General features: G+C 66.8%; 49 protein-coding genes, 1 tRNA gene and 1 pseudogene (1 of these 51 running past the window's edge). 26 read left to right on the top strand and 25 right to left on the bottom strand.

Features of this window, described 5'->3' with window-relative positions:
- The 5 genes from ABZ293_RS21335 to ABZ293_RS21315 all read right to left on the bottom strand — a co-directional run.
- Positions 1-796 carry the 5' portion of a TIGR03619 family F420-dependent LLM class oxidoreductase gene (locus ABZ293_RS21335; RefSeq protein ID WP_355183084.1) on the bottom strand. It extends 92 nt beyond the left edge of the window, so only the first 796 of its 888 coding nucleotides appear in the window; its start codon is at positions 794-796; the stop codon falls past the left edge of the window.
- Positions 797-867: 71 nt separating this feature from the next.
- Positions 868-1,245, bottom strand: a complete 378-nt coding sequence (locus ABZ293_RS21330; protein WP_355183082.1) for a MerR family transcriptional regulator — start codon at positions 1,243-1,245, stop codon at positions 868-870.
- A 173-nt stretch (positions 1,246-1,418) separates the two neighbouring features.
- Positions 1,419-2,666, bottom strand: coding sequence for an erythromycin esterase family protein (locus ABZ293_RS21325; protein WP_355183081.1), 1,248 nt, complete (start codon positions 2,664-2,666; stop codon positions 1,419-1,421).
- Positions 2,667-2,800: 134 nt separating this feature from the next.
- Complete coding sequence (locus ABZ293_RS21320) at positions 2,801-3,910, bottom strand: DUF4185 domain-containing protein (RefSeq protein WP_355183079.1); 1,110 nt, start codon at positions 3,908-3,910, stop codon at positions 2,801-2,803.
- Positions 3,911-4,079: 169 nt separating this feature from the next.
- On the bottom strand, positions 4,080-4,829 hold the full coding sequence (locus tag ABZ293_RS21315; RefSeq protein WP_355183288.1) for a crotonase/enoyl-CoA hydratase family protein: 750 nt from the start codon (positions 4,827-4,829) through the stop codon (positions 4,080-4,082).
- Between the two features lie 124 nt (positions 4,830-4,953).
- Between ABZ293_RS21315 and ABZ293_RS21310 the strand changes: the two genes are divergently transcribed.
- From ABZ293_RS21310 to ABZ293_RS21300, 3 genes are all read left to right on the top strand, one after another.
- On the top strand, positions 4,954-6,492 hold the full coding sequence (locus ABZ293_RS21310) for an acetyl-CoA acetyltransferase (RefSeq protein ID WP_355183077.1): 1,539 nt from the start codon (positions 4,954-4,956) through the stop codon (positions 6,490-6,492).
- Complete coding sequence (locus tag ABZ293_RS21305) at positions 6,489-7,289, top strand: crotonase/enoyl-CoA hydratase family protein (protein ID WP_355183075.1); 801 nt, start codon at positions 6,489-6,491, stop codon at positions 7,287-7,289. The genes ABZ293_RS21310 and ABZ293_RS21305 overlap by 4 nt, the downstream gene beginning before the upstream one ends.
- Before the next feature lie 85 nt (positions 7,290-7,374).
- The gene (locus ABZ293_RS21300) at positions 7,375-8,109 is read left to right on the top strand and encodes a TetR/AcrR family transcriptional regulator (RefSeq protein ID WP_355183073.1); all 735 of its coding nucleotides are present in this window, start codon (positions 7,375-7,377) and stop codon (positions 8,107-8,109) included.
- Here the strand turns inward: ABZ293_RS21300 and ABZ293_RS21295 are convergent.
- Positions 8,093-8,881: an alpha/beta hydrolase gene (locus ABZ293_RS21295; RefSeq protein WP_355183071.1), complete on the bottom strand. Its 789-nt coding sequence runs from the start codon at positions 8,879-8,881 to the stop codon at positions 8,093-8,095. The two genes, ABZ293_RS21300 and ABZ293_RS21295, sit on opposite strands and share 17 nt — an antisense overlap.
- A gap of 106 nt (positions 8,882-8,987) precedes the next feature.
- Here ABZ293_RS21295 and ABZ293_RS21290 point away from each other — a divergent pair, with 106 nt between their 5' ends.
- The 3 genes from ABZ293_RS21290 to ABZ293_RS21280 all read left to right on the top strand — a co-directional run bounded on the left by ABZ293_RS21290 (position 8,988) and on the right by ABZ293_RS21280 (position 9,970).
- Entirely contained in the window at positions 8,988-9,212 is a 225-nt protein-coding gene (locus tag ABZ293_RS21290) for a hypothetical protein (RefSeq protein ID WP_354954856.1), read from the top strand.
- Positions 9,199-9,495 carry a hypothetical protein gene (locus tag ABZ293_RS21285; protein WP_354954854.1) on the top strand — a complete coding sequence of 99 codons (297 nt, stop codon included), beginning with the start codon at positions 9,199-9,201 and terminating at the stop codon, positions 9,493-9,495. The genes ABZ293_RS21290 and ABZ293_RS21285 overlap by 14 nt, the downstream gene beginning before the upstream one ends.
- 145 nt (positions 9,496-9,640) lie before the next feature.
- On the top strand, positions 9,641-9,970 hold the full coding sequence (locus ABZ293_RS21280) for a hypothetical protein (RefSeq protein WP_355183069.1): 330 nt from the start codon (positions 9,641-9,643) through the stop codon (positions 9,968-9,970).
- A 21-nt stretch (positions 9,971-9,991) separates the two neighbouring features.
- Here the strand turns inward: ABZ293_RS21280 and ABZ293_RS21275 are convergent, their stop codons facing one another.
- The 4 genes from ABZ293_RS21275 to ABZ293_RS21260 form a co-directional block, all read right to left on the bottom strand.
- Positions 9,992-10,489 carry an NUDIX domain-containing protein gene (locus ABZ293_RS21275; protein WP_355183067.1) on the bottom strand — a complete coding sequence of 166 codons (498 nt, stop codon included), beginning with the start codon at positions 10,487-10,489 and terminating at the stop codon, positions 9,992-9,994.
- Between the two features lie 18 nt (positions 10,490-10,507).
- On the bottom strand, positions 10,508-10,810 hold the full coding sequence (locus tag ABZ293_RS21270; RefSeq protein WP_355183065.1) for a DUF1905 domain-containing protein: 303 nt from the start codon (positions 10,808-10,810) through the stop codon (positions 10,508-10,510).
- 44 nt (positions 10,811-10,854) lie between these two features.
- The gene (locus tag ABZ293_RS21265) at positions 10,855-12,291 is read right to left on the bottom strand and encodes an alpha/beta hydrolase (RefSeq protein ID WP_355183063.1); all 1,437 of its coding nucleotides are present in this window, start codon (positions 12,289-12,291) and stop codon (positions 10,855-10,857) included.
- 653 nt (positions 12,292-12,944) lie between these two features.
- Positions 12,945-13,015 (bottom strand) — tRNA-Gly (locus ABZ293_RS21260).
- 444 nt (positions 13,016-13,459) lie between these two features.
- Here ABZ293_RS21260 and ABZ293_RS21255 point away from each other — a divergent pair.
- The 4 genes from ABZ293_RS21255 to dcd all read left to right on the top strand — a co-directional run bounded on the left by ABZ293_RS21255 (position 13,460) and on the right by dcd (position 16,677).
- The gene (locus tag ABZ293_RS21255; protein ID WP_355183062.1) at positions 13,460-13,909 is read left to right on the top strand and encodes a hypothetical protein; all 450 of its coding nucleotides are present in this window, start codon (positions 13,460-13,462) and stop codon (positions 13,907-13,909) included.
- Positions 13,910-13,938: 29 nt separating this feature from the next.
- A complete protein-coding gene (locus ABZ293_RS21250) occupies positions 13,939-15,597 on the top strand; it encodes a hypothetical protein (RefSeq protein ID WP_355183061.1) in 1,659 nt (552 codons plus the stop codon).
- Complete coding sequence (locus ABZ293_RS21245) at positions 15,594-16,028, top strand: hypothetical protein (protein WP_355183060.1); 435 nt, start codon at positions 15,594-15,596, stop codon at positions 16,026-16,028. Before ABZ293_RS21250 ends, ABZ293_RS21245 begins: the two co-directional genes overlap by 4 nt.
- A gap of 76 nt (positions 16,029-16,104) precedes the next feature.
- Positions 16,105-16,677 carry a dCTP deaminase gene (gene dcd / locus ABZ293_RS21240; RefSeq protein WP_355183058.1) on the top strand — a complete coding sequence of 191 codons (573 nt, stop codon included), beginning with the start codon at positions 16,105-16,107 and terminating at the stop codon, positions 16,675-16,677.
- Here dcd and ABZ293_RS21235 read toward each other — a convergent pair.
- The 3 genes from ABZ293_RS21235 to ABZ293_RS21225 form a co-directional block, all read right to left on the bottom strand.
- Positions 16,674-17,045, bottom strand: coding sequence for a hypothetical protein (locus tag ABZ293_RS21235; protein WP_355183056.1), 372 nt, complete (start codon positions 17,043-17,045; stop codon positions 16,674-16,676). The two genes, dcd and ABZ293_RS21235, sit on opposite strands and share 4 nt — an antisense overlap.
- A 207-nt stretch (positions 17,046-17,252) precedes the next feature.
- A complete protein-coding gene (locus ABZ293_RS21230) occupies positions 17,253-18,077 on the bottom strand; it encodes a helix-turn-helix domain-containing protein (RefSeq protein WP_355183054.1) in 825 nt (274 codons plus the stop codon).
- 121 nt (positions 18,078-18,198) lie between these two features.
- Entirely contained in the window at positions 18,199-18,648 is a 450-nt protein-coding gene (locus ABZ293_RS21225) for a hypothetical protein (protein ID WP_354954828.1), read from the bottom strand.
- Between the two features lie 231 nt (positions 18,649-18,879).
- Between ABZ293_RS21225 and ABZ293_RS21220 the strand changes: the two genes are divergently transcribed.
- The 3 genes and pseudogenes from ABZ293_RS21220 to ABZ293_RS21210 form a co-directional block, all read left to right on the top strand.
- The gene (locus ABZ293_RS21220) at positions 18,880-20,220 is read left to right on the top strand and encodes an XRE family transcriptional regulator (RefSeq protein ID WP_355183052.1); all 1,341 of its coding nucleotides are present in this window, start codon (positions 18,880-18,882) and stop codon (positions 20,218-20,220) included.
- A gap of 104 nt (positions 20,221-20,324) precedes the next feature.
- The gene (locus tag ABZ293_RS21215) at positions 20,325-21,581 is read left to right on the top strand and encodes a pyridoxal phosphate-dependent aminotransferase (RefSeq protein ID WP_355183286.1); all 1,257 of its coding nucleotides are present in this window, start codon (positions 20,325-20,327) and stop codon (positions 21,579-21,581) included.
- A gap of 525 nt (positions 21,582-22,106) precedes the next feature.
- A pseudogene (locus ABZ293_RS21210) lies at positions 22,107-23,345 on the top strand (YibE/F family protein); the annotation flags it as partial.
- A 930-nt stretch (positions 23,346-24,275) separates the two neighbouring features.
- Here ABZ293_RS21210 and ABZ293_RS21205 read toward each other — a convergent pair.
- Both ABZ293_RS21205 and ABZ293_RS21200 read right to left on the bottom strand, forming a co-directional pair.
- Positions 24,276-25,613, bottom strand: coding sequence for an Hsp70 family protein (locus ABZ293_RS21205; RefSeq protein ID WP_355183050.1), 1,338 nt, complete (start codon positions 25,611-25,613; stop codon positions 24,276-24,278).
- 151 nt (positions 25,614-25,764) lie between these two features.
- The gene (locus ABZ293_RS21200; protein WP_355183048.1) at positions 25,765-27,087 is read right to left on the bottom strand and encodes a UDP-glucose/GDP-mannose dehydrogenase family protein; all 1,323 of its coding nucleotides are present in this window, start codon (positions 27,085-27,087) and stop codon (positions 25,765-25,767) included.
- Positions 27,088-27,236: 149 nt separating this feature from the next.
- Here ABZ293_RS21200 and ABZ293_RS21195 point away from each other — a divergent pair, with 149 nt between their 5' ends.
- The 6 genes from ABZ293_RS21195 to ABZ293_RS21170 all read left to right on the top strand — a co-directional run bounded on the left by ABZ293_RS21195 (position 27,237) and on the right by ABZ293_RS21170 (position 33,000).
- Positions 27,237-27,782 carry a YdcF family protein gene (locus tag ABZ293_RS21195; protein WP_355183046.1) on the top strand — a complete coding sequence of 182 codons (546 nt, stop codon included), beginning with the start codon at positions 27,237-27,239 and terminating at the stop codon, positions 27,780-27,782.
- A 159-nt stretch (positions 27,783-27,941) separates the two neighbouring features.
- The gene (locus ABZ293_RS21190) at positions 27,942-29,171 is read left to right on the top strand and encodes an acyl-CoA dehydrogenase family protein (protein WP_355183044.1); all 1,230 of its coding nucleotides are present in this window, start codon (positions 27,942-27,944) and stop codon (positions 29,169-29,171) included.
- Positions 29,171-30,319 carry an acyl-CoA dehydrogenase family protein gene (locus ABZ293_RS21185; protein WP_355183042.1) on the top strand — a complete coding sequence of 383 codons (1,149 nt, stop codon included), beginning with the start codon at positions 29,171-29,173 and terminating at the stop codon, positions 30,317-30,319. Before ABZ293_RS21190 ends, ABZ293_RS21185 begins: the two co-directional genes overlap by 1 nt.
- A 2-nt stretch (positions 30,320-30,321) precedes the next feature.
- The gene (locus tag ABZ293_RS21180) at positions 30,322-30,912 is read left to right on the top strand and encodes a QsdR family transcriptional regulator (protein ID WP_355183040.1); all 591 of its coding nucleotides are present in this window, start codon (positions 30,322-30,324) and stop codon (positions 30,910-30,912) included.
- A 28-nt stretch (positions 30,913-30,940) separates the two neighbouring features.
- Entirely contained in the window at positions 30,941-31,765 is an 825-nt protein-coding gene (locus tag ABZ293_RS21175; protein WP_355183038.1) for an enoyl-CoA hydratase-related protein, read from the top strand.
- A gap of 197 nt (positions 31,766-31,962) precedes the next feature.
- The gene (locus ABZ293_RS21170) at positions 31,963-33,000 is read left to right on the top strand and encodes a fused (3R)-hydroxyacyl-ACP dehydratase subunits HadA/HadB (protein WP_355183036.1); all 1,038 of its coding nucleotides are present in this window, start codon (positions 31,963-31,965) and stop codon (positions 32,998-33,000) included.
- Between the two features lie 140 nt (positions 33,001-33,140).
- Here ABZ293_RS21170 and ABZ293_RS21165 read toward each other — a convergent pair whose 3' ends face one another.
- Positions 33,141-36,254 (bottom strand): (Fe-S)-binding protein, encoded by a 3,114-nt coding sequence (locus ABZ293_RS21165; RefSeq protein WP_355183034.1) that lies wholly within the window; start codon positions 36,252-36,254, stop codon positions 33,141-33,143.
- A gap of 465 nt (positions 36,255-36,719) precedes the next feature.
- Between ABZ293_RS21165 and ABZ293_RS21160 the strand changes: the two genes are divergently transcribed.
- Positions 36,720-37,454 (top strand): hypothetical protein, encoded by a 735-nt coding sequence (locus tag ABZ293_RS21160; RefSeq protein WP_355183032.1) that lies wholly within the window; start codon positions 36,720-36,722, stop codon positions 37,452-37,454.
- A 56-nt stretch (positions 37,455-37,510) separates the two neighbouring features.
- Here the strand turns inward: ABZ293_RS21160 and ABZ293_RS21155 are convergent, their stop codons facing one another.
- The 6 genes from ABZ293_RS21155 to ABZ293_RS21130 form a co-directional block, all read right to left on the bottom strand.
- A complete protein-coding gene (locus ABZ293_RS21155) occupies positions 37,511-38,395 on the bottom strand; it encodes an NRDE family protein (RefSeq protein ID WP_355183030.1) in 885 nt (294 codons plus the stop codon).
- 169 nt (positions 38,396-38,564) lie between these two features.
- A complete protein-coding gene (locus tag ABZ293_RS21150) occupies positions 38,565-39,878 on the bottom strand; it encodes a S1 family peptidase (protein WP_355183028.1) in 1,314 nt (437 codons plus the stop codon).
- Positions 39,879-39,990: 112 nt separating this feature from the next.
- Positions 39,991-41,355 (bottom strand): S1 family peptidase, encoded by a 1,365-nt coding sequence (locus tag ABZ293_RS21145; RefSeq protein ID WP_355183026.1) that lies wholly within the window; start codon positions 41,353-41,355, stop codon positions 39,991-39,993.
- Between the two features lie 168 nt (positions 41,356-41,523).
- Positions 41,524-42,678, bottom strand: coding sequence for a hypothetical protein (locus ABZ293_RS21140; protein WP_355183024.1), 1,155 nt, complete (start codon positions 42,676-42,678; stop codon positions 41,524-41,526).
- Positions 42,679-42,723: 45 nt separating this feature from the next.
- Positions 42,724-45,468: a LuxR C-terminal-related transcriptional regulator gene (locus tag ABZ293_RS21135; RefSeq protein WP_355183022.1), complete on the bottom strand. Its 2,745-nt coding sequence runs from the start codon at positions 45,466-45,468 to the stop codon at positions 42,724-42,726.
- Positions 45,468-47,303 (bottom strand): Hsp70 family protein, encoded by a 1,836-nt coding sequence (locus ABZ293_RS21130; protein WP_355183020.1) that lies wholly within the window; start codon positions 47,301-47,303, stop codon positions 45,468-45,470. Before ABZ293_RS21130 ends, ABZ293_RS21135 begins: the two co-directional genes overlap by 1 nt.
- Positions 47,304-47,594: 291 nt before the next feature.
- Here ABZ293_RS21130 and ABZ293_RS21125 point away from each other — a divergent pair, with 291 nt between their 5' ends.
- From ABZ293_RS21125 to ABZ293_RS21105, 5 genes are all read left to right on the top strand, one after another.
- Entirely contained in the window at positions 47,595-50,261 is a 2,667-nt protein-coding gene (locus ABZ293_RS21125) for an IniB N-terminal domain-containing protein (RefSeq protein ID WP_355183018.1), read from the top strand.
- Between the two features lie 42 nt (positions 50,262-50,303).
- Positions 50,304-52,118, top strand: coding sequence for a dynamin family protein (locus tag ABZ293_RS21120; RefSeq protein WP_355183016.1), 1,815 nt, complete (start codon positions 50,304-50,306; stop codon positions 52,116-52,118).
- 47 nt (positions 52,119-52,165) lie between these two features.
- Positions 52,166-53,719: a dynamin family protein gene (locus ABZ293_RS21115; RefSeq protein ID WP_355183014.1), complete on the top strand. Its 1,554-nt coding sequence runs from the start codon at positions 52,166-52,168 to the stop codon at positions 53,717-53,719.
- A gap of 390 nt (positions 53,720-54,109) precedes the next feature.
- Positions 54,110-54,541, top strand: coding sequence for a hypothetical protein (locus ABZ293_RS21110; RefSeq protein ID WP_355183012.1), 432 nt, complete (start codon positions 54,110-54,112; stop codon positions 54,539-54,541).
- A 65-nt stretch (positions 54,542-54,606) separates the two neighbouring features.
- Positions 54,607-55,248, top strand: a complete 642-nt coding sequence (locus ABZ293_RS21105) for an endonuclease (RefSeq protein ID WP_355183010.1) — start codon at positions 54,607-54,609, stop codon at positions 55,246-55,248.
- Positions 55,249-55,251: 3 nt separating this feature from the next.
- On the opposite strand, the gene ABZ293_RS21100 is transcribed toward ABZ293_RS21105, so the two are convergent.
- Complete coding sequence (locus ABZ293_RS21100) at positions 55,252-55,524, bottom strand: XRE family transcriptional regulator (protein ID WP_355183008.1); 273 nt, start codon at positions 55,522-55,524, stop codon at positions 55,252-55,254.
- Between the two features lie 147 nt (positions 55,525-55,671).
- Between ABZ293_RS21100 and ABZ293_RS21095 the strand changes: the two genes are divergently transcribed.
- Complete coding sequence (locus ABZ293_RS21095; protein WP_354954782.1) at positions 55,672-56,199, top strand: NUDIX hydrolase; 528 nt, start codon at positions 55,672-55,674, stop codon at positions 56,197-56,199.
- 9 nt (positions 56,200-56,208) lie between these two features.
- Here the strand turns inward: ABZ293_RS21095 and ABZ293_RS21090 are convergent, their stop codons facing one another.
- Both ABZ293_RS21090 and ABZ293_RS21085 read right to left on the bottom strand, forming a co-directional pair.
- Positions 56,209-57,369 (bottom strand): zinc-binding dehydrogenase, encoded by a 1,161-nt coding sequence (locus ABZ293_RS21090; RefSeq protein ID WP_355183006.1) that lies wholly within the window; start codon positions 57,367-57,369, stop codon positions 56,209-56,211.
- A gap of 49 nt (positions 57,370-57,418) precedes the next feature.
- On the bottom strand, positions 57,419-57,671 hold a 253-nt coding region (locus ABZ293_RS21085), incomplete at its 5' end, for a hypothetical protein (RefSeq protein WP_355183004.1).

The raw sequence follows: 57,671 nt of genomic DNA, 5'->3' as shown, positions 1-57,671 counted from the left end.
CGGCACCGGCGAAGCCAACGACGATCCGATCCACACCGTGCTCGGCGAATTCCTCGACGCGTTCGGGGGATAGGTCGGCTGATCCCCAGCGGGTGTACTCGATTTCGGCAGGATCACGTCCTGCATCGGTGGCGGTCTTGCGGGCCAGTTCGATCTGCCGGTCACGTTCGTGTTCGGTCAGCATGCCGCCGGCGAAATAGCCGTCACCACGTCGTCCGGCGCGCTGGGCTGCCGCCGCGCTGGAGCCCCCGATGTGGATGGGTAGCGCGGTCGTTTGGTGCGGTTTGGGATAACTGCACAGGTTGTCGAAGGCGAAGAACTCGCCGTGGTGGCTGACGCCGTCCGGGCCGCCCGACCACAGCAGGCGCAGCACATCGATGGCCTCGTCCGCGCGGCGGCCACGGCTGCGGAAATCGACGCCCATCGCGTGGGCTTCTCCGGGCAAGGCGCCGAGGCCGACGGTGAGGAGCCGCATCCTGCCTCGGGACAGCACGTCGACGGTTGCCAGCCGCTTGGCCAGGACCACCGGATGCCGATACGGCAGTAGTAGCACACCGGTACCGAGCAGAATCCGATGTGTGGCCGCGGCGACGAAGCTCAGGCAATCCAACGGATCGAAATACGGCAATGTGGGCGGCAGCTCGCCCACGCCGTAGTCAGCGCCGGGATACAGCGCGATATGGTCCTGGACATACAGGGCCTCGAACCCGAGGTTTTCCGCGTGCTGGGCGAACGCTACGAGGCGATCGGGATCGGTGCCGTTGAACGCCGTGCCGTAGCTGGTCGCAAACCGCATTTATGAGAATCCTTCCTGGTACGGATGGGAAGCCGGTCATTGCCGTGCGGGCTCGACCGTAGAAAACAGTGCTAGAGGGAGAATTCACACTTCGGGGCCGGGCCGGCCACGGCGTTGATTCGCGCGCTCACATGTAGCCGCGCAGCGGAGAGCCGGTCGATCGCGTCGTCGATCTCGGCGAGCTTGCGCCGCAGGGACTCGACCGATTCCGGGCATTCGTCGGCGGACCGGTGGCCGTTGCGTAAGCAGGTGACGAACGGGCGGGCATCGGCCAGGTCGAAACCCAACTCCAGCAATGCCCGGATTTTCCGCACGATCTCGAGCTCGTGCTCGTCGTAGACGCGGTAACCGTTGGCCGACCGGTCGGGCTGCACGAGTCCGTGCTGCTCGTAGTAGCGCACCGTGCGTGTACTCGTGCCAGCGCGCTCGGCCAGCTCTCCGATCAGCATGTGATCCTCCTCTCGAGACCGCTGCGGCAACCGTAAACCTTGTCGCCGACGTCAAGGCAATACCGCAAACCCACATCCACCCCCCTCGGCTCCGCTCTGCCCCGCGCGCGCAACCATCGCGCCACCGCTTCCTACTGTGGAAGCGCCGCAACACCTTCGGTTCGTCGCCAGCCCTAGGCGCTGGCTTCCGGCAGCCAGTGCACCGGGGAGGTTTCGCGGATGTGGATGAGTACGTCGAATGCGTCGATGAGGGATCGGACCGGGGTGTGGGCGGTGGCGTCTTTGGCGGGGTCGTAGATGCCGCTGATCGTGCGCAGTTTCGCGGGGCGGTGTAGCCACTGCCGAACCGAGTCCGGGGCGGTGTTGTGCAGATCCAGGTAGTAGGCGGGCAGATCCAGTTCGCCCAGGGTGGCGTCGATGAGGTCCGGTAGTGGTTCCGGTGCCACCGCCATGCCGAGATCTCCGTGATGGAAGCCGATGGCCACCGATGCATAGTGCGCGCCGAAGTGTGCGCGCAAATAGCTACCGGCGCCACGGAATTCGGACGTTTCGGCTGGGCCGTCCCCGAGCGGGAGGGCGGCGGTGTGGCCGATACCGTCCCAATAGGCGATCTTCGCGCCGGTGCTGCGCTGCCATTCGATGACCCGATCCGCCGCGGGTCGCTCATCGCGTGCGAAACCGCCCTGTCCGGCAACGCTTTTCTCGTGGAAATCGACGATAAGTCGCAAATGCGTCAGTGCTTTGTCGAATTCCTTTGTCGTAGGAAGTTTTTCGAATATTGCGAGGGCAGCACGTGCGTCATCGATGAACGGGCGGCCCGGATGAATTCCTTGATGGCGCTGCACATGTTCATCAACTCGGTGTGCAGTGCGAATCGGGGTGAGGTGAGATTCGATGGCAGCCAAGTGATCCGGCGCATGCTGGCGCAGGTAATCCAGCACCACCTCGTAGTCCGATGATTCCGCGCGCAGCGGCTCGACGCCGAAGATCCGGACCGGATCGTCGGGGTGCTCCTGGTTGAATGCACGAATCCAGAACAGCGCGGCCGCCATTTCGGCCGTCCGGTTCGGCCGCCACGCACCGGCGAGCACCGATGCTGGATCCCTCACGCCAACACGCACATAGGCGTCGAGCCGCTCGCCGGAGCGCGCACTGTCCTGCACCGCGAGCGCCCGATACCCGTATTCCTCGACCAGCACCCGGAATACACGCTCGCGCACTCCGCAGGTCTGCCGGGAGAACCGGGTCGATTCACCGAGGCCTACCACGGTCGCCGATCCGAGCCGATCGATGAGCGGCGCGAGATCACGGCCGGTGCCGTTCGCTTCGGTATCGGAGATCGGCCGCGCATTCGCTCGCAGCCATGCCCGCAAATCCGCTGCGGCGGTGACTGATTCGCTGGTTGCGGTGGTGCTGCCCATGATTTCTCCCGAAGCTCGACGATCCGATGCGATCAGCTTCATACCTGAAGTGATCTTTAGGTCAACTCGAGCTCGAAAAGATCGACGGGGCACGGCCGCCGATACTGCGGCCATGCCCCGTCGATCCGGTGAATTCAGAGCGCTGTGCGCATCAAAATCACGTTGTACTGCGAATGCACCGTCGTCAGGAAGTACAGATCACGCCCGGTCTGATAGGGGAAGATCGACGGCGCGTACGCGCTCGGCAGCTCCCGCGTATCGATCAGCACCTCGGGATCGCTCCATGGCCCCTGCGGCGCGGCGGCCCGCCGCATAACCACGGAATTGAACGGATCGGTGGTCAGCGAGACGAACTGACCGAGGTACTCGTTGTACATCACCGACAGCTCGCCGACGCCACCCATGATGGGCGCCGCCGCATCGACGTCGCCCTTCTTGCTCCAGTGCTCGCCGTCCCAGTATTCGTATTCGCCCAGGTTCGCGATATCGCCATCGCGCACCCGCGCGACATACGCCGCCCGATTGCGCCCGGATTGGGTGCCGTACTCGTAGACGTACCCGGCGTTCTCGAGGAACGCGTTCATCTGGAAATTGGCATTGGCGCCCTCATTCGGACGCCGCGTGTTGGTCAGATCGGCCCAGGTCTCCCCATTGTCACCGGAGGCGGCGAGCCCGGAGAAGTTGGTGGTCCACTGGCCGACATCGTCCCAGGTCCGCACCGACATCATGCTCATGAACTGAACGCCGTTGACCGAAATGCCCGCGGTCGGGATGCGGCTGATCTCCACGAATGGGATCTTCGGACTGGGGATCAGGTCCCGCGCCTGGCCGAAGATATCGCGCACGACGCTGTCGAAGTAGATGCCATTGGACGGATCGTGGGTGTGGCTGCGCACCAGAATATTGCTGCGCCAGGCCCAGGTGCTGCCAGCCAGCAGATTCGGCAGGCCGAGCCCGGCGGTATCACCGAATGCGGTCAGCATCTCACCGTCGCCGTTGTCCCACATGATGCCGAGGTCGGTGCCGAGCACGTTATAGCTCTGGGTGTTGTTCGGGCTGGCCAGTCCGGTCATCTGGAATACCGCCCTGGCGCGCCCGCCCAGGTTGGGCAGACCGCTGCTGCCGTTGAGGACCGGGATCGGATTGATCGCGTTCGGGTTTGCCGAGGCAGGGGTAGTCGCTATGAGGAGCAAGGCCGATGCTCCTGCCAATGCCGAGAGCAAGGCGGATGCGGACTTGTTCAAAGTCTCTGAGCCCTCCGGTTTCTGGCCGAAGCGGCGCGATACGCAGTACCTACCGTGTGTGTCGCGCCACATTTCGGCGGGCTGGCAAATCGTTCAAGATATTAACAGTGAAACCGGTGAAATTTGTGGCTTGTGTCACTTGTAGTGAAAGTTGTGAATACCCCGGTATCTAAGTTGCTGAAGATTTGCTACGAGATAAGGCCAGTCGCAGGATCAATGGCAGCTGGGTCGCCCGTTCGATCGCGAAGGTGCGCCGGGCCGATGCATGCCAGGAGCGATCGAAGAGTTGTTTGGCTCCCGCGACCGCGTGCGGGGAGCGGGTCGCGATGCGGTTGGCGAGTTGCTTCGCCGCCGCGACCGGGTCCGCGGTCACCTCGGTGATCAGACCGATGCGCGCGGCGTAGGCGGCGTCGACGGTATCGGCGGTCATGGTCAGCAGCAGGGCCTGGTCGACGCCGATCAGGCGGGACAGCGTCGCCGCGCCGGTCATATCCGGGACCAGGCCGTGCTTGGCCTCCATGACCGAGAACTCCGCGTCGGGGGTCGCAAACCGGATGTCGGCGGCCAGTGCGATCTGCAGTCCGCCGCCGAAGCAGCGGCCGTGCACCGCGGCGATCACCGGCATGGGCAGTCGACGCCACGCCCAGCACGCCTCCTGGAAGGTGTTGGTGCCGCGCCAGGGCAGTGGGATGAAGTTGCGCACGACGGTGAGTGGATTGCTGGTCGCCTCGGCGACATCGAGTCCGCTGCTGAAACTCGGGCCGTTGCCGGACAGGATGACCGCGCGGACGTCCTTGCGACCGGCGATGGTATGCGCGGTCGTGACGAGGTCGCGCAGCATGTCGATGGTGAGGCCGTTGTGCTTGTCCGGCCGGTTCAGCGTGACGTAGGCGCGATCGCCGTCGAACTGCAGCGCGATGTCAGAGCACATTCTGCAGATCTTACTCGTGAGTCAGTTCGTGTCGAGGACATTGCCCGAACACCTGCGCTCTGTTCTAATCGAACGCAAGTTACCGTCAATGCTGACGGTAAAGAGTGGAGGGATGATGCTGCCACCCGGATTGGATCCGCGAACGCCGGTGCTCGTCGGCGTCGGACAGGTCGTGCACCGCAGCGGTGAGCCGGGACTGCCCGGACCCGTCGAACTCGCCACCGAATCCCTGCGCCGCGCGGGCGCGGACAGCGGTGCCGGCGACCGGCTCTTGCGATCGGCCGATCTGATCGCCGCCGCGGCCCCGGTCAGCAGGCCATATCCGGACCTCGGCGCGCTGGTCGCCGCGGAACTGGGCGCTGCGCCGAGGCGCACCCTGCAATCGGTGCGATTCGGCGGTGACGCACCGCAGCGACTGGTCAATACCGTCGCGCAGGCCATTGCCGACGGACGCTGCGAGGTCGCGCTGATCACCGGGGCCGAATCGGTCGCGTCCTGGAATGCGGCTACCCGCACCGGCGCCGCGCTCGATTGGCCCGAACAGGCCGAGGATGTGCGGCCGACCGAGATCATCGGCACCGACCGCGGACCCAATACCGAGATGGAGACCGCGGCGGGGCTGTGGGGTCCGGTCTACTTCTACGCGCTGATGGAGACCGCGCTGCGCGGGCGGCTCGGTCTGAGTGAGACCGCGCATCGGGAGCGGATCGGCGGACTGTGGTCGCGGCTCTCGGCGGTGGCCGCGCGGAATCCGTACGCGTGGCAGCCGAGCGCGCAATCCGTCGACGGGGTGCTGACGCCGACGCGCGCGAACCGCATGGTGTCGACGCCGTATCCGAAGCTGCTCGTCGCGAACCTATCGGTGGACCAAGGCGCGGGACTCATCCTGTGCAGTGCGGCGGCGGCCGATGCGGCGGGCGTGCCGCGGGACCGCTGGGTCTTTCCGCATGGCGGCGCCACCGCCACCGACGAGTGGTTCGTTTCCGAACGCGCGGATATGTCCACCTCACCCGCCATTGCCGCGGCCGGGCGGGCCGCGCTGTCCGGTGCGGGGATCGACATCGACGAGGTCGCGCATATCGATCTGTACTCCTGCTTCCCGGTCGCGGTGCAGGTCGCGGCCGAGGCGCTCGGTCTGCCGATCGACGATCCGGCGCGGCCGCTGTCGGTCACCGGCGGGCTCACCTTCGCGGGCGGTCCAGGCAATAACTACGCGACGCATTCGATCGCGACACTGGCCGGTCGGCTGCGCGCGGACCCGTCGGCCTACGGCTTGGTGAGCGCACTCGGCTGGTACATCACCAAACACGGTATCGGCGTCTACTCGGCGCGACCGCCCGCGCGACTCTTCCGCGCCGTCGAAGCGGAAGTGCCTGCGGCACGGCGTGATACGGCTCCGGGCTATACCGGACCGGTCACCGTTGAGGCGTACACGGTCGCCTATCGCAAGGGCCCCGCGCCCGACCATGCCGACGAACCCGAGGCCGTGGTGATCAGCGCACTGACACCGGCCGGTGCCCGCATACTGGTCCGGGCGTCCGATGCCGACACCATCGCGGCGTTCACCGATGGCGACCCGATCGGCGCGAGCGCCGATGTGGCCGCCGCCAATAGGCTCACCCTGCTCACCACCGAGAGGACCGTCCAATGAGTACAGCAGCGCAAGGTGATTCCGTCAGCGGTGGGTCCGACCTGGTACTGGTCGAACGCCGCGATGCGATCACCGTGCTGACGGTCAACCGTCCGGACGCCCGCAACGCCATCAACCTCGCCACCGCACAGGCCATCGAGGCCGCCGTCGACGAATTCGAGGCCGACCCTGCCACGCGCGTGCTTGTGCTCACCGGTGCGGGCGGAACCTTCAGTGCCGGAATGGATCTCGTCGCCGCATCGAAGGGCGAGATGCCGATGACCGTCAACCGCGGCCCGCTCGGCATCGCGGCGAAACCACCTGCCAAGCCGATGATTTCGGCCGTCGAGGGCTTTGCGCTCGCCGGTGGTTTCGAGCTCGCGCTCGCCGGTGATCTCATCGTCGCCGCGAGCAACGCCCAGTTCGGCATTCCGGAGGTGAAGCGCGGCCTGGTTGCCGCGGGCGGCGGTGTGCTGCGGCTGACCCAGCGGCTGCCGCGTCCCATTGCCGCGGAGCTGGCGCTCACCGGCGGGCGCATCAACGCCGAACGGCTCTACCAGCTCGGCCTGATCAACCGGATCACCGAACCCGGAGGCGCGCTGGCGGGTGCGTTGGCCCTGGCGGCCGAAATCGTTGCGGCCGCGCCGCTTGCGGTGGCCGCGAGTAAGCGCATTATCGACGAGTCGCCGGATTGGTCGGTTGCCGAGGGCTTCGCGAAGCAGGGCGAAATCGCCTTGCCCGCACTGTTCTCCAAGGATGCCGCCGAGGGTGCGCTGGCCTTCGCGCAGAAGCGCGAACCCCAGTGGCAGGGACAGTGACCAATCGAATTCAGCGTCGCGGAGCGACTCCATGAGGGGTGGTGGCCGGGTGACGGGTGGGCATTCAGCGTCGCGGAGCGACTCCATGAGGGGTGGTGGCCGGGAGACGGGTGGGCGTTCAGCGCCGCGCGGCGACTCCACCCAGGGGGGTGGCCGGGCGACGGACGGCCTCGAACGCGTTCGGGAGACGCAGGCGCAGCGCCGCTCGCGCATGCGCACGCGGCTGCTGGACGCGGCGGTGGACAGTCTGGTCGAGGTCGGTTACGCGGGCACCACCACGCTCGAAGTGCAGAAGCGGGCCGGGGTGCCGCGCGGCACCCTCCAGCACCACTTCCCGACCAGGGCGGATCTGCTCGCCGGTGCCGTCGAACATCTTGCCGAGCGCCGATTCGCCCAGCTGACACGGGAATTCGAGGGCATCCCGGCCGAAGCGGACCGGCTCGAAACGGCCGTCGAGCTGACCATGCGCATGTTCACCGGGCCGACATTCTGGGCGGCACTGGAGATGTGGGTCGCCGCGCGCACCGATCCCGAACTGCTGGCGGCATTCCTGCCGCTGGAACATCGACTGTTCGATCTGATGCACAACAGCATTCGCGACATCTTCCGTCAGGAGTTTCCCGACGATCCGCGGGTGCCGACCATTACCGAATTCACCATCGAGATCATGACCGGGCTCGCCCTGCGGGTCCTGCTGACCGGTGACCTCGACCGCAACCGAATCCTGCAGCACCGCTGGCGAAATGCGGTGCGCATCCTGCTCGGCACGGCCGATCCGGCCACCCTGACCGAGCCGCGACCGGTCAGGGATGCGGACTGATCGTGTCCAGCAGAACCTTCGCGCATCCGGCCGGATCGTCGAAGAACGGGGTGTGGCCGCTGCCGTGCAGGGTGATGTGGCGGGCGTTCGGGAGTACGGTGCGTGCGCGCGAGCTCTGGGTGGCGTAGGTGAGCAGGATATCGCGGTTGCCCCAGGCGATGGTGACGGGAATATCTGTCAGCGCGCCGATTTCGTGCAGCTTCGCATCGGTGAAGGAGGCGAGGGCGGGTTCGAAGCCGGGTGCGTCGACGCCGCCGCGCGCGGTGTCGATGGCCACCTGCGTATCGATCGCCCACGGCTTGCCGAAGATCAGGGTGAGGAAGGCCGTGCGGCCTGCGGCGGTGCCCAGGACGGCCGACCAGATCGGGCGCAGCGCACGCGCGAGCTGGCGGGACTTGCCGAGTGACTGCTGGCACCACACGCGGCCCGGGGTGTCCCAGAATCCGATCGGGGAGTAGGCCGTGATCGAGCGGGCCAGCCCACGCGCGCCGAGGTTCAGCGCGATGAGCCCGCCCATCGAATTGCCGGCCAGATGCGGCCGCTCGATGCCCTGTTCGGTGAGGAACTCGAGCAGCGCCTCGGTGAGAGTGTCAACGGTGGTGTGCGCGATCGGTGCCGAACCCCCGAAGCCGGGCAGATCGACGGCGATGACATCGAAGGATTTGGCGAGGGTGTCGATGATCGGCTCCCACACCTGCCACCGGCTGCCGACCCCGTGTACCAGCACCAGTGGTTCGCCCGCGCCGACCCGATGGTGGTTCAACGTCGTCATATTGCGACGGTAACAGCCGTGACGGGTCGTCGGACCGAGATTTCCGGCCAGCACCCCGACCGGATTTCCGCTGGCAGCCGGCCGAAACGTGGGTACGATAAATGGTATGGCAACGCGTAAGGTCACCCTTTCGCTGGACGAGGCGTCCTGGGCCTTCGCCGAACAGGCGGCGGCTCGCGCGGGGATGTCGCCTTCGGCGTGGATATCCAAGGCCGCGCGTCGCGAAGCCGTACGGACCGGTGTCGGTCCGGTGCGCGATGTGACGGCTCAGGCCGCGGCGGACGAGGCGGAGCTGACCGCCGCCGAGGAGGAGATGCGTGCGCAGGGGTGAACTGTGGATTTATCACCCACACGGTTCGCCGCGGCGCCGCACCGTCGTGCTCATCAGCAGCGATGGCATCAACGAATCACCGAGACAGTGGCTGATCGCCGCCGAGGTCGTCGACGAGGATCCGCAGGACATCCTGGCCGTACCCGTCGAGCGGCACGGGTGGGTGCACGCCGGGAATATCGGCCGCATCTATCGCGGCTGGCTGGCCGAGCCCATCGATGAAATGGAATCGGATGCGCTGGAACGGTTGGATACTGCGTTGCGTGCGGCCATGGATCTTTGACCCTGCTCGGCCGATCCGGTTGTCGAGTGTGTCTCCGGACTGGGAAGTCGCTCGCTCGGCTACCGCCACGCGCCGTACGGCATTATCGTTGCGGCGCCACGCGGTGGCCGTCACATGTGCAGACTGAACTGAGAAGAGGAATCAGGTGCGGACCTTCCTTATCGCCGCAGCGTTCGTCGCGCTGCCGGTATTGGCGGCGTGCGGTAACGACAAGGCCGCGGACCAGCCCGCGGTAACCCAGGCCGACCTCGCCAAGTCGCTACAGGACAAGGGCCTCAAGAACAAGGCGCTGGCCGATTGCGCCGCGAAGCTCTATGTGGACCAGGGCATTTCGCAAGAGGGCCTGCGCAAGATGATCAGTGACGAATACGATGCCAAGGCCGCCGACCCCAATAACTTCGGCATGAGCCAGTCGGATGCCGATAAGGCCCGCGAGGCCAATTCCAAGATCTTCACCGAATGCCGCGGGAGTTGAGCTGATCACTGCGCGGTCGTGTCAGTCCGTCAGTGTGACGGGCTCCCGCGGTGGCCCGGCGACCAGCAGATCTGCCAGTAGTGAGTGCAGGTCGCCGGGTACCAGCCGGTCATCGGTCGTGTTCAGCTCGGCCGAGGTCCACCAGTGGTGGCCGGTGATCGAGCCGCGCTCCTGCGCAGTGAAACCCGTTGTGTCGATGTCGAAACCGATGACGCGGGCGAGAAAGTAGTGCTCCTGCCAGTCGTAGTCGACGCCGTTGCGCGCGACGGTCAGGTGACGGCGCCACACCTCGGGGCCGAGTTGGAATTCGGCTAGACCGGTCTCCTCGCGCGCTTCGCGGGCCGCTGTCTGCGCCAGTGTCTCGCCCGGCTCGCGAGCGCCGCCGACCGTGAACCAGAAGGTGTGGCCGTCGGATTCGTCGGTGCTGGACAACAGCAGTAGGCGGTCTCGTTCGTCGAGTAGGACCAGTCGGACGGAGATACGCGGAATCTGTTCGGCCTGTCCGGATTTCGAGTGCACGGGCGGTCCTCTCGACGGTCAGGCGACGATGGTCAGGTCGATGTGTGCTGGCGAGCCTGCGGTCAGGGCCTCGGCAATTCGGATCGCCTTTTTGAGGGGGAGTACGTAGGTGGCTCGGGATTTATCGGGGAACAGTGAGGTGGACCAGCGGCTGGTGCCGATGGTCACCTCGACTTTCACCGAGCCGAAACCGGTGGCACGAGGTGCGTACTTTTCCTCGATCTCATCCGCGATCGCCTCGGGTACATCGATGAAATGCCATGCGCCCTGGCCATGGTGTTCCCATACCTCCGCCGTGAAGGAGTATCGCGCGCCGGTCACTCCGTGACTGTAGCGATGCGCACCGACATCGTTGGCGGCCCTGGTCAAGCGGCTGGGCAGTGCGTCGAGGGGGCTGGGACGGTGAGATCGATGAGGTAGCGGTCGGCGGCGGAGGTGGTGCAGGGGGTGCGGCTGTAGATGCCATGGCCCCAGCCGTCGTAGGTGAGCAGGGTGGTGTCGGGGGTTTGGGCGGCTACCCGGGTTGCCCATTCGAGTGGGGTGGCGGGGTCGTGCCGACCGTTGAGGATGAGGATCGGCGGGGTGCCCTCGGTGCGCGGGCGGTGTGGGAGGTTCTGCGGCGGGGTCGGCCAGCCGGAGCAGAGAGCGCCTGCGGCCCAGGCGAAATGGGCGCGCAGCGTGGGGGCGTTGCTGTTCTGCTCATGCCACTGCTGGGTCCAGTCATCCTGATCGGCGATGTCGAACTTCCAGTCCGTACAGACGATTGTCTCCGGGGCTGGTGTCGGCTCGCCCGATCGCTGGGGTGCGGCAGGCTGGGGCGAGGCTGGTGGCTGGGCAGTGAGGGCCTGTAGATCGGCGGTCAGACCGGCCCAATCAGGGCTGAATAGCCGTTGTGTCACTTTGGTGCTCAGATCCATCGGGTCGAGCACCCGCTCCGGCTTGGCGAGGTCGCGCAGTTCCCCACGCCCTGCCCTGGCGAAGAGCTCACCGTAGACTCGGTGCACGTCCGTGCCGTGCAGCGCGCACGTCACGTCGCGTTCGCACCACGCCGCGTATTCCTCGAAGGTGTCCTGGCCCGCACGCGCTGAGGATGCGAAGAAACCGCGTCCGTCGAGGCTGTGGTCATCCACGCTGTCCAGCAGCGACGCCCGCAGCCGCCGCGGGAATAATTCCGCGTACGCCTGCGCGGCCATGGTCCCGTACGACCGGCCGTAGAGGCTCAGCTGATCCACCCCGAGCGCGACCCGCAGTGCCTCCACGTCACGCGCGACGCTGACGGCATCGAGATGATCGACCAGCGGCCCGGTATGTTCCCGACAGCTCGCCGCGAGATCCCTTGCATAGGAACGAACTTCGTCGATCCGACCGCCGAGATCCGGCACCATATTCGGCCGATGCCCAACAAGCCCGGCATCACAGCGCAGCGGATGGCTGCGCTTCACCCCACGCGGATCGAGGCTGATGATGTCGAATCGTGCCCGCAGTTCGGGCGAAAACTTCCCGCCCTTCAAGATGTCGTCCACACCGGAGCCCCCGGGCCCGCCGGGCAGCGAAACCAGCGTCCCCAGCTTCCGCCCCGGATCATCGGCCTTGTCCCGTACCACGGCGATATCGATCGTCGCGCCATCCGCGCTGCCCCAATCGATCGGCACAGTGACTGTCGCACAGGCGAATTCGGCATTCTCCTGACAGGGCCGCCAGTCCAGGCTCGATGTCCGACTCGATGCGGAGGTACAGCCGACCAAAGCGGCCGGTATCAGCGCGGCCGCCAGGGCAGCGCAGAGCACAGTGCGGAAAACCATGACGCGATCCTCACCGCGCCGCCCGCCCGCCCACATCCCTCCAGCGAGCCATCCCCCGCTCACACCCCAGTACTGGACCGGAACCCCTGCGAATGCCCAGCACAGATTTCGGCGATTCGGATACGGCTTACTCGGGCCACCCCGAATGGCCGAATCTGTAGGCGCAGCCGGGAATTCGCCGAGGACGCGCGGAAGACCAGCACTGCTGGGAAGCCGATGATCGTCGGCCCGGAATGAGCGCCACCCATCCGACAGTGGCCTATCTGATCGAGTAGACGAGCAGGCGTTGTCGGCGGCCGTGGTAGGCAGTGGAGCGGGCGGCACTGGCACGGTGGTCGAGCTTGCCCGTGAGCGTGGTGCCGATCGAGATCGTCTGCCGGACGGCGCTGCGCGGGAATGAACGCCAGGTCTCGTCGGCCGGTTAACTCGGTCGACTCGGAGCGGGCTGGGGAGTCGATGGTGGTCATCGCCAACCTATGCGGTGTCGCGAGAACGCTTGCGGCGCTTACGGGTAACTCGTCAGCAGCACCAAAAGTGCCTGGTGTCAGCGGATTTGCGCCAGGGCACCATCGAGGCACAGAGGGTGCAGTTACCCTTCTGGCTACCGAGGTGATCAGAGTGAATGCCCTGGTCAGGGCTGAATATCTGGTTTGAGCCGATGACGGGAATCGAACCCGCGCTGTCTGCTTGGGAAGCAGAAGTTCTGCCATTGAACTACATCGGCGTGCGTGTGAACGCGATCGCGAGCCTACCAGACCAGGCGCTATGCGGTGCAAGTCCTCGGGTGTCGGCCCTGGCACCAGGCCCTGAACGGGCCAGGTCCTTATTTACTCCCTATTTTTAGATCTGACACCGCGACGTACTCCAGATACCCGCGGGTGTCCGGCCCCTGCTGGGCGGGGACCACGTAGTGACGGCGGATGGTTTCTCTCGAGGCATGCCCGAGCTGGGAGGCGGCCTTCTCGATATCTTGCTGGCCGATCTTGGAATCGGGCACCCGGCACGCGATCGCCGAACCGGACGCTTCGCCCCACCAGGATGGTTCAATCTGACCCAAAGAGCTTTCAGATCAGCGGCAAACTCCCAGCATCGGCAAGGCTCGGCAAGCGCGGGGCGTATCTCTGTGCTTAATTACCGTCATGTCCACCGTGCTGTGCCAGGAGTGAGTATGCCGCCCGAACAAATTCCGCCCGACGGTGCGGGCAACGGCACACCCACGTTGTACTTCGACCCGAGCACATTCCCGGCCACCGTCTCGGGCGTGGCCAGCGCTTGCGATCACATGTCCACCGTGGTGGCGGCGAATCCGAAGACGCCCGGCCACCCCCAGGGCGACTTCGGTACCGTCGGGCCGGCGTGGGTGGAATTCCACCAGGCCTGGGCCGACGAGGCCGTGTACGCCATGCGGGCGTTGGGAGAGCTGGTGGGGTTGCTCCCTGCGTCGAGCACCGATTACCAGCACGCCGACCACAGCGGCGGAGCAGCCATCACCCGCGACGCGAGCGGATTCGGCCACGGGTCGAACACCAACGGCGGGTCCGGACACGGTGACGGCAATTCTGGAAATTCGGCGACCCCTCCGGGACCCCGCCGCCTCGGGCACCGGCCGGACCTATGAGTTCGGACAGAGCCGCAGCCCTGCAGTTGGTGCTGGACCAGCTGGACCAGCTATCCGGCGCATACTGCACACCGTCGCACCTGAAAGGGCTGATCAAGGCTGCCCTGCTGGTTCCGGCGCCGGAGGGCAGCCCTGGCACGATCGACAATCAGGCGGCAACCTACAAGACGGCCGAGGACACCACCCGTAGCGCCGGGATGGACCTGATGCATGTGGTCTCGTCGGCGTTGCCCACGGCGTGGCGGGGCGCGGCGGCCGAAACCGCCGGGCAAGCGCTCGGCTCAGTGGCCTTTCAAGGCATGAGCATCATCAGCGGGTTTGCGGGCGGCCACAAGGCGCTGACCACGTGGGCAGGCAAACTGCGCGAGGCCCAGAAGCGCGACGGGGACGGCCGCAAGCAGTTGAATGAAGCCAACGACCTGGTGAAGTCGCTGCCCCCGGCCAACCCCCGCTTCGGGCCATTGCGGCCTCAGGGCTTGATGCAGGCTCTGGGACAGGCGAAATCAGGCTGTCGCGACATGCTCACCGCCGCAAACCTGGCCCACGACGCCGCAGACGACGCGATCAAAGCGCTGAAGCAGTCCGCCCTGGCGGCACGGGCACGCCAGATCACCGCCCCGGGGGTCGACCCGCTCAGCGCAGTCAGCCTGGCCTACACCGGAGATGGTGCCGCGACCGGCACCGACCCCGGCATTCTCAGTCCGACCGCGATGGCAAGAGCCTCCCAGCAACTCGCCACCATGTCGCCCGCCGACCGTGCGGCATTCGAGAAACTCGTGGCCGACGCGCAGTCGCCGCAGGAGGCCGCCTATCTCTGGAAAGCATTGGGCGCGGGCTACAACATCAGCCAGCTCGCCGCATTCGACCAGGTCATCCACCCGTTCGGGAACGACCTCCCCTGGTTGACCAAACATCTCAACCCCGAGGTCCACAATAACAACACCACTCCGGGATCGATGAACCAAAAGGTGTTGAGCTATGACGGCGTCGAGTTGGCACCGGAGGAACCCGGCGCGAACGTCCGTTTCTACCTCTACGGTCAGGGCAACTACAACGATTGCGTCGCCGCGTCGACCGTGGTGGCGAAACTGAGCGCCGATCCCGTGCAAATGCTGGGAGTTACAACCGGTCAGGGACCCGCCGCGGTCGCTGGCGACGCTGTCGGCAACGACAGCCTCGGCGCGGTGCACAACCGGTTGCAGAACCTCTACCTCCACAACTACGACGTCGGGCAGACCGCCGACGGTGTGGCCCACCCGAACACGACGAACGGCATCGCCGCCAAGGGCCAAGCGGCGCTCGACGGCTCTCTGCTCTCCCCTGCCACTGGCAGCACCTACCAGATCCAGTCGCTGGACGACCCGGCGGCGCGTCAAGCCGCCCTGCCCGGCATCCAGGCCGCGGCGAGCGCGGGCAAGCCGGTGCCGGTCGACGTATACGGTCAAGAACAAGTCGTGGACCGGTCGATTCCACACCACAGGCCGGAGATGTACTCCCAGAGGGTAAACCACCAGATGGTGATCGTCGGCGCCCACGACGACAAACTGGAGATCTACAACCCATGGGGCTACACCCAGTGGGTTACGACCCAACAGTTCGTCGATGGGCAGTTGGGCGCGCTCACCTCGGCAGACGGCTCTCCCGACGGCGGCCTGCCCAATCCCTATGAAGTCCAGGTGCCGAAATGAGCTGGCGCACGGGCCGCTCGAACGACGAGCTGCGCGGCCTCGACGTGCCCGCCGCGCTCGTGGCGGGCATGCCCGAACCGGGACCGGCTCGCCGAATCCTCTTCGCCGAGGCCGCCATCGCCGCATCACTGGCGGTCCAGGACCTCGGCGTCGGCCCGCATCCCGTGCGGTTCCTAGCTGGTTGCGTCCGCTCGCTCGGTCTCGACGGCGCGTTGCAGCTCCCGGAGCCGCTGATCGGCGACCAGCCCACCCGGCTGGTGCGGGAGTGGATGTCTGCTGCCCACACCGGCCCCGACCCCGACATCGCCCGCGACGACCTCTTCGCCCGCTGGCTCGAGGCGGTGGCCCTGCTGATCGAGGTGCGCCAGCAGGCGCTACACCCCGGCCAGCCGGGCGACCGAGGCGGTGGTGCACCGAGCGAGGGCGGCTAGACGAGTAGTGGTCTGCGCGGCTGCTCACCCTGCGGTGGCTGCGGAGCGTCTTCGAGCAGGCGCTACGCTCGTCGGCGTGCTGCTTTCCGATCGTGACATCCGTGCGGAGATCGCCGCTGGGCGTCTCGGCGTCGAGCCGCTGCTGGAAAATCTGATCCAGCCGTCGAGTATCGATGTGCGCCTGGACCGATTCTTCCGGGTATTCGACAACACCCGCTACACCCATATCGATCCCGCGCGACGCCAGGACGAGCTGACCAGCCTGGTCGAGCCCGACGATGGTGAGCCGTTTGTGCTGCATCCGGGCGAATTCGTGCTCGGTTCCACGCTCGAGGTGTGCACGCTGCCGAATGATCTGGCCGGTCGGCTGGAGGGCAAGTCGAGCCTCGGGCGGCTCGGTCTGCTCACCCACTCGACGGCGGGGTTCATCGACCCGGGCTTCAGCGGTCACATCACGCTGGAACTGTCGAACGTGGCGAACCTGCCGATCACCCTGTGGCCCGGTATGAAGATCGGCCAGCTGTGCCTGCTGCGCCTGACCAGCCCGGCCGAGCACCCGTACGGCAGCGCCACCGCGGGCTCGAAGTACCAGGGGCAACGCGGCCCGACCCCCTCCAGGTCCTACCTCAACTTCCCGCTGCCCACCTAGTACCAGGTTCCCGTGGGTCGGAAGTGGCGGCGCGTTGCGGCCGGAATCCACAGCAGCGCCAGCACGATCACCGACAGCGTCCAGCCCGCCAGCAGTGCCGTGTGGGCTCCGCTGGAGGAGAACAACATCCAGACCACGAACCGGCCGATGAACTGACCGCCGAGCAGGAACGAGATCGTGATGCGCGCCCAGTTCCGCCCGCGCACCACCGGCAGTATGAGCGCCGCATAGACCGGTCCGCTGATCAGGTGGAACACCGTGCCGACATGCCAACCGAACGGCGGCCACAACAGCACGATGATGTGATCGATCGCGTGGATGCCGATCCCGAGGGCGGCGATACGCACGGTTATCGGGGTCCCGGACATGTTCGGAAGGCTACGGAGTCAGCGCAGCACGGTATTGGATAAAACGGCCATGGGCGAAGGTGCCATTCGAATGACTCACGCGTCGGGCTGCCTCAGCAGTGCTGTCCGAGAGGATCGGTCCTGCGGGGAGGCAACTTTGGACAAGCCGCGGGATGCGTCGGTCCAGTCGCCATCGGGTGAGCGGCAGAAGTCCGGGCCGCTATCGCCTCATGAACTGGTGCTGGACGAATTAGCAAGGCCGAGTAGGTGTCCGGGTGTTGTTCCGGCGAAGCGCTGGAAGTCACGGCACAGATGGGATTGGTCGTAGTATCCGAAATCGGCGGCCAGAGCACCTATTTCGGCCGCGGAAGAAGCCGTCAGGGCGGCAAACACGCCCGAGAAACGCATCAGCGATCCATAGGTCTTCGGCGAAAGACCGACCTGTTCGGTGAACCGTCTGCGGAAATGCCTTCGACTCCAGCCGGATTCCGCGGCTAGGTCGGTGAGCGGCGTTGTGCCCCCTGATATCTGCAGTTGGCGAACGGCCGACACGATCGCCGAGTCGGTCTCCGCTTGCGCCGATCGGTTCCGAAGATAGTCGCCGACCAGCTCGAATCGCCGTGACCAGCTTGCCGTCTCCGCCAGCCGTTCGGTGAACCGCCGCGCCGAGTCGCCGAAGAGCTCGCCCAAATCCACTGCGGTATTGCGTATTTCATCGAGCGGCACCCCAAGTAGCCGCCGCGCCGCCAATGGCTCCAATTGCACCTGCACACTGCGCATCCGCCCGAAATGCTCGGCTGTGCCCGCCCGATCGTGCAACCCGATCACCAGTGCGGCCGGATCCATGGTCCGCCCCGCGAACGTACCCGCCATCGCGAAGACGATTTTCACCGTGCCGCCTGGAATCTTGCGCCTGCGTACGGGTCTCGGCTCCAGCACATCGAAGCCGAAGCACCGGATCACATCGAGACCGGATAAGGCGGGGCCGTGCACGATGTGGCGGGCGTCGACCTGATAGATCCCACGCAGATCCGCTGCCCTTTCGCTGCCCATCGGTCCACGGTAGATCGCGTGAACCGACCAAGAACGACCGACCGAGTCCGCCCCTGTCGACTGCCAGTTGAGGGGCGGACTCGGCAGGTCCGGCGCCGAGCGGCGGGGACCGACGACGCATTCAGTCCCCGCCGCCCGCCCCCACCGCGAGGGCCGTCGTGATGATGACGGATAGCGGTGGGAGCGTGTCGCCGCGACTCGGTGGGTTGACCCAGAAGCACCCTTCCCGGGTCCACCGGCCGAGCCCGGTCGGCAACATCACGGCACTGCCGATGGCGGGTATGCCTATATCGAGACGGTTCAGCACCTCCAATACCTGCGCGCCCGGCCGACTGTCCGGCTCGGCAAGGAAGCTCCAGCGGATCTGCCTGGCCAGCATGGGGCCCCTCGTCCCCTGCTGTTCCAGTGCGGCCCTGACCTTTTCGGCCCGAACCGTTGGCAGGTGGACAACGCAGACCCGGCCGGTGATGGGCAGCATCACGAATCCGCCACGTTCGGTTACCGGTAGTTCGAATTCGTGCCGGTAGAAGGCCGCCCAATCGTCGACCGTCCTGAGTTTGTCCGCATTCACAACCACTCCTTGCCTCCTCCGTTCAAGGGTCCTGCGCGAGACGACGATTCGGCTATGTCCACCTGCCCGCCTTCCACTGCCATTCCGCTGCCCCTGATAGCGGAATGCTTTTGGATGTGGCCGCACTCACAAACCGCTCGTACCCTGGGAAGGAGTTCGTTCGGAAGGGATGACACCGTGGTCCGGCACTGGTCAGGTAGAGAGGCCCGTGCGCTTCGCGATGCCAGGCGGATGAGTATCCGAGAGTTCGCGGCACACCTGGGAGTGCACGAGCGCCTGGTATCGAAGTGGGAGGCCGGTGGCGCGCGGGTCCATCCACGCCCGATCAATCAAGCCGCCCTCGATACCTCGCTGGCCAGGTCCGACGATGTTGTGCGGGCACGGTTCGCGGCCATGATCGATCAGCCGGTAGTCGATCGACCGGCCGAGCCCGGATTCGACAGGCGGGCCGACGCATCGGCCCGCGCCAGCTATTCCAGTGACGCGGACCTTTTAGCTCTCATAGACGCCGGTGCGGTGAGAGGTGATGCGTTAGCAGCGATTTCAGAGAGGGATCTGATCATGGCGGCTGCCCACGAGGCGAGCGAGCACGCCGGGAAGGCAGAGAGTACCAATGTGGGTGCCACCACCTTGGAACAGCTCGACGCCGATGTCACGCGCATCGCGAATGATTACGTGCATGTCCCACCGGTGCCGATGATGGTGGAGATGCTGCGAGTCCGACGCCGGGTATACCGGCTGTTGGAAGGACATCAGCGCCCCGCCGACACCAGCCATCTCTACCTGTTGGCGGGCACACTGTCGGGACTATTAGCCAACGCGAGTACCGACCTCGGGTACTTCGATGCCGCGGGCGAGCAGATCAGAGCGGCCTGGGCCTACTCGGAACTGTGCGGACACAACGGGTTGCGCGCCTGGACCCGCGGCATGCACGCGCTCATCGAATACTGGTCCGACCGGCCGCGGCGCGGCGTACTGCTCGCGCAGAGCGGGCAGGAGTTCGCCGAATCGGCCACGGCCAAGGTTCGACTATTGAATATCGAGGCCAGGATCTGGTCTCGATTGGGCAGTCATGCCGATGCCGACCGCTGCATTCGCGCCGCGGATGACGCCCGCGAGGCGTCCGAGAGCGACAGCCTGCACGACGAGGTCGGCGGTGTCTTCGGCTTCAACGAGGCGAAGGCCCACTACTACGCGGGCGCGACCTATATCCACCTCGGCCAGGCCGAACCCGCACTGGCCGCGACCCAGCGGACCATCGAGCTGTATGCGAACGGCCCCTCGGAGCAGCGCTCATACGGCGCCGAAGCGTTGGCCCGGGTGGACAATGCCGCGGCGCATCTGATCAATGGAAGTCTCGACGGCGCGGCCGCCGCACTGGTTCCGGTGCTCGGGCTCGCCGAGGACAAGCGCATCGCGCAACTCGAAGAACGGCTCGTCGGCGTACGGCGGCGGATCGCGGGACCGGCGTTCCGCGATGCGGTGGAAGCGCGCTACCTCGATGAACGGATCGAAGAATTCTGCGGATCCACTGCGGCCAAAGGCATCCCGCCGGGCAGCTCGTCCGCCTGATCCGGGCTCTGCGGTCCCCGTCGGATCCGGGCGGGCATGGTGTCGCGCATACCGGGCGGTTCAACCACTGTGACGTGGATTAACTGGTTGCACGGGATGGCACCATAGGACGGGTGAGTCCAAGCCATCTCCCGCATCACCCGCCGCGCACGCTGGAGCAGTCCACCAAGCTGCAGAACGTCCTCTACGAAATTCGTGGACCGGTACACGCGCATGCGGCACGGCTGGAGGCGGAGGGGCATCGCATCCTCAAGCTCAATATCGGCAATCCGGCCCCGTTCGGATTCGAGGCGCCCGATGTGATCATGCGCGATATCATCGCCGCGCTGCCGTATGCCCAGGGCTATTCGGAATCCAAGGGCATCCTCTCGGCCCGGCGCGCCATCGTGACCCGCTACGAACTGGTCCCCGGCTTCCCCGAACTCGATGTCGATGACGTCTACCTGGGCAATGGTGTCTCCGAGCTGATCACCATCACCATGCAGGCGCTGCTCGACAATGGTGACGAGGTGCTGATCCCGGCGCCCGACTATCCGCTGTGGACCGCCATGACGAGCCTGGCCGGCGGCACTCCGGTGCATTACCTGTGTGACGAGTCCAATGGCTGGCAGCCCGATATCGCCGATATCGAATCGAAGATCACCGCCAAGACCAAGGCGCTGCTGGTCATCAATCCGAACAACCCGACCGGCGCGGTGTACTCCACCGAGGTGCTCCAGCAGCTGGTCGACCTGGCGCGCAAACATCAATTGCTACTGCTGGCCGATGAGATCTACGACAAGATCCTCTACGACGATGCCAAGCACATTTCGCTGGCGACGCTCGCGCCCGATCTGCTCTGCCTGACCTTCAACGGACTGTCGAAGGCCTACCGGGTTGCGGGCTACCGCTCCGGCTGGCTGGCGATCACCGGACCCAAGGAGCATGCGGCCGGTTTCCTCGAGGGTATCGATCTGCTCGCCTCGACCAGGCTTTGCCCGAATGTTCCCGCGCAGCACGCGATTCAGGTGGCGCTCGGCGGACATCAGAGCATCGAGGATCTGATCCTGCCCGGCGGGCGACTGCTGGAGCAGCGCGATGTCGCGTGGGAGCGGCTGAACATCATCCCGGGCGTGTCGTGTGTGAAGCCGAAGGGTGCGCTCTACGCGTTCCCGAAGTTGGATCCGAACGTCTATGAGATCCACGATGATTCGAAGCTGATCCTGGATCTGCTGCTGCAGGAGAAGATCTTGATGGTGCAGGGGACCGGATTCAATTGGCCGCATCATGATCATCTGCGGATCGTCACGCTGCCGTGGGCACGCGATCTCGCGGTCGCGATCGAGCGCTTCGGGAACTTCCTGTCGAGCTATCGGCAGTAGGGGATGGCGACCGGTCGGTCGGTAAATGTCCCGCTCTAGCGCGTTTCGGGCAATCGCATCGCCCCGCTTCGGGGTTCAAAACATACTCTGCGTACGGATAGTTGGGAGTTTTAGTTACTAGCTAGCGCTAAACGAGACTTTTTGTGTACAGTGTCTCTTGGCACTTCGAGTGCCCGGTCAAGTTGTCTACCCCCCCTGGACAACCTGACCTCGGGTTAGGCTGCCTACCCCCCTGGGCGCCAACCTGCGGGCGGCGGAGACATCCCCCTGCTCTCCGCCGCCCCCTCCCGCTTTCTCCACCGAATACCGCATCGCGCAGCGATTCGATGAGGTGGTGGCTGGGTGACGGGTGGGCAGTTTACCGACGCCAGGTCGTTCGATGTCCGGTCCGCGAAACCGATCTTGAAAATGAAATCCTTTAAGCTCGCACCGGGACGACAGACGAAAAGGTAGGAGTCCGGTGAGCCAGCGACCGACAACACCACGCGTCTCGCGCACTGCGGGGACGAGCGCCGAGGCGGCGTCATGAGTGACCATCACCACCATCACCACGACCATTCGGGCCCCATTGCCATCGGAGCGACTGCCGCCCGCGTCGTCGTCGGGCTGCTTGCCGCGATCGGTGTCGTTGTCGTCATCGCCGCCATCGTGCTGTGGCCGAGCAGCCAGCACATAGATATCCCGCTGCCGATGCAGAACGCTGGTGGCGGCGCGGTGCAGACCGAGGCCGGAACCGTGGTCCTGCAGGATGTCGGTGCTTGCGGCAGCAGTTCGATCGGCAAGGTGTTCATCGATAAACCCGAACAGCCGCGTGCCGCAGGCTATACCTGCCAGCGCAGTCTGATCAGCATCGATTCGGGTCCGCACAAGGGCAATCGCACCCTGTTCGAAATCGCGCCCGGCCCGGGGCAGCCCGATCTGCACGCCGGTGACCACATCCGGATCGTCCGCCAGACCGATCCGAGTGGAATGCCGCTGTATTCGTTCGAGGATTACTCCCGCGGGCTGCCGCTGATGCTGATCGTGCTGGCCTTCGTGGTCGTGGTCATCGTGGTCGCGCGCTGGCGCGGCCTGCGGGCGCTGCTCGGTTTGGGCTTCGCCTTTGCGGTGCTGGTGCTGTTCATGCTGCCGGCGCTGCTGGACGGCAAACCCGCGATTCCGGTCGCGCTGGTCGCGGGTGCGCTGATCCTGTATGCCGTGCTCTATCTCGCACACGGTGTGAATCTGCGGACAAGTTCGGCGCTGCTCGGCACCCTGACGTCGATGATCGTGGCGGCGGTGTTGTCCTGGGTGGCCATCAAGATCACGAATCTGACCGGGCTATCCGAGGAACAGAACACCAACGTCGCCACCTACATTCAGCACGTCAGCATTACCGGTCTACTGCTGGCCGGCTTCATTATCGGCTCGCTCGGTGTGCTCAATGATGTCACCATCACCCAGGCGTCGGCCGCCTTCGAACTCGCTGCGATCGACGAATCCGCCTCGCGCCGCGAGGTCTTCACCGCCGCCATGCGCGTCGGCCGCGACCATATCGCGAGTACCGTCTACACCCTGGTCCTGGCCTACGCGGGCGGCGCGCTCCCATTGCTGCTGCTGTTCAGCGTCGCGGGCCGCTCCATCCGCGACGTTCTGACCGGTGATGCGGTCGCCATCGAAATCGCTCGCTCCTCGGTCGGTGGCATCGCGCTGGCCCTGTCGGTCCCGCTGACCACCGCCATCGCGGTCATGCTCGCGCGTCCGTTCGGTCGCAAGCCCGAACCAGTGACCTCTGCCCGCCGCCACTCTCGGCGTGCGAAGTCCGAGTCGACCAGCCCGGCCCGGCGCTCCGGAGGTTCGTCGCGTTCGTCCGCATCCTCCAACCCGTCCGGCATCGCGGCCGCGACCGGTACGAGAGATACCGGACGCCAGCGGATCTCGGATCAAACCGGGGATGAGTCTGGCACCGGCTCGCACAGGCGGGTCTCCCGGGACTACGAGTCTGGCACCGGCTCGCACAGGCGGGTCTCCCGGGACGAAGAATCGGGTACCGGCTCGCACAGGCGGGTCTCCCGGGACGAAGAATCGGGTACCGGCTCGCACAGGCGGGTCTCCCGGGACGGGCAACCGAATCCCCGGGCATACGAACGCAATCGCAGCTACCGGAGCGATCCGCAACCGTACGAACCCGATTACGACACCGACCCCCGTGGCTATCGCACCCCCGACCCCCGCGGCTACGAAGGCCACTGGGGCGATGACAGTTCCGGTCCCCGCAGGTAACCGCCGCTATCGCGGTCGACGACCACACACGCGGTCACCGCACAAGCGATCGCGCACGTGCCGTAACCATGGCACATGTGTCGCGATCAAAGGCGCTGTGCCTCCAGTTCGATCGGACCAGGCAGGACTCAGCCCGACCCCGGGCACCATACCTCTTGTGGTAGTTCCACGCTCCGCCCCACTTGGCGCTCCGCCCGACTTTGGCGCTCCGCCCGACTTGGCGCTCCGCCCGACTTGGCGCTCCGCCCGACTTGGCCCGCCGACCAACCAGTAAACCGCCACCAGGGCCACCCGATCAGTCGAGAATGCGCTGGTGCAGGGGAGCTCTCGGGCGTTTGCCTGCATGAGTGCATGGTGATCGGTTGTCCAGGGGTGCCTGACTTGGCGCGCTTCATTCTGTGGCCCTGGCATTGTCCCCCTGGCGTACCGGGCTCAGTGTGGTCCGGGTGGCGGGAAGGGGAAGACCTCCGGCGGAATGGTCGGCACCACGATCGGTGGAAGACCTGGCACGACAATGGTATTCGGGCCGGGAGTGGTGGGGGGTGGCTCCGTTGTCGTCGTCGTGCGGCGCGGGGGCGGTGCGGCGAGCGACTCGCTGGTCTCGGTGGTGCTGCCCGGGGCGACGGCGATCTGTGGGTCGAGGGTGGTGGTGCGCGGCGCGCTGGTCGGGGCGACCGAGGTGGGGCGGTCGCTGCTCTGCGAATCGCGCTCGAGGACCTGCGGGCCGTAGCCGAGTCCGAGTCCGATGGCGGCGACGACGGCCAGTGCGCTGACGGTCAGCACCGCGCCATTGATCTCCCGCTTGCCGCGGCGGCCCTTGGGCTGTGCGGCAAGCCAGGCAGGGGCGAGTTCGTCGTCATCGAGCAGCCGAGCCGCGACCGGCGCGTGGTGTTGCGGGGTGGCGACGACGGTGCGAATCGGCCGGGCCAGCATGGCGGCGCCGCGGGTGACGACGGTCTCCGGGCTGTCGGGAACGATGACCGGTACGCCCATCCACCGTTCGAGCACCTTGGCGATCAGCGGAATTCGGGCGCAGCCGCCGATCGCGAGCACACCGTGCACCGGACGGTCGGAGCGCACGATGACATCGCGCGCCATGCGTGCCGACGATTCGATCGCCAGCATGATGAGGGCTTCGAAATTCTCCTGGGCGAGCAGCACCAGACCCTGTTCGCTGGGCAGCGCCACCGCGGTATTGGTCGACAGCTGTTCCTTGGCCTCGCGGCACAGTGCATCCAGGGCGGCCAGCCCCGCCGAATCCGGCGGATGTGCGATCCGGCCGGAGGCGATCTGCTGTTCGCGGATCAGTGAATCGAGGTAGTCGCCGCTGATATCGCTGGTGCGTTCGCTGTGGCGGATCTCGCGGGTCTGGGTGTCGACGACGCTGACCGTCAGTCCGGAGCTGCCGAGGTCGTAGACGACCAGTGAGGAGATGCCGCGAATATCCCCGGTGGACTGGGCGAATTCGAGCGCCGCCACGATTTCGGGCACCAGTTCGTAATTGGTGAGCTGCTGACGCGCCATGGCCGCCCGCAGCGCCCTGGCATGCTGCTCACTGCGGTAGGCGATCGCGGTGGCCGCGATGCCGGGCATGGACTCCAGCGTGACACCGATCGCCTCGGCCGCCAGCTCCTCCACCTGATGTTCGACAACCGGAATGGTCTGCAGATCGAAGGAATGCGGCGCGACCGGGCCGTGGGGGTTCCCGGCGTGTGGTCGTGCCATACGAACGGCACCGGCCCCCACCGAAACACCCAGAACCGAACTCATCAGCTGCCCATCCCGTTTCACACATCACGACATGCGAGCCTGCGCCGCTCGCCGGTGGATTGGCCCGCCCTCGGGACCATACCGCCGACGTCCGACAGTGCCGAAGGCAGGACCTGGTCGCCCCGGCATCGCCCCCGCGTCGCACGCAACTCTACGGTGTGCCGAGTCCGGCGTACACCCATCCCGCGGCTCTCCAGGTGGCACGATTGAGACAGTTGCGGCCATCGATGATCGACCGCTTCCGGACCACCGGATCGAGGTCTTGCGGACGCAATGTGACGAACTCGTCCCACTCGGTCAGCACCAGCACCACATCCGCGCGATCGCAGGCTTCCGTCACCGATGTTGCGTAGTTCAAAGTGGGAAAGACCCGTCGCGAATTCTCCGCGGCCTTTGGGTCGTACACCGTCACCACTGCGCCGTGCAGCTGGATCATTCCGGCCACATTCAGCGCGGGCGAGTCACGGACATCATCGGATTCGGGTTTGAACGCCGCGCCGAGCACCGCGACATTGGCGCCGAGCAGCGATCCGCCGCAGGCCCGGGCGGCCATATCGACCATTTTGGTGCGGCGGCGCATATTGATGTTGTCGACCTCGCGCAGGAATGCCACCGCGTGATCGGCGCCGAGTTCACCGGAGCGCGCCATGAACGCGCGAATGTCCTTGGGTAGGCAGCCACCGCCGAAACCCAGTCCGGCATTGAGGAATCGGCGGCCGATGCGCGCGTCGTAGCCGAGTGCGTCGGCCAGCATCGTCACATCCGCACCGGTCGCCTCGCAGACCTCCGATACCGCGTTGATGAATGAGATCTTGGTCGCGAGAAAGGCATTCGCAGAGACCTTGACCAATTCGGCGGTGGCCAGATCGGTCAGCAGGAACGGCACCTCGGCCGCGATCAGGTCGGCGTAGATATCCCGCACAAGCTCCTCGACCCAGGCCGCGGCGTCGCGCTCGCCGTCCACCCCGAGCACCAGTCGATCCGGGCGCAGTGTGTCCTTCACCGCGAAACCCTCACGCAGGAACTCCGGATTCCACGCCACCTCGACCTCGGCGTCGGTGAGCGCTCGTGCCCGCGCGCCCAATGCGGCCGCGGTTCCGACCGGCACCGTCGACTTCCCGACGATCACCGACGGCCGCTCCAGCAGCGGCGCGAGCGTATCGACCACGGCATGCACATATTTCAGGTCCGCGGCGTACTCGCCCTTCTTCTGCGGCGTCCCGACCCCGAGGAAATGCACCTGCGCGTGGGCCGCCGCCTCCGCGTACGAGGTGGTGAACCGCAGCCGACCCGCATCGAGGTTGCGCCGCAGCACCTCCTCGAGCCCGGGTTCATAGAACGGCACCACGCCATCGGACAGCTTCGCGACCTTGCCCGGATCTATATCCACGCCGATCACGTCGTGCCCGAGTTCGGCCATGCACGCAGCGTGCGTGGCCCCGAGGTACCCGGTTCCGAAGACTGTGCATCGCATGATCGATTGATAGGACCCGACGATGGCCGCCGCTGGTCAGTGAGGCAAGGGTCTCGGCAACAGCAGATGTACAGGTGGCGACAAGAATTGTCGATGGCCTGCTGAACTGCGCGAACTGCGCTGGCGAAGCGCCAGTTACCATCGATCTTGTGCGAGGCCGCCACAAGAACCGGGCACGCAACGTCTGGTTGGTGCTCGGCGTTGCGCTGGTGGTCCTGATCGCGGGTCTGTGGCCGGTGTACGTCCGGCCTCGGGTCGACGCGCCCGCGCGGGCCGATGCGATCCTGGTGCTCGGCGGCGCACACGACGGGCGTGAAAAGCTGGGGCTGCGGCTGGCCAGCGCGGGTTATGCACCCAGGGTGCTGTTCTCCGATCCGTATGAGGACAGCGCACTGATGAATCGAATCTGCCACAGCCGCTACAGCTTCCAGGTCACCTGCTTCGATCCTTCGCCGCGCACCACCCGCGGCGAAGGTCGCGAGCTGGCCGGACTCGCTGCCGCCGAAAACTGGCACCGCGTCATCGTCATCACCTTCACCCCGCATATTTCGCGGGCCCGCTACATCCTCGGAAAGTGCTGGGACGGTGAGCTTCTCATGGTCGACCCGGAACCGCATATCTCGATTCGGCGCTGGGCCTACGACTACGTCTACCAATCCGCCGGTTACCTCAAGGCCTTCTTCGAAGACTGCTAGCGCCGCCATCGGGAGTTGTGTGGCTTGTTCGAAGTAGCTCGGGTATCAAGTGCTGTCGGGTGACTTCAGTTTGATTTCGACATGAGACAGTCGTAAATTGTGTCTCGTGGGGCATATGGCCACACGGATGCGAAGACGCATATCCCTCCGGGAGGGCAGATGGATTACGACTGGTCAGCGGCCGATCTGGCCTTCCGTGACGAGGTTCGCGCCTTTCTCGGCGAGAAGCTGACGCCGGAACTACGGCGGGCCGGGCGCTTGGCGACGAGTGTGTATCCGGACCATGAGGCCAGCATGCGGTGGCAGCACATCCTGCACGAGCGCGGCTGGGCCGCACCCGCCTGGCCGGTACAACACGGCGGCTGCGATTGGAGCCTCACCCAGCACTACATTTTCAACCGCGAATCGACACTTGCCGGTGCGCCGACCCTGTCGCCGATGGGGATCAGAATGGTCGCGCCCGCGATCATCGCCTTCGGCACGCCGGCGCAACAGGATTTCTATCTACCGCGCATCCTGACCGGGGAAATCTTCTTCTGCCAAGGGTATTCGGAGCCGGAGGCGGGTTCGGACCTGGCCTCGCTGACCATGGCGGCCGTCGATGACGGCGCGGATTTCGTGTGCACCGGCAGCAAGATCTGGACCACGCATGCGACAGCGGCGAATTGGATCTTCTGCCTGGTGCGGACCTCGCGCGAGGGCAAGAAGCAGCAGGGCATCACCTTCCTGCTGATCGATATGACCACGCCCGGCATCGAGATTCGCCCACTGGTGATGACCTCCGGTGAACAGGTGCAGAATCAGATCTTCTTCGATAACGTCCGGGTGCCCAAGAGCAATGTGCTCGGTCGCATCGATGACGGTTGGACCGTCGCGAAATATCTGCTGGTCCACGAGCGCGGCGGCGCGGCCTCGCCGATACTGCAGGTCATGGCCCAGGAGGTGGCGACCGCGGCGGCCGGGCAGACCGGACCCGACGGCAATCCGCTGATCGATGACGCGGCGTTCGCGGCGAAGTTGGCGCAGGCCCGAATTCGCACCGAAGTGCTCGAAATCCTGGAGTACCGAACGCTTTCGGCAATGGCTCATGGCAAGAATCCGGGCCCGGCCGCATCAATGCTGAAAATTCTGGCCACCGAGTTGAGTCAGCAGCTCACCGAATTGGCGCTGGAGGCGGCCGGGCCGGGCGGCCGGGTCTATCAGCCGCATGCCACTGAACCCGGCGGGCCGATCGCCGAATTCACCCCGCCCGCGGACGGCTATCGCAGCGGCGAGGACTGGCAGGCGGTCGCACCGCTGCGCTACTTCAACGACCGCGCCGGCTCGATCTACGCGGGCAGCAATGAAATTCAGCGAAATATCCTCGCCAAGGCAGCATTGGGGCTCTGATGGACTTCACCTTCACCGATGAGCAGGAACTACTCCGCGCTGCGGTGGCCGGATTCCTCGGTGCCCGTTACGAATTGGCGAAGAGTCGCAGTGCGGCGAAATCCGATATCGGCTGGCAGCCGGGGGTCTGGCGCGGATTCGCCGAGGAGCTGGGCATTCTCGGGGCCACGCTGCCCGAGCGGGTCGACGGTATGGGCGGCGGTCCGGTCGAGCTGATGATCATCACCGAGGAACTCGGCCGCGCGCTGGTCGTCGAGCCCTATGTCGACACCGTGGTCGTCGGCGCGGGGCTGCTGAACCGCTGCGGCGGTGAACTCGCCGATTCGGTACTGCGACGGATCGTTTCCGGTGCCGCACGGACCGCCTTCGCCGCACTGGAGCCGACCTCGGGGCAGACGCTGCACGACGTTTCGACCACCGCGCGCCGCGATGGTGATTCGTGGCTGATCGACGGCGTCAAGACCGTGGTGACCAGTGCGCCGCTGGCGACCCATCTCCTCATTACCGCGCGCACCGCCCGTGCTCGGCGCGATAAGGACGGCATATCGCTGTTCCTCACCGAATTCGACGCGACGAATCCGCCCGCCGGTGTGCAAGTGCATTCCTACCGGACGATCGATGACCGGGTCGGATCCGACATCACCTGCACCGGCCTCCGATTGCCCGCCGTCGCGCTGCTGGGCGCCGAGGGCGCGGCGTGGGACGCAATCGATGTCACCGTGGACGAGGCGATCGCGGCGATCGCCTCCGAGGCCGTCGGCTGCATGCGGAAAGTACTGGCGGACACCGTCGAATACACCAAACAGCGGCAGCAATTCGGCCAGCCGATCGGCAGCTTCCAGGTGCTCCAGCACCGCATGGTCGATATGTACATCGAACTCGAGCAGGCCATCGCCGCGGTGTACCTGGCCATCTATTCGCTGGGCGCGGCCGCGGCGGACCGGGCGCGTGCGGTCTCGGCCGCGAAGGTCACCATCGGCCGGGCCGCGCGCTTCATCGGCCAGAACGCGGTGCAATTGCACGGCGCGATGGGGATGACCGAAGAACTGGCGATCGGCCACTACTTCAAGCGGCTGACCGCTATCGAGCACGAATTCGGTTCCAGTGACCAACATCTGGCCCGCTACGCCGCGCTGACGAGGCCATAGCCATGTCCGACGGCGCGGACTCGGCGGTGGCGCTCGCGCCGAAGCCGGTGCGCGAGGACGTGATCGACCTCGCGCACCGCTGGTTCCTCGACGGCCGCCGCATCGATATGCGCCAGCTCGCCCGCGAACTCAGTATCGGCCGTGCCACGCTGTATCGCTGGTGGGGCAGTCGGGAAGTGGTGATCGGCGAGGTGGTGTGGCGGATCATCGAGGAGGCGATCACCCGGGTCGAGGCGCGCGGATACGGTGCACCCGCCGAACGTTTCGTCCGCAATTTCGGCAAGCTCGCCGATACCGTGCGCACCTTCGAACCGCTGTCCCGATTCGTCGCCGACGACCCGGAGTACGGCCTGCGCGTGCTGACCTCCGGCTATAGCGTCGTCCAGGGCCGCATGATCGACTGGGTCGCGGCACGTTTGGCCGGGCTGCCCGATCTCGACCCGCGCATCGAAATCCGCGATCTCGCCTACGCGATCGTGCGCCTCGGCGAGGCCTTCGTCTGGAGCGATGTCATTACCGGCGATCCACCGCGGTCGGAAAAGGCCACTGCCATGGTCGAACTGCTCGTCTCGGCCGCATCCGGCAAGCACTGATCCGCCGTGCCAACCTAAGGGAGTCGAATTGTCCTACAACACCATCACCTACCGCGTGACGGACGCGGTCGCCACCATCACCCTCAACCGACCCGACGCCCGCAATGGCTTCACCACCGAAATGGCCGATGAACTGGGCGCCGCCTTCACCGCCGCCGATCGCGACGATGACGTGCGCGCCGTTGTATTCGCCGCGGCGGGAAAGGATTTCTGCGTCGGCATGGATCTCACGGCGGGCGGCTCCGATGAGGATGTCACCGCACCCGGCTGGGTCGAGTGGTCCACCCGCGTGGTCCGGCCGATGACCGACCTCGATAAACCGGTGATCGTCGCCATGCAGGGTGCCGCCGTCGGCGTCGGTCTGTCCATGACGTTGGCCGCCGATTTCCGACTCGCCGCAACGGATTCCCGCTTCGGCTTCGTCTTCGCCCGCCGCGGCCTCTTTCCGGAGGGCGGCTCGCTGTGGTTCCTCCCCCGCATTGTCGGCCTGGCGAAGGCCAAGGAATGGATGATCACCGGCCGCGTGTTCGGCGCCGATGAGGCGCTGGCCGCGGGTCTGGTCACCAGTCTGCACGCCCCCGAAGACCTACTTCCCGCCGCGCACGCCCTGGCCACCGAACTCGCCACCCAGGTGGCACCCGTTTCGATCGCCGCCATCCGGCGCGGTCTGGTCGCCATGTCCGGTGACAAAACCCCCGAAGACGTCTTCACCCTCGACGCCCGCCTCATCTCCTACGCCTTCTCCAGCGCCGACCTGCGCGAAGGCATTATGTCCTTCCTGCAGAAGCGTCCGCCCGCATTCACCGGCAAGGTCGCTACCGAACTTCCGTCACTTGACGACTGGTTGGCGTAGCACCCACCGAGCGCCTCCCTGCTCGACATTACAATTCTGGCCTGCGGAAACCTGTTGCGGCCGCATGTGTCTCGTGAACGAACGTTTGCTTCCTCGGCATGAGGGCTATGGCGTGTGCGAAGGTTAGGTTTCACTCGTGAATTCGGTTCTTCCGATACCGGTTACGAGTGCCGTCGAAATCCGGATGGAGGAGGGGCTTGGTGGAAGCAGCGTCCGATGTGGCTGGGCTGGTGGGGCATCGCTATCGCGCGGATGACTCTTACGTGGTGGGGCGCGAGAAGATCCGCGAGTACGCGCGAGCAGTGCAGGATTTCCACCCGGCGCACTGGAGTGAGGACGCTGCCGGTGAGCTCGGATACGCCGGTCTGATCGCACCGACCACGTTCATCTCCATCGCCGCGATGTTGGCCAACCGCAGGCTCCTCGAGACCGTCATGGCCGGCTACGACACGTTCGTGCAGACCGATCAGGTTTTCGAAATGTACAAGCCGATACTCACCGGCGACCAGTTGATCAGCGATGTCGAACTCGCCTCGGTGCGCCGCATCGCCGGCAAGGACCTGCTCACCATCACCAATACCTTCACCGACCAGACCGGTGACATCGTGCACATCATGCACACCACCGTCGTCGGCATCACCAGCGAGGACGTCAGCGCCGACATCAGCGACACGATCGAGCGCGTCATCAAGAGCGGACTCGAGGTGACCTCCCGGACTGTGGTTGCGGCAGCCGACGGACGATCGGTAGCGAATCCGAATCTGGAAACCGCTCCACGCCTGTCCCAGATCTCACGCACGCGTATTCCGCGCACCGCAACCAGATTCGACGATATCGCCGTCGGTGACGAGCTTCCCGCTCGAACCATGCGCCTGACGCGCGGCGATCTGGTGAACTATGCCGGAGTCTCCGGGGACCCGAACCCTATCCACTGGCACGACGAAGTCGCTGCGCTGGCGGGTCTTCCGGATGTGATCGCCCACGGCATGCTCACCATGGGCTTGGGGGCGGGATTCGTCACCGGATGGCTCGGTGACCCGGGCGCGATGATCAGGTACGGGGTCCGGCTGTCGAACTACACGGTCATCGAGGCCGCCTCCGCTGGAAGTGTCGAGTTCACCGGGCGCATCAAGTCGGTCGACGCCGCGAGCAAGACCGCTGCCGTCGTCATCGTCGCGAAGTCTGCTGGACGCAAGGTTTTCGGCCTCGCGACTGCGGATGTCCGCCTCGCATAGCCTCCTGCGCGCCAGCTTCGGGCCGTGAGCCTGGATGCGAAACCGTGCCACCGCCACGGTGGTGACCCACGGCGATCGGCAGGATAGCGATCGGCCCGGGTGCGCACTGCGCACCCGGGCCGATCGTTCAGGATTTCCCGTCAGTTCTTACGGCCGGGGGCCTTGGCCCCGGATTTGAAGCCCAGGCCACCGGGCTTGGCGGTCGGCGGCGTGACTTCGGGGGCGCCGTTGCCGGCGGTGCCATTGGCGGGCTGTTCCGGTTCCGGGGTCGAATCCGCAGGAGCCGCAGCGGTTTCCGCGGCGGGTGTGGATTCGACCGGGGTCGACGGTGCGGCCGTACCGGGAGCCTTCGGCCCGGGGCGCTTGAAGCCGGACTTCATGGCCAGGCCCTTGGCGGGGATGGACGGCTTGGTTTCGGTGGGGGCCGAAACCGGTTCGGCGGCGGGGGCTTCCGCGGCCGAGGCGGGAGCTGCCGACGCCTCCGTTGTCGCGGGTGCCTTGGCTCCGGGCGCCTTGGCGGCGCCCTTCATCGCCAGTCCCTTACCGCCGGGTGCCTTCGCCGGGCCCTTCATGGCCAGGCCCTTGACCGGGGGCGCGGGGGTGGCCGGTGCCTCGGCCGCTGCGTCCGCGGCAGCGGGGGCCGCCTTGGCGCCGGGGGCCTTTGCGCCACCCTTCATCCCGAGACCGCCGGGTGCCTTGGCTCCGGGTGCTTTGGCTGGGCCCTTCATTGCCAGGCCCTTGACCGGTGCGGCCGGAGCCGAAGTCGCCTCAGTGTCCGCGGCAGGGGCCGCCTTGGCTCCGGGCGCCTTCGCGGCTCCCTTCATCCCGAGCCCGCCACCGGGTGCCTTGGCCGCACCCTTCATGCCGAGACCACCGGGAGCCTTGCCGCCGCCCTTCATCGCGAGGCCGCCACCGGTCGGTGCCGCCTTCGGCTCGGCTGCAGCCTCGGCGGCCGGGGCCGGCTCGGGTGCGGCGACCGGTTCCGGCTCGGGGGCCGTCTTCGGTTCCTGCACCACGGTCAGGTTCTCGGTCAGCGTGGCCGGATCGACGCGGTCGATGGCATCGAGCATGAGCTGGGCGACATCGACGACCTCGACGCCCTGGCCGACCTCGCCGCCGTCCTTGCGGGCGGTGACACCGTCGGTGAGCATGACCCGGCAGAACGGGCAGCCGGTCGCGATCTTGGACGGTTCATTGCCGCCGCCCAGGGTGGACAGGGCTTCGTCGACGCGATCGATATTGATGCGCTTGCCGAGTTGTTCCTCCATCCACATGCGGGCGCCACCGGCACCACAGCACATGGAGCGCTCCCCGTGGCGCGGCATTTCGACCAGGGTGGACCCGGAGGCCTCCATCAACTCGCGCGGCGCGTTGTAGACCTTGTTGTGGCGGCCCAGGTAGCACGGGTCGTGGTAGGTGACGTTCTGCGATACCGACGCGACCGGGATCAGCTGCTTCTGCCGCACCAGCCGGTTCAGCAGCTGGGTGTGGTGCACCACCTCGTAGCTGCCGCCGACCTGCGGGTACTCGTTGTTCAACGCGTTGAAGCAGTGCGCGCAGGTGACCACGATCTTCTTGCGCGACTGTTCGACGCCTTCGAAAACCGAGTTGAGCAGTTCGATGTTCTGGGCAGCGAGCTGCTGGAACAGGAACTCGTTACCCGCACGCCGGGCGGAGTCACCGGTGCAGGTCTCGTCGGCACCGAGCACCATGAACTTCAACCCGGCCGTCGCGAGCAGTTCCGCGACCGCCTTGGTGGTGCGCTTGGCGCGATCCTCGTACGCTCCGGCACAGCCGACCCAGAACAGGTACTCATAGCCGTCAAAGGAATCGGCGTCCTGACCGAAGACCGGGATCTGGAAGTCGAGTTCGTTGATCCAGTTCAACCGGTCCTTGGCGTTCTGGCCCCAGGGGTTGCCCTTGTTCTCCAGGTTCTTGAACAGCCCGGCCAGCTCGGAGGGGAACTCCGATTCGATCAGCACCTGGTAGCGGCGCATATCGATGATGTGGTCGACGTGCTCGATATCGACCGGGCACTGCTCGACACACGCACCACAGGTCGTGCACGACCACAGCACTTCCGGATCGATGATGCCGTTGAGATCTTCGCCACCGACCAGCGGACGCTCCGCCTCGGCCTTGGCCGCCGCGGAAATCTTGGCCAGCTTGCGCTCATCGGGTTTGCCGTCGGCATCGACCAGCCCGACCTCATCGCCGCCCATATCCTTGCGGCCACCGGCCAGCAGGTACGGCGCCTTCGTGACGCCGTGGTCGCGCAGCGACATGATCAGCAGCTTGGGTGAGAGCGGCTTACCGGTATTCCAGGCCGGGCACTGCGACTGGCAGCGACCGCATTCGGTGCAGGTGGTGAAGTCCAGCCAGCCCTTCCAGGAGAAATCCTCGACCCGGCCAGCGCCGAAGGTGTCGACATCCGGGTCGGCGGTCTCCATATCGACCGGCTTGCCCTTGGACATCATCGGCTTGGCGGCGCCCAGCGCGACGCTGCCGTCGTCCTCACGCTTGAAGTAGATATTGAAGAAGGCCGCGAACCGGTGCCAGGCCACACCCCAGTTGATATTGCGACCGACCAGCAGCAGGAAGGTGCTGCCCGACACCATCTTGATGAACGCGAAGATGGCGACCATCGCCACACTGGACGGCAGCAGCTTGGCCACCTGCATGGTGAAGAAGTCGGTCCACACCTCGGAGTGGCCGTAGGTGGCGATCTTGCCCGCCTTCACCATGACCATGCCGATGCCCTCGAGGAAGACGATCGACTCGATGACATAGGCCGGACCGAATTGCGAACCGCTGAATCGCGACAGCCGCTCCGGCACCCGCGGGTGGTTGAGCTGGCGGATGACGATCAGCACGATGATGCCGACCACCGTCCCGATGCCGAGCACCTCATCCCACAGGTGGTAGATGCCCCAGCTGCCGAAGATCGGCCAGTGGAATTCGGGATCGAAGGTCTGCCCGTACGCCTCGAAGTACAGGATGAAACCGCCGAGGAAGCCGATCATCACCAGCCAGTGCGCCCAGCCCACCGTGCGGAATTTGTTCATCCGGGTGTGGGCCAGGAATTCGACGATCATTGTCTTTAGCCGAGGGAAGAACGGCCGCCAGCGATCCGGCGCGGGTTGGCCGATCATGATCGCGCGGGTCATCTTGCCGACGCCGCCGACGAATGAAGCCCAACCCAGGAGGCTGAACGCCACACCAATCGTGCCCAGCGTCAGTGTCAGGGCATTCATGTCGCGACCTTTCTTTAGAGGCAACACGAGCGTGGGCGGCGATTCGGCCACCCGGTTGGCTCGTATCCTAACCGCAGGTAAGTTACCCACCGGTAACTTACCTGTCTATCGTACGATCGGCAGTTGGCCAATGCCCCTTCTTCCTGGGGCTTGACACGAATTCTGCCTGTGATGGATCTCACGAAGATCCGACAATCCGGAGGTGCGTTCGGGCGACAACCACCGTAAACAGTGAGTGGTGAGGTTCTGCCGCTAAGGACAGGCTTAGTCACGCGGAGATCACAGTATGGGCACCGGATCTCGCATCTTCATGTCGGTTGGATTACGCTCACGACGTTCTGTCTGCTGTGCCTGTTCTTCACACTGCTCGGGGAGAATCCGGAGGTCGACCACTCCGGGTTGATGAGCGCTCTCGCGTGTACGAAGGCAGCACGCGGACAACCTTGATGATGGATTGGATACTGAATGAAACTCCGCAGCACCACCGCGGCTGCCGTGATGGCCATTGGTGCGGTGACCATCGGTCTCGGAACCGCGCATGCCGATCCGGCCGCACCGGCTGATCCCGGTCTCACCTACTCCGTCAAGTTGGTGGACAAGACCGTTGTGGCGGCGCTCAAGGGGGGGACCTTCTCGTTGACCGAGGAGCCCGGCGCCACTGCCGACGACCCGAAGACCACGGTCGCGAATGTGCGTGACGGCAAGGGCAACACCGTCGTCTCCTTCCCGCTGAACGTGGACGTCGACGGCAAGCTCGTGCCGGTCAAAGCGGACATGAAGAACGACGGCACCGTGCTCGAGGTCACCCCGGAGAAGCCCGCGGATCTCGTGGTGTCGGACAAGCCGGTCGTCGCAAAGCCGGTTGTCGCCAAGGACATCGCGTCGCCGATCGAAAACCAGCGCGCGCAGAACGAATTCGCCAGCAACTTCGGCATCGCGACCGCGGTCGGTGGTTTCGTCGGCACCGCGATCGGTGCGATCGCTGGCTGCATCATCACTCTTCCGGTCGGCTGCCTTCCGGGTCTGGTGACCGGTGCGGGCATCGGCGGCATCCTCGGCACCATCGCCGTCGGCGGTCCGACGCTGGTTGCTGCGGGCGTCGAGCTGCTCAACACCATCCAGGCTCCGGATGGCACCACCAAGTGGGCCGAGAAGCCGGTGGCGGCACCCGCAGCCGCGCCGGTTCAAACGCCGAACTAGTTCGAACCGAACTCGACCGGCCTGCCCTCTCTGGAGGGCAGGCCGGTTTTGTGTTTTCAGGCCTGGCGCTCGCGCAAATCCAGGCTGCCGCTGAAGACTTCCTCACCCTTACCGCGCCCGAACCGCCCGAATGAACGCTCGGCCATTTCGAACGATCCGTCCTCGCGCACCAGCAATACCGTGCTCGCCCTGGTTCCGTGCAGTGCGTTGGCGATGAATCTGGCCGAGAGCGTGCGCTCGCGGCGCAGCGGAACTCCGGTGTGCGGCAAGAGATCATCGGGCGCCTCGGTCCGATCGGCCAGCACCTCGAAGTAGCGGGCCAGGTTTCCTGGATCCGATTCGACCACCGCGCGCAGATCGGTGAGGCCGCCGCGCACCTTCGGCCAAATGGGTTGGGGTGCATCCAATGCCGCCGCGGAGCCCGGTACGGCCGATGTCACGAAGGTGCCGTTGGACACGCCGTGGAACCCCGGTGTCAGCTCTTGCGGTGGCACTGCGCTGCGGTTGGAGTGCCACCACAGCGATTCGAGGTCCGAGACCAGCATGTTGTAGCCGTTGTAGTCGTCCGGAGCAGCGGTGACATCGACGACGTACTGCTCCGGCCCCGGGATATCGTCGCTGGCATCGGTGCCGCGCAGGAAGTCCATCAGCAGCGCCCCGCGCGAACGGGCGTCGCCGCGTTCGGCCTTCGGGTTGCGCACATTGGTCACCGTGGCGAATCGATTGCGCCCCTTTGCTTCCCGCGTCAGGCCCAGCCAGGTCCCCGGCGGGTCGCCCGCGGGTTTGCCGATCGCTCCCAGATCGCGCCCGGCCAGTAGTCCAGGTACCTCGGACCACCATCGCATCGACTCGGTCGGGCGGGCGTAGAACTCATCGCGATTGGCCGCGACGATCAACCGAAATTCCGGATGTACCCGCCAACCGATCAACACCAAACACATGCAGTCCAGGATGCCGGAACAGGGCCGCGCCCCACAGGGCATTTCGGGGCGTTCGGGCCGCGCAAGGTCAGTGGATCGCCCGCAGTGACAGCAAAAAGGCCGACAGCGTCGCCGCTGTCGGCCTTTCGAGCCCCGGGCTAGTTCCGGGTACCCACCGGTCGGTTCTGGCTCAGTTATTGACCTTCAGACCCGGGTTGTCCGAAAGCACCACGCTGACCGGCTGTGCGAACAGCTGCGGTGCATTACCGGTGAGGGCGCCGATCAGATTTGGGATCTCGCAGATCGGGAAGTCGGCGACCGACGACGCGCTGGAAATGCCGAGCGCCATCCGGCCGGAGACGATCGCGCCACCGCTGTCGCCGGGCAGGGCGCAGATGTTGGCGGAGAAGGCCTGGGTCAGCTCCCGCTCGCCGACCTGCACGGTCTGGTCGACGGCGTTGACGATGCCGCAGCTGAAGCCGGTGCGCGAACCGGACTTGCAGACCGGAGCGCCGACCACCGGAACGGCAACACCCTCGATGGCGACGGGCGCGCCCGGCTGGCGCACGAAGTTGTTCGTGAACCGATCCCTGGCCTGGTCGTTGATCCGGATGATCGAGTAGTCCTGCGCGCCCAGCACCGACTTCTGGAAGGTGCCCAGCTGCGCGCCGGGCCGATCGCCGGCCATTTCGAATACGCCGGAGGCATTCGCCGAGCCCGCCGACGCAATGTCGGGGTTGCAGTGGCCCGCGGTGATGTTCACGACATTGCCCGCCCGGTCGGTGCCGTTGAAGCCGAACGAGCACCGCAGCGACGTCTTCCCGGCGATCGAGGCGTAGGCGTCACCACCGGCCAGCGGGCCGGTCTGCATCGCGCCAGCGACCGGAGTCGTCTGCAGCTGCTCTCCGGCGACCGGCGGCGCCATCACGATGACCCGCGACGGATCGATGAAGTTCGGCATCGGCAGACCGGCCTGCTCGACCCGCACCGCGATGCTGTTGTTGACGGTGTCGACGACCACGCCGCGCACCAGCGCGGAAACGGCTTCGGGCTGCCCGTCCAGCCAGCGCTCGAACGCGCTCTTCTCACCGCGCAGCGCCGCCTCGCTCTTGGCGACATTGCGGACCTCGAATCCGGCCGACGTGGCGGCCTTGCGGGCCTCGTCGGCGCCGGAGCCCTGCGCGAGCGCCACCACGGCCTTGCCACCGTCATCGAGCCACGCGCCACCGAAGACCTGCGGGAACTGGCGCTGCGCCGTGGTGGCGAAGGCCGCGACCTGCTGGGCCAGATCGGCGCGGTGCAGGTACTCCTCGGGGGAGATCTTCAGATCACGCGCGACCGCCGCGATCAGCTCGGCGGGCAGGGCGGGCTGATCGGGTTGTGCGTTCGCTACTGCCGCTGTCGGACCGAACAGCAGAATCGCCGCCGAGGCGGCGATTACTGATTTTCGGACTCGGGTCTGTCGCGCAGCTGATCGGAACTGACCTATACGTGGCAGGAGCATGTCCCATACCTTAAGGTGTCCGGCCGGTTATGCCTACTTATGTCGGAATGTTGTGCTGCCCACCGTGAATCCAGCGGATGGCGCTGCACAGGAACGGTGTCCGGCAACCGGATTACCCGGCGTTCGGCCGGGTCCGCACGGTGATGCCATTGCCGATGCCGCCGCCGGAGGCCGCGTCGATATCGGCCAGGATCGAGCGGATCGGAATGCCGAGCGTCGCGGTGCCGCCGTACTGCGCGAGCGCCATATTGGCCTCATTGCAGTCCGGTGCGTCGGCCGCATTGGAACCGCTGGTGATGCCGAGGGCGAGGGTGCCGGAGACGATCGCGCCGCCGCTGTCGCCGCCGAGCGTGCAGGCCGAACTGGCGAAACCGCGCACGGTCTTGCTCACGCCCTCGGAGGTGTAGAGCTGGGTTTCGACCCGGTCCGCCACCACGAACCCACAGGTGAAGGTGGACGACTGGCCCGATTTGCAGACCGGAGCGCCGGTGACCGGCTCGGCGGTGCCGGTGATGGTCAGCGTGGTGCCATTGGATCCGCGCACCGACGGCTGGTCCATACCCGCGTTGATCGAGCGCTCGTTCAGCTTGATGACGGAGTAGTCGAGCGCGCTCGGGCCGCCCAGGCTCGCCTGGACGAAGTTGCCGAGCTCGATGCTGTTCGGGATGTCCCGGATATTGGGCAGGTAGACCGCGGCCTGCTGATCGCTCTTATCGATATTCGGATCGCAGTGGCCCGCGCTGATATTCAGCGCGTTGCCCGAAGCGTCCACGCTGTTGAAGCCGAACGAACAGACATCGACGCCGCGCAGCGAGGTGTCCTTCAGCGAGGTCGGCGCGGTGATATAGGTATCGCCGCCCATCGGACGGCGCTCGACGGGACCACCGCCATTGGGCGACAGGATGACCTTGACGTTGGCGATCAAGGTCGGCAGGTTCAGCGCGTGACCGACCGGCGTATTGGCGACCGACATCACCAGCTGGCTGTTGAGGAAGTCGATCGCGACGGAGTTGATCGACTGGGAGATCTCCTTCGGCAGCGTATTGATCCACTGATTGAGCTGCATCAGTGAGTTCTCCAGGCTGTTCGCCGAGACCGGGGCCAACCGGGTCTGATAGCCGTCGGCCGCGGCGATCTTGGCGGCATCGACCGAGGTGACCGCGACGACCGCCTTGCCGTCGGTGCCGATCCAGGCGCCCGCATAGGTATCGGGGCGTTCGCTGCGGAACGAGCGCGCATAGTCGCTGAGCTGCTGGGCCTTGGCCGAGCGCTCCAGATACTCCGCGGGCGTCATCTTCAGATCGCGGGAGATGGCCTGCACCAGTTCGGGCGGCAGGTTCTCCGCATTCAGCTGCCCGGGTGCGGTCGGTTCTGCCGAGGCGGCGGTGGTGACGAGTAGGGGTGCGATGAATACGGTCGCGGCGAATCCGATCGAGGCCGCCTTGACCGCGGCGCTACGCGCCACCAACTTGCGCATGAAGTCCCTTCGTCGGCACGAGGTGTGCCAGCCACGTCCGTGGGCCGCGGGCTGCATCCGCTCGGCGCACAGTCTTCGTCCAGCAACAGACCTGTTGTACGCAAATTTTGCGACAACATCGGTCAGCCGATCACTTTAAGGCACAAACCTACGTCGGGCCCCACTAAATCATCGCGGAGATGGGAAGTCGAACGTGTACTGCGGTTCCCACGGCTGCGGACTCCAGCCGGGGGCGGTCCACATGGGGAACGGGCGTGTCGTCGTGGTTCGGCTCGAGCGCGTGGTGGTGGTGGCGGTCGGCGGAGTCGTCGTGGTCGGCGGCTCGGTGGTGGTGGTAGTGGTCGGCGGCGGTGTCGTGGTCGGCACCTCGGTGGTCGTCTCCGGTTCGCTGCTGGTGATGACCACGGGTGGTTCGGTGGTGGTGGTGACTGGCGCGGTCGGGAGGTTGACCGGCGGTTGCGGCGTCGGGCTCACCGATACCTGATCGGATTTGGCATCACGCACCGGCGGCACCGGGGTCGCCGGGTCATGGAACAGCACCGAGATGCCCAAGCCCCCGAGCACCAGACCGATGACCGCGGCAACCCCGATCAGCAGTGGGGTGACGCGCGGTGGCTTGGGCTTTCCGGCGGCGGCCGCGGGCGCCTCGACCGCGGTCGGTGCAACCGGTTCGCCGGCGGGCGCGACGAGCGTTTCGCCGATCGGGATCGCCGCCGAATAGGCCTGCAGTTGTGCGTCCGGCGTCGGCACCGCCGGGATGACGTCGGTGACGACGGTCGAATTCTCGGCATCGCTCGGATCCGGCGGTGTCGCGCCAGCGGGTGTCGCCAGCACCGCGGCCAATGCGGCCCGGGCGGCGTCGTAGGCGTAGGACTGCTCCGGTTCGACGGCATCGCTGACAGGTAGGTCACCCTCGCTGACCAGCAATACCGAACGCAGGCCGAGGTAGTCGAGGGCTTCGCGCAGCGAGAGCACGTATTGGGACGGCCAGCCGGCGGGATAGGTCGCGTAGAACTCGGCGGCGCCGTTCAAATGTTCGGCGGTGAGGTTGATCAGGCAGAACAGTGCCGTCGCGACCAGGTCCTCGGCCCGGTACGCCTCGCCGGCGTCGACGGAGATGCCGGCGGGATTGCCGACCGCGGAGGCGAAACCGGTGATCGAATGCGTATGACCGGCCGGGGCTGGACCGCCGAGGACGGTATCGCCGTCATCGGACATGTGCAGGATCGACTCACGGACTATGAACTGTGGTTCGCCGTTGTCGGTCACGATGGCCGCTGTGCAGTTGTCCTCGGCGATGCGCAGGCCCACCCCAGTGGCCATCCTCAATTACCTCGCTTCGGCGTCACGGATCGGCAGGCACCCCGGTCACACCAGCAGCGAGCCGTGTCCCATGGCGCGGAGCATCGACAATAGCTCCGAACGGGAACGGGCACCGATCCGGCGTCGGATACGGGCGACATGATGCTCAACGGTCTTCGCCGAAATATACAGACGAGCGCCGATCTCTCGATAGGTCAGACCGAGTAGCACGAGTTCGGCGACCTCGCGTTCGCGGTCGCTGAGAATCGCCGCGTTCGGCACGGGTTCCGGCGGCGTCGGCCCATCGCCGTTGGTCGAGGCGGGGGCGGCCGGGCGGACCGGCTGTTCCTGGGGCCGGGCGTCGGCGCGGACGGTTCTGGCCAGTTTGAGCAGTGTCGTCGCGGTGGCGGATTCGGCGGCCGCGAGTGCGGCCTCGCTCGCGAGCCTGGCGGCATCCCAGGTCAGGCCGATCTCGCTGAGGCCGGCCACGGCCGCCTGCACCGGGGTCGCGGCGACCTGTCCGCGCAGGACGAGCACCCAGGTGCGACCCGCGTCGGCGAGGATCGCGGCGTGCCGGTCCCCGGCTTCGGCCGCGGCCTTGAGCAGCCGGGCATGCGGGAGCAGTTCCTCCGGACTTTCGTGCGCGATCGCGGCCTGCACGCCGTACCAGTGGAAGGCATTGGCCCAGGCGGGCGGTTGGTCCAGCCGGCGCAGCAGTGCAAGGGAGGCATCGACCAGCGGCGCGATCCGGCGCTCATCGCGCAGCCGGATGCCCGCCAGCCATAGCTCACCGATCGGCAGCAGGGTGAGCAGATCGGCATCGACATCGTCGAAGAGCGGATAGGCGGCCTGCCAGGCGCGAGTGAGCGCGGCATGATCACCGCCGCGGCGCGCCAGGCCGACCGCGACGCCGTGTGCGAGCAGGCGGTCGCGGATATCGAGCGAATCCGGTTGCAGCGCGGCCACGGTGGCCGCGGCGGCCTGTTCGTCGCCGCCGAGCATCGCGGCCCACGCGTTGAGCACCTGTAGTTGATGGCAGCGCAGGCCGCTGGTGCCGGCCCGGCGCAGCGCCTCACCGGCGCGGCGCGGCTCACCCGTGCTCAGGCACAGCAGCGTCGCGATGGAGACCGCGGTGCACGGTAGGAACCGATCGCTGCCCGCATCGGCCTGCGCGGCCTGGATGAGTGCGGATACCGCTGCGGCGGTACCGGTTTCGTGTTCGACGATGGTGCGGGCGAGCGCGCTGGCGATCAGGCGGGCGTGCGCGTTGGCCTCGGTCGGCGGCCACTGCGTCGATGATTCGGACAGCTCCGCTGCGGCGGTCACGTCACCCGCGAGGTACTGCACGGTGGCGCCGACCGCCCAATCCGCGCCGATCCGCCGCGCGCCGAGCCAGGAATACAGCTGGGCGGCGCGGCCGACCAGACCACGTCGGGTGAGCACTGCCGCGCAGATCCGCACGGCCGCGGCCAGTTCCACACCGGAGACACCCGGGCGAGCCAAGAGCGGTTCGGCCAGCCGGATGGCCGTATCGCCGTCGCCGGTGTGCGCGGCCGCTTCCGCCCAACGCAGCGAGATGAGGTCGGGATCGGCGCCGCTTGCCGCCGCGGCCGCGTAGTAGCGGACGGCCTCATGACCCGCCTTTTCGGCTGCGGCGCTGAGGAATTCGGCCAGCCGGCGGTCGCGGACGCCGGATTCGGCGAGCAGCAGTGCGGTGTGATCGCGGAGCAGGCCCGCATCCAGTCGAGCATTGAGCAATCGGCGCTGGACGGCCACGAAGCGGCGATCGCCGAGCAGCGTGCGCAGCGGCTTGACGGCGGGTTCCAGCAGCAGATCGGCATCGGTGACCAGGGCGCTGGCCCTGGCCCGGTCGATAAGGTCCTGGGCCGCGGCACTTTCCACGCCGAGGACCTCGGTGAGTTCGGTGGAGTCCAGTCCGGTGCCGGTCGTGGCGACGACCAAGGTCTCGAGCAGGTCCGGCTCGAGGTTGTCCAGGAGAGCACGGGCCCATGCGGCGACGGCGTCGTCGACGGCGCTGATCCCGGCGTCGAGGCGGGCCGAACAGGCGGCGGTCAGCGCGGCGACCACACCGCCGCGGCTGCCCGCGGTCTGGCGGTGAATGTGCTGGGCGACCGGGCGCGGCACCGCCATGCCCAGTTCGCGGGCGAACGGCGCGATATCGGAGACGCCGAGGGCGCGCAGATCGGCCACCCGGCCGCGGCGGGCGACGGTGTCGGCGAGCGTGCGCAGGTGCGGATCGTGCGGACGCGGCTGGGTCGCGACGATAACGGTGTAGCGGCCGGATTCGATGGTCGCGCGGAGGGATTCGAGATCGGCTGCGCTGAGGGTGTGCGCATTGTCGATGACCAGGGCGGGGCGCGGGGCGGTGCCGCCCGGAAGGGTGCCGTTGGTGGCGCGAATGCCCTGGCCGGTGCTGGGCTTTTCGGCGGTTCGGACCGGGTGGCCGGTGCGGTGGCCGTCGCCGCTGACATGGTCCGCGCTGTTCGTGCGGATGCGGTTGGCGGGCGAATCGGTGTCGGCGTGCGGCCGGTCCGGATTGTGACCGTCCGTTATCGCATGCCCGCCGTCGACCGGGTTGCCCTGCGGCGCAAGGTATTCGGGCATTGCGGGATCGTCCTGAAACGGGATGCCGTGCGCGCGCAGGCGGGCCCGGATCACCGAAAGGAGGGTGGATTTGCCGGAGCCGGAGCGGCCGCGGATGAGATAGACGACCGGTTGCCGGTCGGCGGAGTCCAATTCGCGAAAGATCTCGCGAGCACAGGGCAGCGTGTCGAAGGCGATATCACTCATCATCTGCCTCCGGGAATCTTCGGCAGTGCGGATACCACGCCGCCGACGGTGTCGCCCAGGGTGTCGGTCGGCAGGGTCAGGGGCACGGTCGGGACCTGCGGCTGCGGTACCGGCTGCGTTGTCGGCTGCGGCTGCGTTGTCGGGCGTGGCTGCGGTGCCGGAGCCTCCGTCGACGGCTGGGTCGCGGGTATCGGTTGACCTTGCGCGGGTTGACTCTGTGCCGGTTGACTCTGGGCGGGTTGGCCGTCGGTGGTCTGGACCGGCACGGGCTGATCGTTCACCGCGGCGACGGTGCTCGCGGTCGGGGAACTCGGTTGTCCCGCGACGGGTTTCGGCCGGTCCGTGGTTGCGGCGGGCGAGTCCTTCGCGGAGGTGACCGCGGTGTCGGAGGTATTGCCACTATTGGTCACCGCGACGACCGCTGCGCCCGGCGCGGTTGTCGGGTCGGGGCCCGCAGGCGGATTCGGCCCCGACTGCGCGCCGGTGCCGATGGCGACGGTACCGGTCGCGAGTGCGCCGAGTATCAGTGCCGCGCCCGCGATGATGGCGGCGCGCTGGCGGCCGGAGAGCCTCCGGCCGGACCGGTCGCGCTTTTTCGGCAAGGTCTGATTGGGCACGGTGACGTTGTCGTCGGCCGGGGCGCGGCCGGTCATGCGGGCGCCCTGCGCGGTCGGCTCCACGCGTCGCGGCGCCGTCGGAATTTCGGTGGTCTTCGCGATGCCGACGGCCATGGCCGCCACCGGGGTGTGATCCAGCGTCGCCGCGAGCAGATCCGCGGCCAACTCGGCAGCACCGAGTGCGCTGGTGAACTTCGGCTCGGGCGCCGCGACCACCGGGAGTCCGAATTCGGTCGAGACCAATTCGGCGACCAGCGGGATCGCGCCGCCGCCACCGGTGAGCAGCACCCGGCCGATATCGCCGATATCGAGTCCGGCGCGATGTACCGCGTCGCGAATGAGGTCGATCGAGGTCAGCAATGGCCCGCGGAGCAGATCCTCGAGTTCGCCGCGGACCAGTCGGATGTTTTCGGCGTGGTGATCGGCCGGGTTCAAACGGACCGGGACGACTGTCGCGGTATTTGTGGAAAGCTCTTCTTTCGCATATCGACAGCGATCGCGCAATGCCGACAATTCCCGTTCGATGACCGGATCGAACGGATCGAAATCATTTCCGCGCAGGGCATTAGCCAGGACGTAGCGCATGGTCAGCAGATCGAATTCGGCGCCAGCAACATCGGTGGTCCGCAGTGGTGTGCCGAGCACTGCCGCGGCAACGCCGGTACGCACCACCGAGACGGTGAGACCGGATGCGCCGAGGTCGTAGACAACCACCGCGCCGTCACCGAGTGGGCCGTGTGCGGCCTCGAGCCAGCGCGCCGCCGCGGTCGGTTCCGGAACGAGGGTCACCTCGCGCAGACCCGCGCGATCCAATGCGGCCCGCTGCACATCGACGGTGTGCCGTGACCACCACGCCGGATGGCAGGCGACCGTGGATTGTGTTGTGTCGGCGCCGATCTCCTCGATCAGACAATTGACCGCGGTGGCCACGAGATCCGCTGCGGAGTGGGCACTTCCGTCTTCGGCGAGAATATCGACCGGATCGCCGACCCGTGCGAGGAAGCCCTCGAGTACGACGTCATTGGAGTGCCTGCCGGTCGGGCGGGCGCCGCTGCCGAACGCTGGCGCCGCCTCCGGGGTGAGGCGCAACACGCTCGGATGGGTTATGACGGTGCCACCGGAGTGGCCCCGGTCGAAATCGCTGCCGTCCCCCGGGGTCGCCACCGCGACCGAATTCGACGCTCCGACATTGATGCCGAGCGCCAGACGCTCTGTCATTCGAGAACCCCGTTCGAAAACTGTGTGGCCCGGTAGTCGCTGTTGTAGTTCAGGAAGGGGCGGAGTGGACCCGCCAACCGCAACACTTCTGTCGGTTGCTGAGCATCCGCCGTTACTAAGGCGGGGAAGTTGCGGGGAAATTCCCCTAATGGTTCGGGTGCCCCTAACGGTGACGTGCGGTGCGCAGTAGGGGTGCGCCCCGTTTCGAAGTAACGCTTGACGTCCCTAGCGTGAAATGCATTCCAACGACCGCGGATCGCGAGGGTCCGCTCATCCAGGGAGATGATTTCGATGACACCGAACGCGATTCTGGAGTTCATCCTCAACCTGCTGCGCGACCATGAGGCAGCGGTGGGTTACTGCGCGAACCCCGGACAGGCACTGGCGGCTGCCGGTTTGCCCGCGGTGACGCCGGAAGACATTGCCGCCGTCGCCCCCATGGTCGCCGAATCGGCCCTGATCGCTGGCGGTTCGCAGCTGTCGGCAATCGTGGCGGCCGGTGGCGCTGGCGCGGCCGATGCGAATGCCGCCGCGGGTGTGAATACCGCCGCGGCGGTCGGTGTCGGCGCGGCCGCCGACGCGGGCGTCGACCTGGGCACCGATATCGATCTCGGCGCCGATCTTGGCATCGGCACCGGACTCGACCTGGCGACCGGCCTCAATGGCGCGATCGGCGCTGGTCTGCAGGCCGGAGCCGACCTCGGCGCCGGTGTGGCCACCGGGCTCGGCGGCATTGTCAATGCGGGCACGGGGCTGACCACTGGTCTCGGCGGCGTTGTAGATGCCGGCGTGCAGGCTGTGACCGGTCTCACGGCTGGCCTCGGTGGTGCGCTCGGCGCCGGTGCACAGGCCGGGGCCGATCTGGGTACGGGTCTGTCGGGTGCGATTGATGCCGGTGCGCAGGTGGGCACTGGCCTGGGCGGTGCGCTCGGCGCGGGCCTTGGCGGTGCCGTCGGCACCGGTGCGCAGGTGATTTCCGGTTTGGAGACCGGATTGTCCGGCGGTCTCGGCGTGGGCGGCCAGGTAGGTGCCGGACTCAACGGCGTCATCGATGCCGGTGCCGACCTCGGCGCTGGCCTGAGCAGCGCCATCGGTGGCGGTGCCCAAGCGGGTGCCGACCTCGGCACGAGCCTGTCCACCGGTCTCAGCGGTGTGGTCGATGCTGGCACCCACGCGGCGGCGGGCCTGGAGACGGGAATCGGCGGCGCCGTCGGTGCGGGCGGTCAAGTGGGCGCGGACCTCGGTGCCGGACTCGGCGGCAGCCTGTCGACCGGCCTCAACGGCGCGGTGGATGCCGGTTCGGGCCTCGAAGCGGGCCTGTCCACCGGACTCAGCGGCGCACTCGACGCCGGTGCCCAGGCGACAACTGGGCTCTCCAGCGCCATCGGTACCGCGGCCGACGTGAACACGAACCTGACCACCGGCCTCAGCGGTGCCGTCGGCGGAGCGACACAGATCGGCGGTGATCTCGGCGCGGGTCTGTCCACCGGACTCAGTGGTGCGGTCGATGCCGGTGCGCAGGCGGGTGCCGAACTGGGCGGCAGCTTGTCCACCGGACTCGGTGGTGCCGTCGATGCTGGTGCCCAGGCCGGAAGTGATTTCGGCGCAGGGCTGTCCACTGGAATCGGAGGTGCTGTTGACGCTGGCGCGCAGGCGACCTCGGGAATCGAGAGCGCGTTTGGTGCTGGGGCGCAGGCGGGTTCGGAGCTCGGTGGGGGGCTGGCCAGCGGTGTCGGCGGTGTGGTGGATGCGGGTACGGGGCTGGGGGGCGGATTGTCTTCTGGTGTGTCGTCCAGTGTGTCGTCCGGGGTCGGTGCGGCCGGTGAGGTGACGACCGGGCTGGAGTCGACGCTGGCCACCGGTGCCGCGCTCGGTGCGGGCGCCGACCTCGGTGGCGGGTTGTCGACGAGCCTGGGCGGTGGTTTCGACGGCGGCGGACAGGTCGGGTCGGGTCTGGAGACCGGTCTGGGTGGTGCTGTCGACGCGGGTGCGCATGCGACGACCGGGCTCGCGGGTGCCGCGAACGGCGGGTTGACCACCGGCCTCGGTGGCGGTGCCCAGGCGGGTGCGGATCTCGGTGCCGGTCTGTCGTCCGGTTTGAATGGCGCGCTCGGTGGTGGTGCCCAGGCGGGTGCCGATCTCGGCGCGGGTCTGTCGTCCGGTCTCACTGGCGCGCTCGGTGCTGGCGCGCACGCGGGTTCGGAGCTCGGTGCTGGTCTGTCCGCCGGTGTGGGCGGTGCTGTCGATGCCGGGGGCCACGCGGTCACCGGGCTGCAGTCGGGTCTGTCCACCGGAATCGGCGCTGCCACCGGTGTCGGCGGCAGCGTGACGTCCGGTGTGCAGGGCGCGGTCGATGCCGGATCACATCTGGGTACCGGCCTTTCCACCGGAATCGGTGGTGCCGCCAGTGGCGGTGCACAGGCCGCAACGGGCTTGGAAACGGGGCTCGGCGGTAGCGCGCATGCCGGAACCGGTTTGGCGACCGGACTCGGCGGTGCCGCACACGCGGGAACCGGTTTGGAAACCGGACTCGGCGGTGCCATCGACAGTGGTGTGCACGCCGGAACCGGACTTACCACGGATCTCGGTGGATCGGCGAATGCCGGTCTCGGCGGCGGTCTTTCGTCGAGCGTCGACAGCACGGTGCACTCCGGTGTCGCTGGTTCGGCCGCCGGTGCGGCGCAGGGCGCTGCCAGCGGTGCCGCCGATCTCGGCGGTCACGCCGGTTCCGCGCTGACCGGCGGCGCGTCCTCGACCGTCGGCTCCACCGCGAATACCTGGTCGTCGCTGGATGTTTCGAGTGCCTTCGGTTCCGGACTCGACAGTTCGGCCGGATCGCATCTGGACACCTCGGTGACCGGACACAGCGACTCCGGGCTCTTCACCGATTCGCACGCGGGTGCCGACCTGAGCGGACACGCGGGCGGCGATCTCGGCGGCGACGCCTTCCTGCACTAAGAAGGTATCTGCCCCGGCAGATATCCGTACGAAAGAGGTTCGATGGGGACACCCGCAGTGCATGCTCAACCGCCCGCAGTACCGCTGCTGACGGTACTGGGTGAAACCATTGCCGCGGCACGCGCCGCGGGTCGCAATGATCTGGTCGACCGCCTGGAAGTGGCGGCCGACCGGGTCCGTGATCCGCGGCGGCGCATCGTGATCACCGGACAGCTCGGTCAGGGCAAGAGCTGTTTCGTCAATGCGCTGTTGAACCTCGAGATCTGCCCGGTCGGCGACGATGCGACCACCGATGTCCCGACCTTGCTCGCGCACGGTACCGAACCGCGCGCCGAACTCGTGCTGGCCGGTCCGAGCGGTGCCGAGGAGGCGCGAGTTCCGTTGCCGATGAACGAGATCGGCTCGGTGCACGCACGCGCACCGCAGGCGCACGGCCGTCGCGTGTTGCGCCTCGAGATCCAGCTCCCGAACCCGCTGCTCGCCGACGGCATCGTCCTGGTCGACACCCCCGGCGTCGGCGGGCACGCGAGTTCTTATGCGGCAGGCGTTCTCGGCATGGTCGCCACCGCCGACGCGGTGCTGGTGCTCTCCGATGCGTCCACCGAACTCACCGAACCGGAACTCGCCTTCGTCCGGCAGGTCCGCGAACTGTGCCCGACCACCGCACTGCTGCTCACCAAGATCGACCTGTATCCGCATTGGCGCCAGGTGCATCAGGCCGATCTGGACCATCTGGGCCGAGCCCGCGTCGATGTCCCGATCATCCCGGTCTCCGCGGTACTGCGCAGGCACGCGATGCTGCTGCAGGACCAGCAGTTGGGCATCGAATCCGGCTTCGGGATGCTGTACCAGTTCCTGCGCGATCAGGTGGTGGCCCGCGATCAGGCGGCGACCCGGCTCGCGGTGGCCCACGATATCCAGTCCGCCGCAGAGCATTTGGCGCTCGCGCTCGGCAGTGAACTGGTCGCGCTGCGCGATCCGCGCCAGGGCGCAATGGCGGTGCGCGAGCTGCAGTTGGCCAAGACCACCGCCGAGGATCTGCACCGGCGCACCTCGGCCTGGCAGCTGACCCTGTCCGACGGCATCACCGATCTGGCGGGCGATATCGATCACGATCTGCGCGAACGCCTGCGCGAGATCGCCAGAACCGGTGAGGAGTGGATCGATAAGCACGATCCGGGCCGACATTGGGAGCGGATCGCCGAATGGCTCACCGGCGATATCGACGCCGCGCTGGGTGACAACCTGCTCTGGACGCACACCCGGGCGATCGAACTGGCCGAACGGGTCGCCGCGCACTTCACCGAACTCGGCGCGGTCGACCTGCCCGATGTCAGCTCCGGTCTGCACACCGAAGACAGTCGCACCGGCACCGGCACCCTCGCCGATCTCGAGCCCGATATCAGCTTCGGCAGCAAGATCCTGGTCGGCATGCGCGGCTCCTACGGCGGTGTGCTGATGGTCGGGCTCGCCACCACTTTCGCCGGGCTCGCGATGCTCAATCCGATCTCCATCGGCGCCGGTGTGCTGGTGGGCGGCAAGGCATTCCGCGATGACAAGCAGGCCAGATTGGCCCGCCGGCGCAACGAGGCCAAGGTTGCCATCCGGCGCTTCGTCGACGATGTCGCCTTCCAGGCGGCCAAGGAGTCCAAGGACCGCATGCACCGCATCCATCGGGCGCTGCGCGATCACTACACCGGCATCGCCGAACGCGCCCTGCGTTCGATCGACGATTCGCTGCGGGCCGCACAGGAGGCGGCGAATATGGAGACGGCGCGGCGCACCGAGCGCTGCGTGGTCCTCGACCGGCAGCTGCACATGGTCGCCGAGCTGCGACGCTACGCGGATGCCATGTAACCGGCCATCGCCGCGCTCGGTGCATGGGCCGCCGGTACGGTAGCTCCGTGAGAAGAGACGTGACCCGGCACGATGCCCGGCAGGCGCCCGGCATCGTCGCCGAGGCACATCAGCTGGTTGCCGCGGCCAGGCAGGCCTTTCCGCGTGAGCCGCGGCCGCGCGCACTGCTGGCCGACTGTGCCCGTCGCCTGGATCAACCGCTGCGGGTGGCGCTGGCCGGTTCATTGAAGGCGGGTAAGTCGACCCTGCTCAACTCCCTGGTCGGACAGGACATCGCCCCGACCGATGCGACCGAGTGCACGCGTGTCGTCACCTGGTACCGCAATGGCTCGACCCCGAGCGTTACCGCCTACTCACCGGATGGGGCGACGGCGAATGTGGTGGTGCGTCGCGGCAGCGGCACCCACGGGCTGACCTTCGATCTGGAACGCCTGAACTGGAATGCGCCGGGCCCGCGGCCGGTCGACCATCTCGAGGTCGAGTGGCCCGCCGCGGCGCTGGCGAATACCACCATCATCGACACCCCGGGCACGTCATCGCTGTCGCGGGAGGTGTCGATGCGCACCGCGCGACTGCTCACACCGGGCGATGCGGATGGCGACCGGGCGGGTACGGGTGTCTCGGTTCCCGGCGCGGACGCCATTGTGTATCTGCTGCGTCGGCTGGACGATGCCGATATTCGGTTCCTCGAACAGGTCGGTGCTGGGGCGCAGGGTATTTCGGGGCCGCTCGGGGTGATCGGAGTGGTTTCGCGCGCCGATGAGATCGGGGCGGGCCGAATCGACGCACTGCACTCCGCCCGCGATGTCGCGATGCGTTTCGCGGGGGAGCTGGAGCGAACCGGGCTGTGCCAGGCCGTCATTCCCGTCGCCGGTCTGCTCGCCTTCGCCGCGGCGACGCTGCGTCAGCAGGAATTCACCGCCTTCGAGGCATTGGCCCAGGTTCCGGTCGACGAGCTGAGCGCCGCACTGCTCTCGGCGGATCGCTTCGCGCGTCCCGATATCGCGCTCCCGGTCCCGCCGGAGCTACGCGCCCAGCTCGCCGAACGCTTCGGCCTGTTCGGAATTCGGATGGCGGTGACGCTGATTCGGCTCGGTGTGCGCGATTCCGCCACGCTGGCAGCGGAACTGACCAGCCGTAGCGGTGTGGACGAGCTGCGCTCGGTGCTCGATGTGCAATTCGGCCAGCGCGCCGACCAACTCAAGGCGCATTCGGCGCTGACTGCGCTGGCGCGCGTGCTCACCGTCTACCCGGGCACCCAGGCCGATCAATTGCTGCCCCGAGTCCGCACCCTGCTCGCCGATGTCCACGGCTTCGCCGAACTCCGTCTGCTCGGCCGCTTGCGCACCGACGAATTGGCGCTGCCCGCAGCGGATCTCGCCGAACTGCACCGCCTGATCGGCGGCTCCGGCGTGGCCACCCACCTGCGGCTCGGCCTGCCCTCCGGCACCGACGCCGCCGGCCAGCGCGCCCAGGCGCTGGCCGCGGTGCGCAAATGGCGCGCCCGCGCCCGCCACCCGCTGGCCGACCAGTTCACCACCACCGCCTGCCTGACTGCCGCGCGCAGTGCCGAGGGGACGCTCAGCCTGCTGCCGGAGTGATTCCGGTGTGCGCGATCCGGTGACCCGGGGATCACCGCCCGCACCGCAGCGATATGCGACGGACCCGCGCGACCGGTCGCCGGATCACGCGGATCGAAGCCACCCGCACGCCGCCGCAGGATGCGGAATTCGTCACCGCGACCGGACAATTGGATGGCGGGCGTTGGCGCATCGTGTTTCGCCACCGCACGCGGCGTGCAGTCGTGACCAAGGGTGCACACCGATGCGTGACCTAGCTGGTGATCCGGCGCAGCGCGTCGGCGAGTTCGCCGCCCGACGGTGCGTGAGTGGCGCACCTCACAGTGAAGATCGGGGCAGTCCGGTCACAGCCGCCGCGAATCCGGTGTCGAAACGGGGTGAAGCAGTTCACCGGAAAGGAACGAAGTCGCCATGACCACCACCATCACCCTGAACCCGCAGATCCTCGGCCAGGCCGAGAACGCCCATCGAGCGATGCTCGAGCAGATCCTGCGCGGCACCACAATGACCTACCACCAGTGGGTCGGACTCACCCTCGCCGCGGTCGCGGGCGGGGAAATCCAACTCGACCAGCTCCTGTCTCGGCTGACCGGTGCGCTGAAGACCGATGCGGCCACCGCGCGAAACGCACTCGCCGAGTTGGCTGCCGCCGAGTTGATCGAGCAGGGCGACACCATCCGAGTCACCGACCTCGGAAAATCCCGTTTCGGTAGCGTCCGTGCCGATATCGACGGCGCCATGGCGCGGGCCTACGCCGATATCTCCGCCGCGGATCTGGCGACCGCCGGGCGCGTGCTCGCTCTGGTGACCACGCAGCTCAACGCGGTGCTGGCGACTGCGTGACACCTCGCCTGTGTCGATCTGCCGCCCGGGGGTACGCCTGAAATTACCGAGGCAGGGAGAACACGATGACGCAGCAGGATGTGGTCAACGCACTGTTGGATCGGGCGGGCGCGGGCTACGCGGCCGAGGCCGGAATCGCCCTGGCCGATAAACCCGCCCCGCTGTTCCAACTGCTCATGCTCACCGAATTGCTCAGCACCAGGATCTCCGCCGATATCGCGGTCGCCGCGGCCAAGGAACTGGTGAGCACCGGGTACCGCACCCCGCAGCGGGTCGCCGATGCCGACTGGCAGGAACTGGTCGACGCGCTCGACCGTGCCCACTACAAGCGCTACGACGAAAGTACGGCTTCCCGCTTGGGTGCCAATGCGTCTCGTGTGCTGGACCGCTACGACGGCGACCTGCGCAAGCTGGCCGACGAAGCCGAGCAGGATCCGATCCGGGCCGCCCAACTGCTGCAGCAGTTCCAGGGCATCGGCCCCACCGGAAGCGATATCTTCCTGCGCGAGGTCCAGGACGTGTGGAGCTGGGTCCGGCCGCATTTCGACGAACGCGCACTGCGCGGCGCCGAACGCGTCCGACTACCCACCGACCCGGACCGCCTGGCCGACCTGGCCCCGGAAAACCACACCGCCGACCTGGCCGCGGCGCTGGTCCGCGTCACCCTGGACAACGAAATCGCCGAACAGGTCCTGGCCGCCAGCTGAGGCTCAGGTGATCCGCACGTGTACCCGCATACCGGCCGCAGCGATCATGTTGACCAATGCGTCCAGGCTGAACAGCTGCGACCGACCGCAGTGCAGATCGGAGATCCGGGCGGCGCTCACGCCGAGCTGCACAGCGGCGGCCTCCCGGCTCCAGCCGCGCGTGGCGATCCAGTCGGTCAGTTCGAATATCAGCTGCGACCGCAGTCGCAGGTTCTCGTGATCGCGCGGGGTGTCATCGATCGCATCCCACACGATGTCGAAGATCTTCTCGGCCATGCTGTGCCCACCTTCTCGAGCTGTTCGAGCAGTGACGGTGTACAAGTGGAGAGACCGTGCCCATCGTCGCAGCCGGTGATGCCGCACGCAGGGAACTCCGCCGAACACGCCGTAATTCCGGACCGAGCGTAGGAAGGTCGTGAGGTGATGCCGGACCGTGACGAGCAACAATTCGCCCAGGTGAGGCTGGCCGCGGGAGCGCTGTTCGTGCGCGACGAGGACGTACTGCTCGTATATTCGGCCGATAGGTGCCATTGGGAGATTCCGGGTGGCGTTGCCGCGCCCGGCGAATCACCCGCCGCGGCGTGTCGTCGCGAGGTCCGGGACGAACTCGGCCTGGACCGTCCGCCGCAGCGGCTGTTGGTGCACGACTGGGCACCGAAAGTCGATGACGACAAGATCATCTACATCTTCGACTGCGGTGAGCTCGGCGACGCGTCGGCAGTCAAGTTGTCGAGCGAACTCGAGCGCTGGCAGTGGGCGCGCGTCGACACCGTCGACACCTTCGCCCGCCCCAGCCTGGCCCGCCGCATCTGGCAGGCCTTTCGTGCCCGCATGGAGGGCCACGCCGTCTACCTCGAACACGGCCAACCCACGCTCGTCCATCCGGGCACCGAGGTGGCGGCTCCCTCGTGGCTGGACCGTCAGGCCGACCGCGACCGCCATCTCGGCTGACCCGTCCGGTCAGGGGGTCGTCGCGCTACTGGCCGGATCGATGAGGATCTTTGCGTGCTCCTCCGGATTCGCCAGGGCGGTGAACGCATTATCGATGCCGTCCAGCCCGACGGTGCCGGTGATCAGCGGAGCCGGGTCGACCTTGCCATCGGCGAGCATATGCAGCGTGTCGCGGAACTCGCCCGGGTCGTAGCCGAGGACGAAGCGGACTTCGATCTCCTTATTGATGGCCATCGCGGGTTGGAAGCGGTCGGTCTCCATGCAGACGCCGACGACGACCACCCGCGACAGCGGCGGCGCGGCCGCGATGATCTGGTCGATAATGCCCGGAACGCCGACACATTCGAAGATGACCGGGCCCGCCGGAGCGGCATTGAGCGTGTGTGCCACGCGGAACAGGTACCACCACGGCAGATTCGGGATGCGGCGCAGCCGTTCCATGGTGTCGAATCCGAGGCTGAGGATATCGGTGACATCGTTGATCCGGCCGCGTTTCGGCGCTGCGTCCCATGGGGATCCGGTCGCGGGATCGACCACGATGTCGGCGCCGCAGCCGAGGGCGAGGGCCCGGCGGCGCGGGGAGAAATCGCTGGCGACGACGGTGCGCACGCCAGCCGCCTTCAGCATGCTGATGACCGCCAAACCGATGGGGCCGCAGCCGATGACGAATGCGGTCTGGCCCTTGCCGACCCGCCCCTTGCGCACCGCGTGCCAGGCGACGGCCATCGGCTCGGTGAGGGCGGCATGCTCGGCCGAAAGACCGTTGGGGACCGGCATGGTCATGGACTCCTGGACCACCACCTGCTCGGCGTAGGCGCCGGGCGCCGCCGTCGAAAGGCCGGTCAGCTGTGGTGCGCCGTCGTGGCGCACGATGGGCAGCGCCACCACGGGGGTGCCCGGCCGCCACCGCTTGCGGCAGCCCGGCCCGTAATCGACTATCTCGCCGCTGAATTCGTGCCCGAGCACGACACTCTGATCCGAACGCATGAACTGGTCGTATCCGGTGCGCCCGGCCAGCTCCGCCATCTCGTCGGCATGGGTGCGGGCATGCAGATCGGAACCACAGATCCCGCAGCGTGACACATTGATCAGTACCTGCCCGCGTCCGGGCACCGGTGTCGGAAGTTCCTCCACCGCGAACTTGGTATTGGTGACGACGGCGGCCCTCATAGACGAACTCCTCGGATCGGCGGGGCACGAAGCTTCCCTTGCCGCCACCCTACTGCCGAGTTCGTGGGACACGGCGAAAATCGCGCGACTGGATCAGACAGTTGCCCTCGCCGCCGCCGTCGCCGGCTTCGACCTGCGACGAACCGGCACATCCGACGGGCTCGTCCGTGCCTGAGGGAGACCTCGGGCATTCGTGATCACAAACGGCGGCGGCTCCCGCGTTGATGCGGGCCCAGGCGTGCACCATCCATGCGGTGCCGGTGAAGGCGGTGAACCAACTCGCCTCGTCGAAGAACAGCAGC

The sequence above is a fragment of the Nocardia sp. NPDC005998 genome, from assembly GCF_040614395.1.
Taxonomy (GTDB): domain Bacteria; phylum Actinomycetota; class Actinomycetes; order Mycobacteriales; family Mycobacteriaceae; genus Nocardia.
Note: the sequence above shows the minus strand (reverse complement) of the source record. Positions and strands in the feature narration are given on the sequence as shown.

Coding starts and splice junctions, on each gene's coding strand:
- ABZ293_RS21330 (WP_355183082.1), bottom strand. CDS start 1,245: ATGCTGATCGGAGAGCTGGCCGAGCGCGCTGGCACGAGTACACGCACG.
- ABZ293_RS21325 (WP_355183081.1), bottom strand. CDS start 2,666: ATGGGCAGCACCACCGCAACCAGCGAATCAGTCACCGCCGCAGCGGAT.
- ABZ293_RS21310 (WP_355183077.1), top strand. CDS start 4,954: ATGATGCTGCCACCCGGATTGGATCCGCGAACGCCGGTGCTCGTCGGC.
- ABZ293_RS21305 (WP_355183075.1), top strand. CDS start 6,489: ATGAGTACAGCAGCGCAAGGTGATTCCGTCAGCGGTGGGTCCGACCTG.
- ABZ293_RS21300 (WP_355183073.1), top strand. CDS start 7,375: ATGAGGGGTGGTGGCCGGGAGACGGGTGGGCGTTCAGCGCCGCGCGGC.
- ABZ293_RS21295 (WP_355183071.1), bottom strand. CDS start 8,881: ATGACGACGTTGAACCACCATCGGGTCGGCGCGGGCGAACCACTGGTG.
- ABZ293_RS21290 (WP_354954856.1), top strand. CDS start 8,988: ATGGCAACGCGTAAGGTCACCCTTTCGCTGGACGAGGCGTCCTGGGCC.
- ABZ293_RS21265 (WP_355183063.1), bottom strand. CDS start 12,291: ATGGTTTTCCGCACTGTGCTCTGCGCTGCCCTGGCGGCCGCGCTGATA.
- ABZ293_RS21255 (WP_355183062.1), top strand. CDS start 13,460: ATGCCGCCCGAACAAATTCCGCCCGACGGTGCGGGCAACGGCACACCC.
- ABZ293_RS21245 (WP_355183060.1), top strand. CDS start 15,594: ATGAGCTGGCGCACGGGCCGCTCGAACGACGAGCTGCGCGGCCTCGAC.
- ABZ293_RS21235 (WP_355183056.1), bottom strand. CDS start 17,045: ATGTCCGGGACCCCGATAACCGTGCGTATCGCCGCCCTCGGGATCGGC.
- ABZ293_RS21230 (WP_355183054.1), bottom strand. CDS start 18,077: ATGGGCAGCGAAAGGGCAGCGGATCTGCGTGGGATCTATCAGGTCGAC.
- ABZ293_RS21220 (WP_355183052.1), top strand. CDS start 18,880: ATGAGTATCCGAGAGTTCGCGGCACACCTGGGAGTGCACGAGCGCCTG.
- ABZ293_RS21205 (WP_355183050.1), bottom strand. CDS start 25,613: ATGAGTTCGGTTCTGGGTGTTTCGGTGGGGGCCGGTGCCGTTCGTATG.
- ABZ293_RS21200 (WP_355183048.1), bottom strand. CDS start 27,087: ATGCGATGCACAGTCTTCGGAACCGGGTACCTCGGGGCCACGCACGCT.
- ABZ293_RS21190 (WP_355183044.1), top strand. CDS start 27,942: ATGGATTACGACTGGTCAGCGGCCGATCTGGCCTTCCGTGACGAGGTT.
- ABZ293_RS21185 (WP_355183042.1), top strand. CDS start 29,171: ATGGACTTCACCTTCACCGATGAGCAGGAACTACTCCGCGCTGCGGTG.
- ABZ293_RS21180 (WP_355183040.1), top strand. CDS start 30,322: ATGTCCGACGGCGCGGACTCGGCGGTGGCGCTCGCGCCGAAGCCGGTG.
- ABZ293_RS21165 (WP_355183034.1), bottom strand. CDS start 36,254: ATGAATGCCCTGACACTGACGCTGGGCACGATTGGTGTGGCGTTCAGC.
- ABZ293_RS21160 (WP_355183032.1), top strand. CDS start 36,720: ATGAAACTCCGCAGCACCACCGCGGCTGCCGTGATGGCCATTGGTGCG.
- ABZ293_RS21155 (WP_355183030.1), bottom strand. CDS start 38,395: ATGTGTTTGGTGTTGATCGGTTGGCGGGTACATCCGGAATTTCGGTTG.
- ABZ293_RS21150 (WP_355183028.1), bottom strand. CDS start 39,878: ATGCTCCTGCCACGTATAGGTCAGTTCCGATCAGCTGCGCGACAGACC.
- ABZ293_RS21145 (WP_355183026.1), bottom strand. CDS start 41,355: ATGCGCAAGTTGGTGGCGCGTAGCGCCGCGGTCAAGGCGGCCTCGATC.
- ABZ293_RS21140 (WP_355183024.1), bottom strand. CDS start 42,678: ATGGCCACTGGGGTGGGCCTGCGCATCGCCGAGGACAACTGCACAGCG.
- ABZ293_RS21135 (WP_355183022.1), bottom strand. CDS start 45,468: ATGAGTGATATCGCCTTCGACACGCTGCCCTGTGCTCGCGAGATCTTT.
- ABZ293_RS21130 (WP_355183020.1), bottom strand. CDS start 47,303: ATGACAGAGCGTCTGGCGCTCGGCATCAATGTCGGAGCGTCGAATTCG.
- ABZ293_RS21125 (WP_355183018.1), top strand. CDS start 47,595: ATGACACCGAACGCGATTCTGGAGTTCATCCTCAACCTGCTGCGCGAC.
- ABZ293_RS21120 (WP_355183016.1), top strand. CDS start 50,304: ATGGGGACACCCGCAGTGCATGCTCAACCGCCCGCAGTACCGCTGCTG.
- ABZ293_RS21110 (WP_355183012.1), top strand. CDS start 54,110: ATGACCACCACCATCACCCTGAACCCGCAGATCCTCGGCCAGGCCGAG.
- ABZ293_RS21105 (WP_355183010.1), top strand. CDS start 54,607: ATGACGCAGCAGGATGTGGTCAACGCACTGTTGGATCGGGCGGGCGCG.
- ABZ293_RS21100 (WP_355183008.1), bottom strand. CDS start 55,524: ATGGCCGAGAAGATCTTCGACATCGTGTGGGATGCGATCGATGACACC.
- ABZ293_RS21095 (WP_354954782.1), top strand. CDS start 55,672: ATGCCGGACCGTGACGAGCAACAATTCGCCCAGGTGAGGCTGGCCGCG.
- ABZ293_RS21090 (WP_355183006.1), bottom strand. CDS start 57,369: ATGAGGGCCGCCGTCGTCACCAATACCAAGTTCGCGGTGGAGGAACTT.